Annotated in this window: 49 protein-coding genes and 6 pseudogenes (1 of these 55 running past the window's edge); 39 read left to right on the forward strand and 16 right to left on the reverse strand. The window is 60.2% G+C overall.

All coding sequences use genetic code 11. The features are described from left to right. Window positions 1–37 precede the first annotated feature (37 nt). Window positions 38–520, forward strand: a pseudogene (locus tag CMG77_RS15750) (diguanylate cyclase domain-containing protein). A 126-nt stretch (window positions 521–646) separates the two neighbouring features. On the opposite strand, the gene ppc reads toward CMG77_RS15750, so the two are convergent. Next, complete coding sequence (gene ppc, locus CMG77_RS03640; protein ID WP_286903626.1) at window positions 647–3,262, reverse strand: phosphoenolpyruvate carboxylase; 2,616 nt, start codon at window positions 3,260–3,262, stop codon at window positions 647–649. Window positions 3,263–4,068: 806 nt separating this feature from the next. Between ppc and CMG77_RS15755 the strand changes: the two are divergent. The 3 genes and pseudogenes from CMG77_RS15755 to CMG77_RS03650 all read left to right on the forward strand — a co-directional run bounded on the left by CMG77_RS15755 (window position 4,069) and on the right by CMG77_RS03650 (window position 6,872). Further along, a pseudogene (locus CMG77_RS15755) lies at window positions 4,069–5,700 on the forward strand (diguanylate cyclase domain-containing protein). Window positions 5,701–5,804: 104 nt separating this feature from the next. After that, window positions 5,805–6,326, forward strand: a pseudogene (locus CMG77_RS03645) (DUF21 domain-containing protein); the annotation flags it as partial. Window positions 6,327–6,398: 72 nt separating this feature from the next. Then, a complete protein-coding gene (locus CMG77_RS03650; protein WP_286903644.1) occupies window positions 6,399–6,872 on the forward strand; it encodes a CBS domain-containing protein in 474 nt (157 codons plus the stop codon). Window positions 6,873–6,880: 8 nt separating this feature from the next. Here CMG77_RS03650 and CMG77_RS03655 read toward each other — a convergent pair whose 3' ends face one another. From CMG77_RS03655 to efp, 3 genes are all read right to left on the reverse strand, one after another. Further along, entirely contained in the window at window positions 6,881–7,255 is a 375-nt protein-coding gene (locus CMG77_RS03655; protein WP_286804455.1) for a PA4575 family protein, read from the reverse strand. Window positions 7,256–7,434: 179 nt separating this feature from the next. Further along, window positions 7,435–8,382: an EF-P lysine aminoacylase EpmA gene (epmA, locus tag CMG77_RS03660; RefSeq protein ID WP_286903627.1), complete on the reverse strand. Its 948-nt coding sequence runs from the start codon at window positions 8,380–8,382 to the stop codon at window positions 7,435–7,437. Between the two features lie 66 nt (window positions 8,383–8,448). Further along, window positions 8,449–9,021 carry an elongation factor P gene (gene efp, locus CMG77_RS03665; RefSeq protein ID WP_286903628.1) on the reverse strand — a complete coding sequence of 191 codons (573 nt, stop codon included), beginning with the start codon at window positions 9,019–9,021 and terminating at the stop codon, window positions 8,449–8,451. Window positions 9,022–9,056: 35 nt separating this feature from the next. Here efp and epmB point away from each other — a divergent pair, with 35 nt between their 5' ends. The 3 genes and pseudogenes from epmB (at window position 9,057) to CMG77_RS03675 (ending at window position 14,319) form a co-directional block, all read left to right on the forward strand. Further along, complete coding sequence (gene epmB, locus CMG77_RS03670; protein ID WP_286903629.1) at window positions 9,057–10,082, forward strand: EF-P beta-lysylation protein EpmB; 1,026 nt, start codon at window positions 9,057–9,059, stop codon at window positions 10,080–10,082. 119 nt (window positions 10,083–10,201) lie between these two features. Beyond that, a pseudogene (locus CMG77_RS16090) lies at window positions 10,202–11,995 on the forward strand (cyclic-di-GMP receptor FimW-related protein). Window positions 11,996–12,795: 800 nt separating this feature from the next. Next, window positions 12,796–14,319 (forward strand): EAL domain-containing protein, encoded by a 1,524-nt coding sequence (locus CMG77_RS03675; RefSeq protein WP_502691743.1) that lies wholly within the window; start codon window positions 12,796–12,798, stop codon window positions 14,317–14,319. Between the two features lie 221 nt (window positions 14,320–14,540). On the opposite strand, the gene serB is transcribed toward CMG77_RS03675, so the two are convergent. Next, window positions 14,541–15,764 (reverse strand): phosphoserine phosphatase SerB, encoded by a 1,224-nt coding sequence (gene serB, locus CMG77_RS03680; protein ID WP_286804449.1) that lies wholly within the window; start codon window positions 15,762–15,764, stop codon window positions 14,541–14,543. A 200-nt stretch (window positions 15,765–15,964) separates the two neighbouring features. Between serB and CMG77_RS03685 the strand changes: the two genes are divergently transcribed. From CMG77_RS03685 to CMG77_RS03735, 11 genes are all read left to right on the forward strand, one after another. Then, the gene (locus tag CMG77_RS03685) at window positions 15,965–17,095 is read left to right on the forward strand and encodes a hypothetical protein (protein ID WP_286804448.1); all 1,131 of its coding nucleotides are present in this window, start codon (window positions 15,965–15,967) and stop codon (window positions 17,093–17,095) included. Between the two features lie 77 nt (window positions 17,096–17,172). After that, on the forward strand, window positions 17,173–18,888 hold the full coding sequence (olsF, locus tag CMG77_RS03690; protein ID WP_286804447.1) for a bifunctional ornithine lipid synthase OlsF: 1,716 nt from the start codon (window positions 17,173–17,175) through the stop codon (window positions 18,886–18,888). A 221-nt stretch (window positions 18,889–19,109) separates the two neighbouring features. Continuing rightward, window positions 19,110–19,622: a hypothetical protein gene (locus tag CMG77_RS03695; protein ID WP_286804446.1), complete on the forward strand. Its 513-nt coding sequence runs from the start codon at window positions 19,110–19,112 to the stop codon at window positions 19,620–19,622. A 109-nt stretch (window positions 19,623–19,731) separates the two neighbouring features. After that, window positions 19,732–20,034: a cupin domain-containing protein gene (locus tag CMG77_RS03700; protein WP_286804445.1), complete on the forward strand. Its 303-nt coding sequence runs from the start codon at window positions 19,732–19,734 to the stop codon at window positions 20,032–20,034. 225 nt (window positions 20,035–20,259) lie between these two features. Then, a complete protein-coding gene (locus tag CMG77_RS03705; protein WP_286804444.1) occupies window positions 20,260–20,580 on the forward strand; it encodes a VOC family protein in 321 nt (106 codons plus the stop codon). Window positions 20,581–20,720: 140 nt separating this feature from the next. Then, window positions 20,721–20,906 carry a glycine zipper domain-containing protein gene (locus tag CMG77_RS03710; protein ID WP_286804443.1) on the forward strand — a complete coding sequence of 62 codons (186 nt, stop codon included), beginning with the start codon at window positions 20,721–20,723 and terminating at the stop codon, window positions 20,904–20,906. 350 nt (window positions 20,907–21,256) lie between these two features. Continuing rightward, window positions 21,257–21,766, forward strand: coding sequence for a GNAT family N-acetyltransferase (locus tag CMG77_RS03715; protein WP_286804442.1), 510 nt, complete (start codon window positions 21,257–21,259; stop codon window positions 21,764–21,766). Window positions 21,767–21,780: 14 nt separating this feature from the next. Next, window positions 21,781–22,839 (forward strand): AraC family transcriptional regulator, encoded by a 1,059-nt coding sequence (locus CMG77_RS03720; protein ID WP_286804441.1) that lies wholly within the window; start codon window positions 21,781–21,783, stop codon window positions 22,837–22,839. Window positions 22,840–22,934: 95 nt separating this feature from the next. After that, a complete protein-coding gene (locus CMG77_RS03725) occupies window positions 22,935–23,459 on the forward strand; it encodes a YybH family protein (protein ID WP_286804440.1) in 525 nt (174 codons plus the stop codon). Window positions 23,460–23,473: 14 nt separating this feature from the next. After that, window positions 23,474–24,415, forward strand: a complete 942-nt coding sequence (locus CMG77_RS03730) for an alpha/beta hydrolase family protein (RefSeq protein ID WP_286804439.1) — start codon at window positions 23,474–23,476, stop codon at window positions 24,413–24,415. Continuing rightward, window positions 24,412–24,900, forward strand: a complete 489-nt coding sequence (locus CMG77_RS03735; RefSeq protein WP_286804438.1) for a DUF1993 family protein — start codon at window positions 24,412–24,414, stop codon at window positions 24,898–24,900. Before CMG77_RS03730 ends, CMG77_RS03735 begins: the two co-directional genes overlap by 4 nt. A 38-nt stretch (window positions 24,901–24,938) precedes the next feature. On the opposite strand, the gene CMG77_RS03740 is transcribed toward CMG77_RS03735, so the two are convergent. Beyond that, window positions 24,939–25,544 carry a methyltransferase family protein gene (locus CMG77_RS03740; protein ID WP_286804437.1) on the reverse strand — a complete coding sequence of 202 codons (606 nt, stop codon included), beginning with the start codon at window positions 25,542–25,544 and terminating at the stop codon, window positions 24,939–24,941. A gap of 684 nt (window positions 25,545–26,228) precedes the next feature. On the opposite strand from CMG77_RS03740, the gene CMG77_RS03745 reads away from it, so the two are divergent. Then, complete coding sequence (locus CMG77_RS03745; RefSeq protein ID WP_286804436.1) at window positions 26,229–27,743, forward strand: alkaline phosphatase D family protein; 1,515 nt, start codon at window positions 26,229–26,231, stop codon at window positions 27,741–27,743. A 156-nt stretch (window positions 27,744–27,899) separates the two neighbouring features. Then, window positions 27,900–28,358: pseudogene (locus CMG77_RS15760) on the forward strand (LysE family translocator). 399 nt (window positions 28,359–28,757) lie between these two features. Here CMG77_RS15760 and CMG77_RS03750 read toward each other — a convergent pair. Together CMG77_RS03750 and CMG77_RS03755 are read right to left on the reverse strand one after the other, a co-directional pair. Next, entirely contained in the window at window positions 28,758–30,302 is a 1,545-nt protein-coding gene (locus tag CMG77_RS03750; RefSeq protein ID WP_502691744.1) for an endo-1,4-beta-xylanase, read from the reverse strand. Between the two features lie 200 nt (window positions 30,303–30,502). Continuing rightward, window positions 30,503–30,649: a hypothetical protein gene (locus CMG77_RS03755; protein ID WP_286903632.1), complete on the reverse strand. Its 147-nt coding sequence runs from the start codon at window positions 30,647–30,649 to the stop codon at window positions 30,503–30,505. 207 nt (window positions 30,650–30,856) lie between these two features. Here CMG77_RS03755 and msrA point away from each other — a divergent pair, with 207 nt between their 5' ends. The 3 genes from msrA (at window position 30,857) to CMG77_RS03770 (ending at window position 33,660) form a co-directional block, all read left to right on the forward strand. Further along, a complete protein-coding gene (msrA, locus tag CMG77_RS03760) occupies window positions 30,857–31,423 on the forward strand; it encodes a peptide-methionine (S)-S-oxide reductase MsrA (protein ID WP_286903633.1) in 567 nt (188 codons plus the stop codon). A gap of 87 nt (window positions 31,424–31,510) precedes the next feature. Beyond that, window positions 31,511–32,872 carry a UDP-N-acetylmuramate:L-alanyl-gamma-D-glutamyl-meso-diaminopimelate ligase gene (gene mpl / locus CMG77_RS03765; RefSeq protein WP_286903634.1) on the forward strand — a complete coding sequence of 454 codons (1,362 nt, stop codon included), beginning with the start codon at window positions 31,511–31,513 and terminating at the stop codon, window positions 32,870–32,872. 176 nt (window positions 32,873–33,048) lie between these two features. After that, window positions 33,049–33,660 carry a flavin prenyltransferase UbiX gene (locus CMG77_RS03770; RefSeq protein ID WP_286903635.1) on the forward strand — a complete coding sequence of 204 codons (612 nt, stop codon included), beginning with the start codon at window positions 33,049–33,051 and terminating at the stop codon, window positions 33,658–33,660. 5 nt (window positions 33,661–33,665) lie between these two features. Here the strand turns inward: CMG77_RS03770 and waaA are convergent, their stop codons facing one another. Both waaA and CMG77_RS03780 read right to left on the reverse strand, forming a co-directional pair. Then, on the reverse strand, window positions 33,666–34,946 hold the full coding sequence (gene waaA / locus CMG77_RS03775) for a lipid IV(A) 3-deoxy-D-manno-octulosonic acid transferase (RefSeq protein ID WP_502691745.1): 1,281 nt from the start codon (window positions 34,944–34,946) through the stop codon (window positions 33,666–33,668). A 47-nt stretch (window positions 34,947–34,993) separates the two neighbouring features. After that, a pseudogene (locus tag CMG77_RS03780) lies at window positions 34,994–35,941 on the reverse strand (LysR family transcriptional regulator). An 88-nt stretch (window positions 35,942–36,029) separates the two neighbouring features. Between CMG77_RS03780 and CMG77_RS03785 the strand changes: the two are divergent. From CMG77_RS03785 to CMG77_RS03825, 9 genes are all read left to right on the forward strand, one after another. Next, window positions 36,030–37,604 (forward strand): NADH-quinone oxidoreductase subunit L, encoded by a 1,575-nt coding sequence (locus CMG77_RS03785; protein ID WP_286903637.1) that lies wholly within the window; start codon window positions 36,030–36,032, stop codon window positions 37,602–37,604. Beyond that, window positions 37,601–40,093, forward strand: coding sequence for a YbcC family protein (locus CMG77_RS03790; RefSeq protein WP_286903638.1), 2,493 nt, complete (start codon window positions 37,601–37,603; stop codon window positions 40,091–40,093). The genes CMG77_RS03785 and CMG77_RS03790 overlap by 4 nt, the downstream gene beginning before the upstream one ends. Window positions 40,094–40,263: 170 nt before the next feature. Then, entirely contained in the window at window positions 40,264–40,674 is a 411-nt protein-coding gene (gene hisI / locus CMG77_RS03795) for a phosphoribosyl-AMP cyclohydrolase (protein ID WP_286806760.1), read from the forward strand. Window positions 40,675–40,676: 2 nt separating this feature from the next. Then, window positions 40,677–41,030, forward strand: a complete 354-nt coding sequence (locus CMG77_RS03800; RefSeq protein WP_286806759.1) for a phosphoribosyl-ATP diphosphatase — start codon at window positions 40,677–40,679, stop codon at window positions 41,028–41,030. A gap of 15 nt (window positions 41,031–41,045) precedes the next feature. Beyond that, the gene (tatA, locus tag CMG77_RS03805; protein ID WP_286806758.1) at window positions 41,046–41,315 is read left to right on the forward strand and encodes a twin-arginine translocase TatA/TatE family subunit; all 270 of its coding nucleotides are present in this window, start codon (window positions 41,046–41,048) and stop codon (window positions 41,313–41,315) included. 101 nt (window positions 41,316–41,416) lie between these two features. Continuing rightward, window positions 41,417–41,908, forward strand: a complete 492-nt coding sequence (gene tatB / locus CMG77_RS03810) for a Sec-independent protein translocase protein TatB (RefSeq protein WP_286806756.1) — start codon at window positions 41,417–41,419, stop codon at window positions 41,906–41,908. 8 nt (window positions 41,909–41,916) lie between these two features. Next, window positions 41,917–42,681 carry a twin-arginine translocase subunit TatC gene (gene tatC / locus CMG77_RS03815; RefSeq protein WP_123638340.1) on the forward strand — a complete coding sequence of 255 codons (765 nt, stop codon included), beginning with the start codon at window positions 41,917–41,919 and terminating at the stop codon, window positions 42,679–42,681. Between the two features lie 97 nt (window positions 42,682–42,778). Then, window positions 42,779–44,272, forward strand: a complete 1,494-nt coding sequence (locus CMG77_RS03820; RefSeq protein ID WP_286806755.1) for a methyl-accepting chemotaxis protein — start codon at window positions 42,779–42,781, stop codon at window positions 44,270–44,272. Between the two features lie 8 nt (window positions 44,273–44,280). Next, window positions 44,281–45,180: a transporter substrate-binding domain-containing protein gene (locus tag CMG77_RS03825; RefSeq protein ID WP_286806753.1), complete on the forward strand. Its 900-nt coding sequence runs from the start codon at window positions 44,281–44,283 to the stop codon at window positions 45,178–45,180. Here CMG77_RS03825 and CMG77_RS03830 read toward each other — a convergent pair. Beyond that, window positions 45,177–45,359, reverse strand: a complete 183-nt coding sequence (locus CMG77_RS03830; protein WP_036160783.1) for a DUF2061 domain-containing protein — start codon at window positions 45,357–45,359, stop codon at window positions 45,177–45,179. The genes CMG77_RS03825 and CMG77_RS03830 overlap by 4 nt on opposite strands. Window positions 45,360–45,668: 309 nt before the next feature. On the opposite strand from CMG77_RS03830, the gene CMG77_RS03835 reads away from it, so the two are divergent. Continuing rightward, a complete protein-coding gene (locus CMG77_RS03835; protein ID WP_286806750.1) occupies window positions 45,669–46,433 on the forward strand; it encodes an EAL domain-containing protein in 765 nt (254 codons plus the stop codon). Window positions 46,434–46,607: 174 nt separating this feature from the next. Further along, window positions 46,608–47,795, forward strand: coding sequence for a cyclopropane fatty acyl phospholipid synthase (gene cfa / locus CMG77_RS03840; RefSeq protein ID WP_286875992.1), 1,188 nt, complete (start codon window positions 46,608–46,610; stop codon window positions 47,793–47,795). Between the two features lie 206 nt (window positions 47,796–48,001). Here cfa and CMG77_RS03845 read toward each other — a convergent pair whose 3' ends face one another. Then, complete coding sequence (locus tag CMG77_RS03845; RefSeq protein WP_286804978.1) at window positions 48,002–48,799, reverse strand: class I SAM-dependent methyltransferase; 798 nt, start codon at window positions 48,797–48,799, stop codon at window positions 48,002–48,004. An 82-nt stretch (window positions 48,800–48,881) separates the two neighbouring features. On the opposite strand from CMG77_RS03845, the gene CMG77_RS03850 reads away from it, so the two are divergent. Genes CMG77_RS03850 through CMG77_RS03860 form a run of 3 tightly spaced genes read left to right on the forward strand, consistent with a single transcriptional unit; the run spans window position 48,882 to window position 51,555 of the window. Continuing rightward, a complete protein-coding gene (locus CMG77_RS03850; RefSeq protein ID WP_286804975.1) occupies window positions 48,882–50,009 on the forward strand; it encodes a DnaT-like ssDNA-binding domain-containing protein in 1,128 nt (375 codons plus the stop codon). After that, the gene (locus CMG77_RS03855) at window positions 49,921–50,592 is read left to right on the forward strand and encodes a replication protein P (RefSeq protein ID WP_123638347.1); all 672 of its coding nucleotides are present in this window, start codon (window positions 49,921–49,923) and stop codon (window positions 50,590–50,592) included. Before CMG77_RS03850 ends, CMG77_RS03855 begins: the two co-directional genes overlap by 89 nt. Before the next feature lie 60 nt (window positions 50,593–50,652). Then, window positions 50,653–51,555 (forward strand): glucosaminidase domain-containing protein, encoded by a 903-nt coding sequence (locus CMG77_RS03860; RefSeq protein WP_286804974.1) that lies wholly within the window; start codon window positions 50,653–50,655, stop codon window positions 51,553–51,555. A 266-nt stretch (window positions 51,556–51,821) separates the two neighbouring features. Here the strand turns inward: CMG77_RS03860 and CMG77_RS03865 are convergent, their stop codons facing one another. The 4 genes from CMG77_RS03865 to CMG77_RS03880 form a co-directional block, all read right to left on the reverse strand. Next, complete coding sequence (locus tag CMG77_RS03865; RefSeq protein WP_286875996.1) at window positions 51,822–52,940, reverse strand: polysaccharide deacetylase family protein; 1,119 nt, start codon at window positions 52,938–52,940, stop codon at window positions 51,822–51,824. A 10-nt stretch (window positions 52,941–52,950) separates the two neighbouring features. Then, window positions 52,951–53,214, reverse strand: coding sequence for a PilZ domain-containing protein (locus tag CMG77_RS03870; RefSeq protein ID WP_024461329.1), 264 nt, complete (start codon window positions 53,212–53,214; stop codon window positions 52,951–52,953). A gap of 66 nt (window positions 53,215–53,280) precedes the next feature. Next, window positions 53,281–55,533, reverse strand: a complete 2,253-nt coding sequence (gene parC, locus CMG77_RS03875) for a DNA topoisomerase IV subunit A (RefSeq protein WP_123638350.1) — start codon at window positions 55,531–55,533, stop codon at window positions 53,281–53,283. Between the two features lie 21 nt (window positions 55,534–55,554). Then, window positions 55,555–55,974 (reverse strand): LEA/WHy family protein, encoded by a 420-nt coding sequence (locus CMG77_RS03880; RefSeq protein WP_246004376.1) that lies wholly within the window; start codon window positions 55,972–55,974, stop codon window positions 55,555–55,557. Between the two features lie 426 nt (window positions 55,975–56,400). Here CMG77_RS03880 and CMG77_RS03885 point away from each other — a divergent pair, with 426 nt between their 5' ends. After that, window positions 56,401–56,745, forward strand: a complete 345-nt coding sequence (locus tag CMG77_RS03885) for a hypothetical protein (RefSeq protein ID WP_286807356.1) — start codon at window positions 56,401–56,403, stop codon at window positions 56,743–56,745. A 102-nt stretch (window positions 56,746–56,847) separates the two neighbouring features. Then, window positions 56,848–57,671, forward strand: partial view of an FAD-dependent oxidoreductase gene (locus CMG77_RS03890; RefSeq protein ID WP_286903639.1) — the 5' portion only. The gene runs 304 nt beyond the window's last position; the window shows 824 of its 1,128 coding nt (coding positions 1–824); its start codon is at window positions 56,848–56,850; the stop codon falls past the right edge of the window.

The raw sequence follows: 57,671 nt of genomic DNA on the forward strand, positions 1-57,671 counted from the left end.
CCTGATTCTCGGGAGCCACCAACAGATCGAGCGGGATCTGGCGACCGTCGACCAACTCACTCAACTCTACAACCGTCGCTATTTCTTTACCACCTGCGGGCCCCTGTTCGGGCAGTCTCAGGAGGATGGTCAGCAGCCCGTGGTGATCGGCCTGCGGNTNCTNAANCTGACCGAACTCAACCAGNGGCTCGGGCTGGANGCCGGNGATGACATTCTGCAGCGNGTTGGTAANGCCATACGCCGCTACCTGCGCCACGGACAGNTCGCCGCCCGGATGGGCGGCCGACGGTTTGCNGTGTTTCTACCNGACNGCACGGNGCATGATGCCGATCACCTGGCCCGGCAGATTGTCGCGCGGCTGGAGCATGTGCTGATGACCGACGCCCGGGGCGAGGATCTGCTGGTGCAGGTTCAGNTCAACTANCANGTCGGCNTGGCCCNGGANGNGGACACGCTGGAGACGCTCGTCCGGCGAGTCNGTANNGACGATNCCGACACNGNAAAAAACCCGGNGCNGTGACGCGTNANCGNAAGCACANTNCCCGNNCGACGNNNNGTGNNAGACGGNCNATGGTGGATGACGGCCTTTGGCCTTATGCCACCCTACCNACCAANGTCGNGGGTGACATAAAGCCNNGTNGCNGGATCAGCCGGTGTTNCGCATNCCNGCNGCNATACCCGCCATGGTCACCTTGAGCGCCTTTTCCAACTCCGGACTGATTTCCTTNCCNCTGCGGTAGCGCTTGAGCAATTCAACCTGCAGATAGCTCAGCGGGTCCATGTAGGGTTTGCGCACCCGCAGGGCGCGCTGCAACATGGGCTCCTCGCTCAACAGCTCGTCCTGATGCTTGATCCGGTTGATCAGCACTTCCAGCGCACTCAGGTCCGCCCGCAGNTGCTGCCCCAGNCCNTGCANCTCNGANGGCACCAGCTCTTTCTCGTAATAGCTGCAGATCGGCAGNTCGGCCTTGCCCACCACCATTTCCAGCAGNTCCAGGAAACTGGAGAAGAANGACCAGTTTTCCAGCATATCCACCAGAGTGGANGGCGCATTNTCCANNGCNTANTCCAGCGCCTGGCGGGTACCGAGCCAGGAGGGCAGGTTCAGGCGCACCTGCATCCAGGCAAACACCCAGGGAATGGCCCGCAGGCTGTCTACCCCACCGGTGGCCTTACGCTTGGCTGGGCGACTGCCCAGGGCCAGCAGGTTCAATTCCTGCTCCGGCGTCAGGCTGCGGAAATAGGGCACGAACTTCGGGTGGCCGCGCACCACATTGCGGTAGGCCTCCAGGCTGCTCTGAGCCATGCGCTCGATCAGGTCCCGCCACTCCTGGGACGGCCCCTTGTGCGGCATCAGGGTCGCCCGGAGGGTGGCCGACACATAGGTGGAGAAGCTGCTGAACGCCACGCGGGACTGGCCGAACTTGTAGCGGATCATCTCGCCCTGCTCGGTCACCCGGATCTGCCCTTTCACCGAGCCCGGCGGCTGGGAGGCCATGGCCTTCTCCACCGGGCCGCCACCGCGACCGACGGTGCCGCCGCGGCCGTGGAACAGAACCAGCTTGACGTTCTGTTGCTCGGCAATGTTTACCAGCTTTTCCTGCGCCTTGTACTGGGCCCAGGTCGCGGCGAACTTGCCGGCGTCCTTGGCGGAGTCGGAGTAGCCGATCATCACAGTCTGGCGGGCGCCGGTGTATTCCTGGTACCAGGGAATCTGCCACAGCCGACCCATCACCTCCGGCGCCCGATCCAGGTCGTCCAGGGTTTCAAACAGGGGCACGATGGGCATATTCCAGGTCATGCCGCATTCGCGCAGCAGCAACGCCACCACCATCACGTCCGACGGTTGCTGAGCCATGGAAATCACGTAGTGGGACAGGGTCTCCCGGGGTTCCTGAGCGATCACCTTGCAGGTGGCCAGCACCTCTTCGGTTTCCTCGCTCATGGGCCAGTGCGCCGGCAACAGTGGGCGCTTGTTGTTGAGCTGCTCGAGCAGAAATTCCTGCCGCTGCTCTTCGCTCCACTCCAGGTAGCTGCCCAGCTCCAGATACTGGGTCAGCTCGTCCATCGCCTTCACGTGGCGCTCGCCATCCTGACGGATATCCAGCGGCACCAGGTTGATACCAAAGCTCTGCACCCGGCGGATGTTGTCCAGTACCGGGCCGTTGGCGATGTGCGGGAAGCCCACTTCGCGCAGCGACTCGAAGCACATAAGCAGGGGCTCGAGCAGGTCTTTGCGCTCGGTGATCACCGCATCGTTCCACTCGGGAGAGCGGCCCTCAAGACGCGCTTCGGTCCATTCCAGAGTAGCCTGCAGGCGCTTGCGCAGCTCGCCGAGCAAATCCCGGTAGGGGGTGGCGCTGCCGGGGAAGCGGGCGCTCAACTCGGCACCGGCCTCATGCATGCTCAAATCGTTGCTCAGGCTCTGAATATCCTTCAGGTACAGGTCCGCGGCCATCCAGCGGCCGAGCAACAGGACTTCGCGGGTCACGCGGTGGGTCACATTGGGGTTGCCGTCCCGGTCGCCGCCCATCCAGGAGTAAAAGCTGAACGGTTGCAGGTCGACCGGCAGGCAGTGGTCGAGATGACGGCAGCAGAGCCGGTCCAGATGACGAATGAAGTCCGGCACCGCCTGCCACAGGCTGTTCTCGATAACCGCAAAGCCCCACTTGGCCTCATCCACCGCTGTGGGCCGCTCGGAGCGGATTTCATCGGTGCTCCAGATCTCTTCCACCAGCCGGTGCAGCCGGCCGCGGTGTTTGTCCTGCTCGTAGGTCAGCAGGTTGCCGCGCTGGCGGTCGCTCAGGGTGTGAACAATCTGGTCGTATTTGCGGATCAGGGTGCGCCGGGTCACTTCCGTGGGGTGCGCGGTGAGCACCAACTGGATATTCAGATCGCCGATGACTTCACTCAGGCGCTCCTGCCCGTAGGTGTCTTTCAGCTCGAGCAGCAGACTCTTCAGGCCGTCGTCGGGCTCCGCTTCGGCACTGGCGGAATACTCCTGATCGGCGATGTTGGCCAGATTCAGAAACTGATTGAAGGCGCGCACAATCGGCAGAATATCCCGATCGTTCAGCTCGCCCAGCCGCTCCACCAGAGGCGTGGAGTCCTCCTCTTCGGATTGTTGGATGGCTTTGCCCAGTTGGCGGATGTCTTCGATTTTCTGGAACAGGTCGTCGCCTTCGTGGTCGCGAACTGTATCTCCCAGTAATTCGCCCAACAGCCGAACATTTTCCCGTAAAGTCTCGGGCAGGGTTTCCATAAAGCTACCTCCAAATGGTCAGTTAGCGGGCCATTCTAACGTAATCTTGCGAAGTGAGCAGCGCCACACAAGATATCCACAGGTCAGGCGCTATCCACAGAATCTGTGCAAAAGGGTGTGAATGAATGCTGGGTAACTGACGCAGACCACGACCACTGCGGGGTTCAGCGATGGCGTTCAGTTTCTGCACAGGGCTCATAACCCTTGCTATTTTGCCCCAAGACATGAAAAATGCGCCATCCAGGCGAGCAGCTCACAGGCGCTCTCCTATGGGCCCGGATNCCNAATCCATTTGCCAGGGCGCCAATTCTGGCCAATGCTTGTTACAGTGGTCCCGACCNCCACCCATCCGAGCCACCGANTATNACGAGGANGTCTGCTTGCTGAGAGTGTCATTTGTTGTCGGGCTTTGTCTCAGCCTGCTCANGCTNTGGACGCCACTGGCCGCCGCCGAGCCCCGCAGTCCTCTGCAACAGACCGGCCGCTGGNTCGATTTNCCCCCCGACAGNGACGTCTCACNAGCCGCNCCACNCCGCCATCAACTGAACACGGTTTCCGTCCAACCCGCCGGCGGCGGTGTCCTCTGGNACGAACTGGAAGTGACTCTGGATGAGCCAGCAGAGCTGGTACTGGATTTCGCGAGCTCATCCACCCTCAATGAGTTTGTGCACCGCATCTACGACGGCGACAACCGCCTGCTCCTGACGCTCAGCGGTGGCCTGCAACAGGACCAGGATTACCAGTACTTCCTGCGCCACGGCCGATCNCTGAATCTGCCCGCGGGAGAGTACCGGATTCTCACCCGGATGGAGAGCCCGTTCTACCTGGCCCTGCCNGANCCCCACCTGTTTGACCGTCAAGACTACGAGCGCCGCATTCCTCTGACCCAAAGCCTGACCCTGGTCGGCCTGGGTATTTTTTTCGCCCTGATGTTCTATTACGCCGTCATGGCGGTGTGGCGACAATCCCGCACAGACCTGCTGTACGCNCTGTTCNTCCTCGGCAACCTGCTNTACAACGGCGCCGCCCTGTTGGTGTACAGCCAGTTGTTNGGCTGGACCTGGTTCTACCTGATCAGCACCCCCATTCTGTTTTCAAACGTCGTCTATATCGGGTTTGTCATGCGCCTGTTGCGCATNANCCGAGACACCCACCCGGCGCTGTTCTGGCTGGGCATGACGGCGATCGGGGTGCTGGTCAGCTTCTGGCCCCTGGCGNTGTTCGCGCCCAACTGGTCGCTTGANTTCTGNCGGGTCGGGGTCGCGATTTTTGCGCTNTACGGGCTGACCTGNGGCGTGGCNCGCAGCCTTCAGGGGAGCAAGGTGGCCCGNCTGTACCTGTTTGCCAACGCCGCCTTTGCGGTGCCGGCGCTNCTGGCCATCTCCATGAAGAGCACCAGCAACCCGATCTTTCTGGTCGAGCACCTGGGCATGGTGGCGGTGTTGATCGAGGTANTGCTGCTCGCCCAGGTGGTCAGCTATCAGATCGGCCAGGTGTANAAGGCCCGGGCCGAGGGNGAGGCNNCNNTGGAGCGGATTCAGCTGCTGGACAANCTGACCGCCCANGCNCCGGGNGTCATNTACCAGTTCGAAATGGCCCCGGACGGNCGCTTTCGNATGCCCTTTTCCAGTCGGCGNATTGANGAGTACCTNGAANTCACNCCCACNGAGGCCAGCGAGGATATCCANNCNGTCTTCGATCGGGTNCACCCNGAAGATTACAACGACCTGTTTGCCTCGATNATCCANTCCGCNCGCCACCTNACCACCTGGCATANCGAGTTCCGNGTGNTACTGCCCGTTCAGGGAATGCACTGGCTTGAAGGNNATGCCCAGCCGGAACGGCTGGANGACGGCACCACCCGGTGGTANGGGTTNATCAGCGATGTGACCGAGCGCAAACAGATTGAAGANCACATGCGCCACATGGCNCAGCACGACCCTCTCACCAACCTGCCCAANCGNGCNCTGTTCGCCGACCGGCTGGANCAGGCGCTGCGCAGCGCNCAACGCCACCGCACGCAACTGGCCCTGATGTTCATCGANCTGGATGANTTNAAAGTGGTGAACGATCACTANGGNCATGAGCTGGGTGACGAGNTGCTCAAGCANGTNTCCCAGGCCATGACCGTCAANNTGCGNGCNGCGGACACNGTCGCCCGCATGGGCGGCGANGAGTTTGTGGTNCTGCTGGACGACATNACCGGCCCCGANGAAGCCCACACGGTGGCAGAGAANATCCGTCANGCCTGTGCCCAGCCGTTTCAGNTNCGNCAGATNCCCATGCACATCNCCACCAGNATTGGCCTTGCGCTNTACCCGCANGANGCCCTCACCGACGCCGACCTGATTCGCGCCGCNGANCAGGCGATGTANCNGGCCAAGGAAGCCGGCGGCAATCAGATCCGCGCNGNNTCCGNGAANTATCCCNNNNCATAAGCCTCAANCNGCGCNGCNCNCCGTATAGACNCCTCCTNTGGGCAGGCCATCGAGTGCCTGTTATCATCCGGCACAACACGCCATTATCCGACCTGAGCCAAACCATGACACTGCTGATAGNCTACGTTCTGATCGCCCTGGGTATCTCGTTTCTATGCTCGGTGGCCGANGCGGTANTGCTNAGCNNNACCACNGCCTACACCAGNCTGAAGCAGCAGGAGGGNAAGCGNTCCGGCCTGCTNTTGGCNGAGCTGAAAGCCACCATCGANCGCCCNCTGGCCGCCATTCTGACCCTNAACACCATCGCNCACACCGCNGGCGCCGCNGGNGCCGGNGCCCAGGCNACNGNCGTATTTGGNAGCGCCTANCTGGGCCTGTTCTCGGCGGTACTGACTCTGCTGATTCTGGTGNTGTCGGAAATCGTNCCCAAAACACTGGGCGCCTATTACTGGCGNTCACTCGCCCCCATGACNGCCTACGGNCTGCACTACNTGATCATTGTNCTCTACCCGTTTATCAANATGTCCGAGTTCATNACCCGCCTGATCACCCGNGGTGGCAGNCAGTCNTCCGGGCTCGATCGGCACGAGCTGACAGTCATGGCNGATCTCAGCTCNGANGANGGCCANCTGGACGAGCGCGANTCNGGNATCNTCAANAANCTGCTNCTNNTGCGNCACACGCCCATCAAGGANNCCATGACGCCACGCACCGTGCTTTTTTCGGCGGACGAGGAGCAGACCATTCACGACTTTCTGACCAGTCACCACTCGGTGCCCTTTTCCCGTATTCCGGTGTATGCCGGTGACCCGGACAATATCAACGGGATTGTGCTGCTGGATGACCTGCTACTGGCCGAGGCCCGGGGCGAAGGCGATCAGCTCTTGCGACGTCACCGCCGCGCCATTCCCGCGCTGCTCGACAGCATGCCACTGACCCAGGCCCTGGAAGAGTTTCTGCGCGAGCAGACGCACATCATTCTGGTGGTGACGGAGTACGGTTCGGTGGTGGGCATCATCACCCTTGAGGATGTGCTGGAAGCACTGCTCGGGCTGGAAATCGTGGACGAAAAAGACAAAACCCGGGACATGCAGGAACTGGCCCGACGTCGCTGGCGCCGTCAGGCGGCTCGCCTGGGCGTATCTACCACGCCCGACGACGGTGAGCGCTAGTTCCGCGCCTACCAATCCAGGTAGACGTCCTTGGGATCAAATTTGTAGCTGACCGGAAACTGCTGGTGTGCGTCCCGCAGGGCATTGATACACCGCTGAGCCTCCAGGCACCACACGGGGTGAACATCATCACTGACCCGGTAGCCCTGAGCTCGCAAAGCGGCGGCTATCGCCCGCCGGGCGCCATTGGCCTGACCCAGGCAGTGATAGGGGCCCTGCTGCTGGGTTCTCGCCGGCCGGCGATGGTCCCCGGCAAAGGCAAACAGCGTGTAATGTCGCTGCTCATCCTGGCGCAGATGCATCTCCACCCGTTCGTGATCGCCTCGGATCATGACCAGGGGCTGGTCGTTGGCGGGAATCGACTCGTCGTAAATAATCTGCATGACGGCCTACCTCACTGAATTGTCGTTGTGAGGGTGTCGTCCCGTCTGCACGCGCTTTTGTTTGTCTCAACGTGCAGCCCACAGGGAACTACCGGCACCTACTATTAAGCGTATCAGGTGCCAGGCGGTTCACAAGCTAATGTCGTCATAGTATGACGCTATGATGACAGTTTCCTGCGTTACAGACGATCAACGTCGAAGGCCAGGACATCGGCAATATGGGACGCGCCGCTCAAGCACATCAGCAACCGATCCACCCCCAGGGCCACGCCGGCGCTGTCCGGCAGGCCAGCGGCCATGGCGGCGAGCAGTTTGTCATCCGAAGGGTAGACCGGTAAATCCAGGGCACGGCGTTTTTGTTGATCGGCGAGGAAGCGACCGCGCAACTCGTCGGCATCGGTCAGCTCCCAATACCCATTGGCCAACTCCATGCCGCCGATAAACGCCTCAAAGCGCCGGGCCACAGTCTGCCCCTGGTCGTCGGTGGCCAGGCGGGCCAGGGCGGCCTGACTGGCGGGATAGTCGTACACAAAGGTCAGGCCGTCGCCGAGGGAGGCCTCCAGCTCATGGGTCACCAGCAGATCGAGCCAGAAGTCCCGATCCTCGTCCTCCGCCTCGATATTGATTCGCGCTTTTGCCAGCGCCGCCAGCTCAGCCACCGAGGCGGTGTGCGGATCGATCTGCAGGTGCCGCTCAAACCACTGGCGATAGCTCAGGTANGTCACNTCCAGGCCNGGNATCANNAACTCGATGAGTGCCTGAACTTCCCCCATCAGCGCCCGGTCATCCCACCCGGTGCGATACCACTCAAGCAGAGTGAACTCCGGGTTGTGTTTGCGCCCCCGCTCACCGTTGCGAAACACTTTGCCCAGGGCGTAGATCGGCCCCGCCCCCGCCGCCANCAGGCGCTTCATGGCAAATTCNGGTGANGTCTGCAGNTAATAGGTNCGTCCCGCGCACTGAGCGGTGACCGAGTCGATAAACGGGTCNGTCACNGCCGCGGCGCCCATCACCGGCGCTTCNATTTCCAGCACCNCGCGCTCGGCAAAAAATTGCCGNATACGCTGGTACACACTCGCACGCAGACGCACAAGTTCCAGTGAGGCGGAAGGCTGCCAATCAGTCATGGGCGGAACATCAGGGAGGAGAAAGGAAAGCACCACCCGACCGACGTCGGGTGGTGGAGGCGGGCATCAGTCTTTGGACGCGCGCCCCAGGTATTCGCCGGTNCGGGTGTCCACACGGACCACATCGCCCACGTTCATGAACAGCGGTACCTTCACCACNGCGCCGGTGCTCAGNGTGGCCGGCTTGGTGCCGCCCTGGGCGGTGTCGCCCTTCAGGCCCGGATCGGTTTCNGTCACTTCCAGCTCCACGTGGTTGGGCGGGGTCACCGCCAGCGGCGCGCCGTTGAACAGGGTAATCACGCACTTGTCCTGCTCNTTGAGCCACTTGGCCGANTCGCCNACNGCGCTCTTGTCCGCCTGGTGTTGCTCAAAGGTNGTCGGCTCCATGAAGTGCCAGAACTCACCGTCGTTGTACAGGTATTCCATATCCAGGTCAGTCACATCAGCGCCTTCGAGGTTCTCGCTGCCNCGGAAGGTACGCTCCCACACGCGCCCGGTTTTCAGGTTGCGCAGCTTGACCCGGTTAAAGGCCTGNCCCTTGCCCGGCTTGACCAGCTCGTTCTCGACAATGTTACAGGGNTCGCCATCGAGCATGACTTTCAGACCGACGCGGAAATCGTTGATAGAATAGGTGGCCATTACGCCCTCTCGCTTCTCTGGATTAAAAGGCGCACATGATACATCGAACCGCTGCCACTTGGCAGGCCCCNGCCGGCAAAAGTGCCTCCCGCTGGCAAAACGAGCTNGCCGACCTGATTCGCTCGCCCCAGGAGTTGATCGCCCTGCTGGANCTGGACCCGGCCCAGNTGCCNGCGGCCCTNGCCGCCAGNCAGGANTTCGCCCTGCGGGTGCCNCGCGCNTTTGTCGAGCGNATGCGCAANGGNGACCCGGACGACCCNCTGCTNCGCCAGGTGCTGCCTCTGGGCGAGGAGCTTCAAGCGGCCCCGGGCTACAGCCAGGACCCNCTGGGCGAAGCCGACGCCAACCCCCATCCCGGGCTGATTCACAAATACCACGGGCGGGTGCTGNTGATCGTCTCCGGCGGCTGCGCGATCAACTGCCGCTACTGCTTTCGTCGCCACTTCCCCTACGCCGACAACAACCCCGGCCGGGCCCGCTGGCAGGAGGCACTGGATTACATCGCCGCCGACCCGAGCATCACCGAAGTAATCTACAGCGGCGGCGACCCACTCAACGCCCCGGACCGGCAACTGGCCTGGCTGACCGAACGGGTGGCGGCCATCCCCCACGTCAAACGCCTGCGGGTCCACTCCCGCCTGCCGATCGTGCTGCCCAACCGGATTGACGATGACTGTCTGGACTGGCTCACCGGCCATGGCCTGCATACCACGCTGGTGATTCACAGCAACCACCCCCGGGAGCTTGACGACAGTGTGGGGGCCGCACTGGGCCGGCTGCGCCGGGCGGGCATCACCCTACTCAACCAGGCGGTGCTGCTGCGCGGCATCAATGATCAGGCGTCCACGCTGGCCGCGTTGAGCGAAGGGCTGTTCGACCGGGGCGTCCTGCCCTATTACCTGCACCTGCTCGACCCGGTCGCCGGTGCCCACCACTTTGACGTTCCGGAGGCTGAAGCACGCGCTCTGATGGACCACCTGCGCGCCCGACTGCCCGGCTACCTGGTACCCCGGCTGGTGCGGGAAATCGCCGGGGAGCCGAACAAGACCCCCATAGCCTGAGCCGCCCGATCTGCTACCGACGGAGCGATCTGCTATAGTCAGGACAACTCAAGCCGGACCGCCGCCCCCCCCCAGTGCCGCGGCGACCGCCTCAGACAGGATAGTGAATGACCGCCGACATGCCGCCGAACGAGCTGCTGAACCGTTTCAAAGTCCCGCCCCAGGACCTGGACACACTGTCGTTTTGTNCCCCCAAGGCCGCCAAAGTCGCCGACTGGGTGCGCGCCTTGCCCATGACCCGCATCAGCTTCGTGAGCAGCCTNCTGTANAANGCNCTGCCNGAAATCGGCCGNCTCAAAACCACCCCCCAGGTNCGCCTGGACATGCTCGAGGCNCTGCGCNCCGCNGTNCAACAGGCCATTCAGGGGCTGACCCCGCAGTTTCTCAATCAACCCCTGATTCTGCCCGAANCNGCCCGCAAAACCGCCACCGTCGCCCAGGCCCTGCAAAAGCACATGAGCAACGCCTATCTGGTGACGGTGCGCGAGCTCGGGCAGGNNACCAANGGNGATNCCGANNCNNTGCAGAACCAGCGNGCNCTGGCGCTGCANCGNGCNATGACNGGNCTGGGNNTGNTGCTNNTGCGCAGCTANCANNTGTACACCCCGGTTCCCAGCCGACTGTGGCTGGAAATTCATACCCTGTACCANCTGGCCGAGCAGTGGCNNGTNCACCGCCAANNGGTGNCCGAACCTCTNCCCGGCCACCAGCAGACCAACACCATCGAGCGCTGCTANCAGCGNCTGCTGNTGCTCGCCAGCGCCCGNCCCAACCANCTGCGNCANACCGAAGTCAGCAACACCTANGACGNCCTGGAGCAACTNGCCCCACTGGCGCANATGGTGGCNTACGANCCNGCGCAGGAAGACAACCTGTTTGCNGTNGTGCTCGACAGCGACAGTGCGCCCNTNTANAAGTCCCGTCTGCCCGAAGCCCCCGGCGGGGCCATCCGGGAGCTGGATACTGGCCCGGTCGTGACCGCACTGGAGGACGCCCGAAAGGCGCTAGGCGCCAGACCCGGTGGCGGTCGGGACAGCCTGGGGCTGACGCTTNCCCTCAACGAGCACCTGAGCCACTCCTGGCACCTGCTCGCCCAGCGNAGCTTCGAACGGCGCGNNAGCGGCGGNCAGATGAATGTCACCATCGGCNTGTCCAACGTGCACTTCCAGATGGCCGGNGGNCANCCCTTCAAGCTGTTCATGAACCAGGCCACCCANGTACACCNNGAGGAANACGGTCTGTTNGGTGGGCGCCTNCCNACCGCCGCNACCGCCGAGCCGGACCCNTGGGGCTCCGCNTTCGANGCCGGCGGCGGCNNNCTGGCNGGNNACCACCTGGCCACCTTCAANATTGAGAACAANATTCGNCANCGNCAGCAGCAGGANTACCGGGGNGANCACCCNACCTTTCAGGTNCCNATCGTGGANGTCAGNCTGGGNGGNTACTGCCTGGANTGGCGCGAACAGGTNCCCACNCAGNTGAAAGCCGGNGANCTGCTGGGNCTTCAGGAAGTGGGCCGACTNAAATGGAGCATNGGGGTGGTNCGCTGGGTNCAGCANTCCCGGGAGTCCACCCTGATTGGCGTNCAGACNCTCGCCCCNCAGGCGACGCCNNTCGGNGCNGCGGTGATCTACAANACCGGCGGNNTCTCGGAATTNNTGCGCGCNCTGGAAATTCCNCCNCTGAANGCCATNAACCAGCCGGCCACCCTGATNACCAACGCCGTGACCTTTCACGAATACAGNAANGTGCGCCTNTACCGGCGCAACAGTGGTCANCAGGAAGACAACCATAGAACCCAGACCACCGTACAACTCACCCGGCGCCGNTTTTCCACCGGNGCCATNAGCCAATTCGANTTTCGNGAGCTGATGCCCGGCCAGNGCGANGCGGGTGANAGCGACGATTTATAGCGTCGTCACCCCGAGAACAGAAGGCTGATTCACAAATATCGCCATCAATGAACGGTTGTTGGCGGATNTATCAACATTNGTATTGAGGGTATTTGTCAATCAGTTANTATAGCCGAAACGAACAGGATTAAAGGGATGACAACCCCTGTCNGACGCACGGAAGCATTCATCGACCGAGCGGCCTCACAGACACGGGTCAGGCTTGCAAGAGAGTGCANTAACCTTTTATGGATCCCAACGAGACAATCCGCCTNCTGATTTTGAACGACTCCCGCTCAGAGGCCGAGCGGTTGANCAGCATGCTCCACAACGCCGGTCGCTCCAGTCGCGCCCAGCACGTCGACAGTGAGGAACGCCTGGGANAGCTGCTACANGAGCAGACCTGGGACCTGCTCATCGGTCATGACAAGACCACCAATGTCACTCCCGAGGCCGCCATTCGGCAGATCCGGCGCCTGAACCGCGATGTNGCCGTCGTNCTGCAAACCGACGANGAAAGCAGCGCGGCNGTGGTCGAGGGGATGAAGCTCGGCGCGGCCGATGTGGTGCGNCTGGACGAAGACCAACACCTGCTGCTGGTCATCCAGCGCGAAATGGACAACCGGGANCAGCGCCAGCAACGGCGCATCGCCGACCGCCGTTTCCGCGANGCCGAGCGCCGCAGCCAGGCCCTGCTNGANAGNTCCCGGGATGCCATNGCCTACGTNCAGGACGGCCTGTACCTCTACGCCAACGAATCCTTNGCCGAACTGTTCGGCTATGAGGATCGCGATGATATCGACTGCCTGCCGATCATGGACATGGTGGCCGAGAAGGATCACAAACAGCTCAAGCAATTCCTGAAAAACTTCACCCTCAAGGGCGATGACGCCGAGACCACCAAGGTTGAATTCGAAGGGGTCAAGCACAACGGCGAGGCCACCCATATCAGCCTGGAAGTCTCCCGGGCTACCTATGATGAAGAGCCCTGCATCCAGTTTCTGGCCCGCGCCGGCGTCGCCGAGACCAGCGAGGAGCTGGAAGCGCAGATCGCCCAGATCAAGTGGCAGGACCTGGCCACTGGCCTGTACAACCGCCAGTACCTGGTGGATCGCCTGGAAAAGATGCTCACCAGCGAGGCGGGCAAGCAGCCGGCAGAAGCCAGCCTGATCTATATTGATATCGACCACTACGCCGAGCAGGTCCACGCCGCCTTCGGTGTCGCCGGTGCCGACATGGCGCTGAGTGACATCGCCGCGCTGCTGCGCGAGCATGCCCAGGAGAATGACCTGCTGGCCCGTTTTGGTGACAACGCCTTTATTATGCTCGCGCCCAACATCAAACCCGACGCGGCGGTCATGCGGGCGGAGAAAGTCTGCAAGGCCATCGAAGACCACATCGTTGATGTGGATGGCAAAACCATTCAGTTGACCGCCAGCATCGGCGTCTCCCTGATCAACGACACCAGTTCCAGCGCCGAGTCAGTGATCGAGCAGGCGGTCAGTGCGATGGAAAAAGTCCGCACGGAAAACCAGGGCAACGCCGCGCGCCTGTACGAGCCGGAAATGACCGCCGATGAACGCAAAGAGCGGGATGTGATGACCGAGGTGCAGCACGCTCTGGACAACGACCGGTTTCGCCTCCTGTTCCAGCCGATCATCAACCTGCGGGGCTCGGACGACGAGTACTACGAGGTGTTGCTGCGCCTGCTCAACGCCGACAATGAGGAGGTGTCCCCCACGGAGTTCCTCGACGCCGCCGCGAAGATGAACGTGATTCACAAGATCGATCGCTGGGTGATTCTGGAGTCGATCAAGATGCTGTCCCAGCATCGCAACAAGGGCAACCACACCAAACTGATCATCAACCTGAGCGGCCAGTCCCTTTGCGACGACAGTCTGCCGCCCTGGCTGCGGGTCGCCTTCAAGGCCGCCAAACTGCCCACCGATGCCATTGTCTTCCAGGCCAGTGAGGTGGATATCACCAATCACCTGACCGCCGCCAAGGCGTTCGCCAAGCACCTGGAGAAATTCAACAGTTGTCTGAGCATCAGTGGGTTTGGCTGCTCACTCAACCCCTACAACGTCTTCAAACACGTGCCACTGGGCTTTGTGAAAGTGGACGGTTCATTCACCCAGGATATCCAGAACAACAATGAAAGTCCGGATACCCTGGTAGAGCTGATCAAGAAGTTGCACGAGGAAGACGTGACCACGGTGGTGCCGTTTGTGGAAAACGCCAGCGTGTTGGCGACCCTGTGGCAGGCCGGGGTGCATTACATTCAGGGGTATTATCTGCAGGAGCCGAGCAAGTCGATGGATTACGATTTCAATATGGAGAGTTGAGTTCGGCAACGGTAACGGCGGATGCGGCATCTAATCGCTGCGCTCGGCCCCTACGCGGATTTTCGGATTGTCGTGCACTCATGGTTGGGGGACGGCGGATGCGGCGTCTAATCGCTGCGCTCGGCCCCTACGCGGATCTATACCGCTGCGCTCGGCCGTAGGGCGGATAAGCCGAAGGCGCATCCGCCGTTACCGTTGTCCGAACATCCGCCGTCACCAACCTACGACAAATCCCCATGCTCCCGATCCCGAAAGCCCAACAAATACAAAATCGCATCCAACCCCAAGGTCGAAATCGCATGCTCCGCCGAGGCCTTCACCAACGGCTTGGCGCGAAACGCGATGCCCAACCCGGCGGCGTTCAACATGGGCAGATCATTGGCGCCATCGCCCACCGCAATCACCTGCTCCGGGGTAATGCCCTCGCGCTCGGCCAACTGCTTGAGTAGCTGCGCCTTGCGCGCGCCATCCACCACCGTGCCCGATACCTGTCCGGTCACCTTGCCATCGACAATCTCCAGCTCGTTGGCGTACACGTAATCCACACCCAAACGCTGCTGCAGAAAGCGGCCAAAGTACTCGAAGCCTCCCGAGAGAATCGCGGTTTTGTAACCCAGTTTTTTCAACGTGGCGATCAACTTCTCAGCCCCTTCGGTCAGACGCAGGTTGCGAGCGATGCCCTCAAGCACCGACTCATCCAACCCTTTGAGCAGGCTCAGACGCTTGGCGAAACTCTGCTGAAAATCCAGCTCCCCGCGCATGGCCGCTTCGGTAATGGCAATCACCTCATCACCCACGCCGGCGGCTTTGGCCAGCTCGTCGATCACCTCCGCCTCAATCAGGGTGGAGTCCATATCGAAACACACCAGGCGGCGATTGCGCCGGTAGGGGGTGTCCTTCTGAAACGCAATATCCACCTCCAGGCGGGTGGACAGCTCCATCAGATCCGCCCGCAGCGCCTGGGTGTCAGCCGGCGCGCCGCGCACGGAAAACTCCACACAGGCACTGCTGTGGGTATCCAGCGCATCCAGCGGCACACGGCCGGACAGGCGGTTAATGTGGTCAATATTGAGCCCGTGGCGCACGGTCACCGCCGTCAGCTCGGCAATCTGCTCGGCCATCACCTGGCGGGAGAGCAGGGTCACGATATGCCGCGGCTTGCCCTGCTGCTCCACCCACTCCTGATAGCGCTGGTGATCGATATTCTCAAAGCGTACCCGCACCCCGAGATCGTCGGCGCGGGTGCGAATGGCGCTCTGCAACGTCTCGGCCCTGGCCCGGCCGGGCTCCAGCGCCACCAGCATGCCGAGCGCCAGATCATCGTGAATCACCGCCTGGCCGATATCCAGGATGCTGGCGCCGAAGCCGGACAGCTCGGCCGCGAGCGAGGAGGTCACCCCGGGTTTGTCATCCCCGAAAACGTTGATCAGTACGATGTCTTTCACGCGGACTCACTTGATTGGCAATAAGGAATGGAACGGGCGGCAATTATACCGGTTCCCCGGGGACAGATGCCATGCGTTGATGTTTCTGTGGTCTTTATCAAATCCCCGGGCCAACGCGCTGGCATCCACAGGAACAACGCCCGTAAAATAGGCGACTTTGAAACGGGCGCCCCTACGGGTACCCACACTCAAGGATCTGCATGGCCCTCTACGCTCGACTCAAGCCCCACTGGCAACCGATTGCCGGCACCGCCCTGATTGTGCTGCTCGGCCTGTTGGCCGCCGGGTTACACGCCCGGGCGAGCCTGCACACCCAGAGTCAGCAACTGGACAGCTTCGGCCAGACCCTGGCCCGCAGCACCGCCCAACGCGCCGTGGACGCCACCCTGAGCCAGGACATGATCAGCCTGCAGGTGGTCCTTCAGGAGCTGACCCGCCACCCGCAGGTGATCGGGGCCACCATCCACGATGTGGAAAACCGGCTGCTGGTACAGAGTGGCTTCCCGCCCAGTGAGGCCGAGCCCGGTCAGTTCCGCCGCTACACCGCCACCATCGCCCTGGCCGACAACATCGCCGGGCACCTGCAGGTGGCCATGATTCCACCGGCCCTGAGCGGGGCCGACCGGCAGTTTCTGCTCCTGTGGAGCCTGCTGGTCCTGGCGGCCGCCGCCCTGCCCTGGCTGCCCGCGCTGCGCCGGCCACCGGTGATCGTTCAGGGCCAGTCAACGCCCGATGAGCAGAGCCCGCAGGTCTCGTCGGACGAATCGGCGGATGACGATGGCGACAAGGCCGATACCCCGCCGCCGGCCCAATTGCGCCTGCGACTAAGACTGCTGAATATGGAGACCCTCAGCCGTCAATTGAACGAGGAGAGCTTCGCTCAACAACTGAGCCAGTTCGAGCAACAACTGCGCAACATCTTGTCGCTGTACAGCGGCAAGCAGGTCGCCCTGTCGGGCGATACCCTGCTGATCGATTTCTTTGGCGAAAGCGACAGCGACTGCGCGTTCCGCGCTCTGTGTAGCGCCCAGTTGCTGGGGGAGCTATCCCATCTGAACCCGGGCCCGAAACTGAAACTCGCCGCGCGCATTCACCCGCTGCCCCACCGCGACCTGACCGCCGCGTTCCAGGATCAGCAGAGCGCGGCAACGCCCGGCGCCAGTGGCATCGAGATCGCGCCGGAACTGATTGACGACGAGTTGCATCAGCACCTTGAGCTGGACGCTGACACTGGTGTACTGATCGGGGTCAAGGCACCCTACCGGCAATTGCTCGACAAGCAGCAGGCGCAGCTACAGCGGCTAATCGGCGCCGACCCGGACGGTCATTAATCCTTCATCGCTCCGTCACCGGAGCGTCACAGTTCGGCCCTAGCCTCGGCGGAAGAGTCCACCGAGGTCAGCCGTTCATGCTCAATATCGAGGAATCCCTCAACCACAAATTCCCGCGCTTCGCCCGCAGCGCCCCCATGTTGCGCAAACCCACTCTGGGCCTGCTGCGCAAACTGGTCCACGAGCGCGCCATCAATCAGTTTCTGGAGGAGCACCGGGGCGCCCGGGGCCTGGACTTCATCGAGCGGATCTTCGATTACTTCAACTTTACCTACAGCGTGCCCCAGCGCGAGCAGAACAATATCCCCGCCCAGGGGCGGGTGGTGATCATCGCCAACCACCCCATCGGCTCGCTGGACGGACTGGCTCTGATTCATCTGGTCAGCCGGGTGCGCCCCGATGTCAAAATCGTCGCCAACGACCTGCTCAGCGCCTTTGAACCGCTGCTCGAGTTGCTGCTGCCGCTGGACAATATGACCGGCGGCGCCTACCGCCAGAGTTACAAGCGTATTCGCCAGGCCCTGGAGCAGGACCAGGCGGTGATCATCTTTCCCGCCGGAGAAGTTTCCCGCGCACGCCCCACCGGCATTCGCGACGGCGCCTGGCGCTCCGGGTTTCTGCACTTCGCCCGCAAGAGCGGCGCGCCCCTGCTGCCGGTCCATATTCAGGCAAAAAATTCCTGGCTGTTTTACAGCGCCTCCGCCGTGTTCAAACCCCTGGCCACCGCCCTGCTGGCCCATGAGATGTTCAACAAACGCTCCGCAGAAATCCGCTTCCGGGTGGGCGAACCCATTCCCGCCCGCGCTCTGGAAGCCAAAAACCTCGCGGACAAGCCGCTGATTCAACGCCTTAAAAAACACCTGTACAAACTCGGCCGGGGCAAGAAAACCCTGTTCGTCACCGAGAAAACCATCGCCCACCCGGAGCACCCCCTGCAACTGCAACAGGAGCTGGCCCGGGCTCAAAAACTCGGCCACACTCGGGACGGACAGACCATTGTGCTCTGCCAGTGGGATCAACACCCCACGGTCATGCGCGAACTGGGCCGACTGCGGGAAATTGCCTTTCGCAAAGTGGGCGAAGGCACAGGACGACGCCGCGACCTGGACCGCCACGACCAGAGCTATCAACACCTCGTCCTTTGGGACCCGAACCGCCTGGCCATCGCCGGCGCCTATCGCATTGGCGTCACCAGCGAGTTGATGGCGAAAGCCGGACTGGAAGGACTCTACACCGCCGAGCTGTTCCATCTAAGGCCGGCACTGAGGCCCTACCTGGAACAGGCGCTGGAACTGGGCCGCAGCTTCGTCAACCCGGACTACTGGGGCAAAGCCAACCTGGACTACCTCTGGCAGGGCCTGGGCGCCTACCTGCGCCACCACCCGGACATCCGTTATTTGATCGGACCGGTCAGCCTGAGCGCCGACTACCCCAAACCCCTGCGCGAAGCTTTGGTGGCCTACCACCAGCGCTACTACGCCATGCCCGCCGCCCTCGCCAGCGCCCGCCACCCGCACCTGATCGACCCGCAAAGCCGCATGGCCCTCAACCGCCTGTTCGTCCCCATGGACCGCGACGCCGCCTACGAGCATCTGAACACCAGCTTCAAAACCGCCGGCCATCCCCTACCAGTGCTGTTCAAGCACTACCCCGCCCTGTTCGAAGAGGGCGGCTACCACCTGCTCGCCTTCAGCGTCGATTCGGATTTTGGGGAGTGCCTGGATGGCCTGTTCCTCGCGGATCTGAGCAATATGAAAGCGAACAAGCGAAAGCGGTACCTGGGAACTGATTGATACCGCACAGCCCCCTTCAGGCCCTCGGAACCCAGTGGGCCTAGCGACATTTCCGTATAACCTCCCACACACGGAAACTTCCCCTATTTTAGGCCAGCCTCGTTATAGCGATGCGTTCTAAGCGTTGAGTGACGGAGCCTTCCAGGCATGTTATAAAAGCAGCCAAATGTGATAGACGGAAAGTTTCCGTTTAATAATATTGATAAAAGTCAAGGAAAGTCATGAAAGTACATCAATATTTGGCAGTAGGGTTTCGGCTACTTTCGATAATTGTATTCATTTACTCTTTGAGGCAAGTGGCAACATTTCTTTCTGTAGTGTTCACTGACACTTACTCGGGCATGCCCGCCTCGGCAGCTTTTTTCCTTATCATGGCTGTGATACCTCTGGGTGTTGCCATAACACTTTGGATGTTTCCCACTACGATAGCCAAAAAAGTAGTACCGCCGGAATCTGAGGACTCGGTCGTTCCTGAAAAGACATTTAGCATATTGGTCGCTTTGGTAATAACGGTAGGCTTGTACGCATTCTTTTACGCGGCAATAGACGCAATTTATTGGCTTACATACTCGTATTTATTGTCTTCTAACCCGGATGCGTATGACTGGACCTCAGCCGCGATGGACAGCGACAAAGCTAACATGCTTGCTACTGCATTAGAGTTCGCCGCTTCTCTGGCTATTATATTGCGGGCAAAATATATCGCTAACTTTCTTTACAGGGTTGCCAGGTAGTGCCTTTTAACAAACGGCTGTTGTCGCCCCTTCGAGGCTGGAACGGCCTTTCCGCCGCTTCGCGGCTAAAAGTCCGTCCCAAAGCCGGGCGTTGTGCATACAGTCAGCCATGAATAATATACTGTCTCAATTAAAGAGCGTGAATGAACGTTGGGCATCTATCGGTATCGGTGAAGTCAACGGATCACCGATTTCAGCCCGAGTAATGGAAAACGTAGAAGCCAGCTTCCACACTCATGAGAACTCAGATGAATTTTTCCTTGTTCTTTCCGGGAAGGTATTTATTGATACCGAGGAAGGAACAATTGAACTAAACGAAGGGCAATCACACACGGTAACCTCTGGCACAAAACACAGGGCTCGCTCCTATGTACGTTCTGAGCTAATCGTTGCCGGAGGTAAAAATGCATAACCGAGCACACTAATTCACCACCGCGAGCGGAGGTAGGACGCTCTGAACCTGAACCATTTTCACACTCAAAGTATCCATGGACGTGATTCAGGCCCACAGCCTCGTTATAGCGATGCATTCTAAGCGTTTCGTGACGGAGCTTTTCAGGCATGGTACAAATTCAACCAGATTCGGAAGACGGAAAAGTTTCCGTCTAACAATAGTTTTAAAAATTAAGGGAATACTGTGAAGAAACTTCATATAGCCATATCAACTGACAAGATCGCTGAAACCGTTGCGGATTACAGCCAACGACTGAATGCTGAGCCGAGCTTGGTCGTCCCTGGCGAGTACGCTTTGTGGCGAACCGCCACTCTGAATCTGTCTGTGCGTCAAGATGCTAATGCAGATCCAGGCTCTTTGCGGCACCTGGGCTGGGAAGACTCATCTGCAGGAGAGTTCACGCAGGATGTAGACGTAAACGGCATTGTTTGGGAGCTATTTAATGCCGACCTTCAAGCAGAGGAAATTAATGAGTTATGGCCTGACGCGGATTATCAGCCATGAGCTTTAACCAGCTATAGAATTACCTTGCCTACGGTAGCCAGCTCCTCGTAAGCTAGCGCCGTTGTGTTTGGCGCTAACAGTTCGCTCGCACCTCTACCGAGACGCCAAACAGTACCTCACGCCCAACAGGGAGAGACAAAATGGACAAGTTTTTCAAAGTGTGCTTTAGAAACAAAATGGGAATGGGTATCGCCACAGGAATAGCTATTGGAGCAGGATTTGGCGCCGCCACGGGAAACATTGCACAGGCCATAGGTTTTGGTGCTGCGTTCGGTATTGCACTTGGGGCAGTTTGGACTCGCCGTGGTAATCGTCAAGCCCGCTAACAGGAAGGATATCATCCCAATACGGGAGCCCTGCTTTGGGCGCTACCAGCATCTATGAAGAAACCAAGGATCAACGTTAGACACTACTGGGCGAAAACAGTAGATGGCGAATACGGAGGCCTGGCCAACCAGCTTTCAATTGAGCTTTTGGTCACCTTCATATTTGTCTCAATTTCGATATACAGCGTGATGACCGATGGACTAGGGCTCTTCTTTGCAGCCTTTCTCATTCCTACTGTGGGTTTCGTCGTTGCGTCCTTGACAACAATTTGTGCGATGATTTCAGCTTATAGGGACAGAAAGAAGAGTCGATAGCCGCACCGATACTTTAGACGCCCGAACAGAATAGTATGATATTTCGAGAAGCCGAACCAAAAGACGCGGAAGCAATTGGCCGGATAAGGGTCGCTGCTTGGAGAGCGGCCTATCAGCCGTTTATGCCAAAGGAGTTTCTCAAATCACTGAACGCCGCCAACAACCTGTCTGAGCTTAGAGCGCGGCTTGCCGATCAGAATTCTGACTTTACCCTATCCGTAGCAGAAGAGTGTGGACGGGTGGTAGCGTTTTCCATCGTCGGAAGACCTCGCTATGAGGCGGCCCCAGAAACAATAGAGTTGTGGGCTTTGAATGTTCTTCCCGAGCATTGGAGAAGAGGCATCGGAACCAGCCTTGTAGAACGGGCAATCGCGTTTTCATCCCGGTCAGGGTTCGAATGCATTGAGCTCTGGTGTATCAAGGGCAACACACCAGCTCAGGAGACGTATAAGAAACTTGGCTTCATCGAATCAGGCCAAGAAAGGTCTTCATCCCGGCTTACGGGGATTACATTGCATGAGTTGCATTATGCCAAAGTTCTCTAGAAAATCAGGCTGACATGCTATTAACAACACTAGCGCTACTCGACCTCGCATTGAGGGCTGCGACAACCGGGCAGTTGGTTCTGCTGGTTGGCGTCGGGCTTAATCGTAAACCAATTCGTGAAGGAATGTTGTTGCTACTGGCTGCCATAGCCTGCGGCATTGCCTATTTGTCGCTGACAGCGCCAGTACCAGACGCGGCCTACGGCATGACCCGCAACATACTGCTGCTCCTGACCGACGCCTGGGCCTATGCGCTCTGGTTGGCCGCCATGTATTTTTTCCAGGAGGGATTCTCCATTCGTCATACCCCCATTTGGGCCCGCCCGTTTGTCGCTCTGTGGATCGTCTGGCATCTTTACTTTTTTGGGTTCAGGGGTGGTGATGGCATCTACCACCAAATCAACCATGGCCTTTCCATTCTGGTACTCGCGCACATCATATACACGGCCCTGACGGGACTGTCTGATGACCTGGTGGACAAGCGCCGCCGTCTGCGACTGATGCTCAGCGGTGCTTTGGCGGCGTATGGTGCAATGTTGGCCATCGACCAGCTTTGGCTGGGTCGACTGCTGCAGTCGGCGACACTCAGCCTGGCAAACGCCACCCTGGTCTTTGCCAGTGTTACGTGGTTTAGCGTGTACCTGCTTCGTACCAATAAGGGGTCGGTGTTCTCGGAACCAGATAGCGGCTTCGACACACGCTCTCAAACGGCGCTTCCTCACGAGTACCTTAACCTGAAGCGCGCCCTGGACGACTTTATTGAGCGAGGCGACTACATGCAGCCTGAGTTAGATATAGCGTCCATGGCCTCCCAACTAGGCGATAAAGAGCACCGGCTACGCCGCCTGATCAACCGCCAACTCGGCTTTCAGAACTTCAGTGGTTTCCTCAATCAGCTACGAATTCAGAAGGCTCGTCAATGGCTCGCGTCGCCCCAACACGCCTCCACTCCCATAATGAATATCGCACTTGATCTGGGGTATGGCTCTATCGGACCATTCAATCGCGCGTTCAAGCGCCACACCGGGCTGACGCCGACGCAATACCGGGCCCAATTTCACAATCGGCTATAAGTTTTTGAAATCGGCAAGACTTTTTCCCATGTAAAACAGATAGTTACTCCCGTGCCTGAAAGTCCACACATACTGTTGACGCATGGAGATCGACAATGAAATTACTTCTGATAACCACGTTTTTACTGCTACTGGCATCGCTGTCGTCGGCCCAGAGCTTTTACCCTGTACCGGACTATCGCGACTACGGCATTCCCAACCCGCAAGAGCAGACGCAAGAGATTGACGCCTTTATCCTCGAATTTCGAAAAGCATGGCGTAATCAAGACGCAGCCGCCGTAGCCGCTTCACACACGCAGGATGTGGAGTGGATCAATGCGTTTGGCCGCACGTTTCGTGGACGGGACAATCTCCAGGTGTTTCTGGAGACCGTTCTTTTCCCCGGCTTTTCTCCTGCACAGTGGCAAGAGGCCATGGCCTCCTATCGTCCGGTATCCAGGCACTATTTGGGGGAGGTTGTTGTTATCAACAGTCAGTTGCACAGCTCGCCCGGATCAGCGGTCGACGGAGATCAGCGCCGGGTGTCCCTGAACTTTGTCCTGGTCAGACAAGCCGGGCAGTGGCAGATAGCACAACAGATCATCTCGGACCTCAGGCCGCGCCGCACACCCGGTCAATAAGGAGCAACGGTACAATGCGTATACTGATAGTCCTGACATGGCTTTTGGCACTCCCCACAGGTGCCAACGAACAGCGGGTAACCAATGGTTCAGGTCACTACACCTACTCATCTGGCGCTGGCCAGCAGCAAACCCGACTCAAGGTCTACTACCACCAGCCCGACTCTTTTGCGCCCTCCTCACCTGTACTCCTGGTGTTGCCCGGTGCCGGACGCAATGCATGGGACTACCGGGATGCCTGGAAAACCGCATCCGAGAAATACGGAGTGCTGGTCATCTCGCCACACTACGCAGAGGAACGGTACCCGGAGTTCTGGAACTACAATATCGCGGGAATGCTTACCAATGTGACGATCAATGAAGCCAGGACCGGGTTCGCAAGCTACGAGATCACTCAGAACCCACGACGATGGCTTTTCAAGGATTTTGACGGCATTTTCCTGGATGCCCGCAAGCGGTTCGGAATCGATGCGGACCGCTACGATATGTTCGGGCACTCCGCAGGTGGCCAAATAATCCACCGGTTCGCACTGTTTGGTACCAGCGTCCATGCGGATCGGTTAATTGCCGCCAACGCCGGGTGGTACACACTACCGGACTTCGACGTCAAGTTTCCCTTTGGTTTAAAAGGGAGTCCCTTATCGGAAAAGACGCACCGTATAGCGTTCTCGAGAAATCTGGTGGTATTTCTCGGCGAGCTGGACAACGCCGATGAAACCCGGGGCCACCTTGCCCGGAACGATAAACTCGACGTGCAAGGGTTGCACCGTTTCTCGCGCGGCCAGTATTTTTACCGCGAATCAAAAGCCATTGCCGAGGATATAGACGCCGACTTTACGTGGCAAAAAATCCATGTACCAGGAGTGGGGCACGACTACCGTCGAATGAGCGAGAAAGCCGCTCAATACCTGTACACCCCAAAAAACCAAGAACATTCACGACAGGAACCACAATGAACCATAGTATCAAGAAGGTGTTTCAACGCTATTTGTCCCAACTGGATACAATAGTCGCCAAGATCCCTCCGGAAACGTTCGCATCGTCACTCGCTGACGACATGTTCAATCTGGAGACGAACGCCAAAATCGCGGCCAACTTTATACTTCGAGGGTATTGCCCGTTGATAAACAGGAAAATCGTCTCCTTCATCAAGGAGGAATCAGGCAAAGCGGCTATTCAAGCCCAAATAACGGAAACGGCAAATTACCTGAACGGTCTTCCAGAAGCTCAACAGCTCGACGCTACCAGACACTTGAGGGATAAAGCCGGCTTCTCTGAAGTAGACCTTCCGGAGCCCGAGTTCATATACCACTATATTATTCCAAATTTTCTGTTTCACGCGAGTATGGTCTATGCAATAGCCCGGGCAAACGGAGTCAAGCTGAGCAAGGGAGATTACGACGGTATTCATTCATACCCTGCAGGATTCTGCTTTTTGTAACGGATTTGAATTACCACGAAACTCACCACTCAGAGTCACTATAACCACCGCCGCACCAACAGGCGATAGTCCTGATATTCGACTCCGTAGGCCCGACCCAATGCGACTTCTTCGCGGCGCGCCTGCAGTACGATCACGACGGCGCCCACCAGCAGACAAAGCAGGGTGAACACGCTGGGGAAGGTCAGAAACAATCCCAACTGACCGAGAATGATGCCGATGAACAGAGGATTTCGGGTAAGCCCATAGGGGCCCTGAGTCAGAAGCGGCTGACGTTTGTCCGGGTCGATACCGGAGCGCCAGTCATTGCGCATATAGGCGTGGACGTAACTGACGATGCCGTAGGACACCAGCAGCATTGCCATGCCGGCCAGTAGCACCGGCGCCTGATAGAGCGCGGGGAAGACGCCGAGCCAAGGATCGATGGGCCAGACGATACGAGCCAGACACACCCCCAGAATGGCGGCGCGGAACAGGTTGAACGTCTGCCGGTACCACCAGGTGGCGGAGCCCCGGTTGCCGTAGCGAATGTGGCTGATGCCGGTACGCTTCCACAGGCCAACACTGGTGCTGGTGTAGTGCACCCCTATAAAGAGGAAATACAGCCCTAGGAAGTGTCTGGAGAGCTGATCGATATCGTACATGGAGTGTTCCTATTATCTCTCTAGCGCCCCGATACTAACGAACTGCCCAGGGCTGTGGCCAGTCAAATCTGGTTGATAGCGCAATCTTTACAATTCTCTGGAAACCCGTGTTGACGCTTCAACCGCGAAGGGCAGACTCAATGCATATTCACAGGAACCCTGACATACTGTATCTGTCCAGACTTGTCAGTAAACTGTCACTATCGATTGGGTGGATTGGAGTCTCGTTTAATGGGCAGCCTGCCAAATAATGATCACCGAAGTATCCCTGAGGTGCTGGCGGGGCCCGTGCTACGCCGTTGCACTACCGACCGCCTGACGCTCTGGCTGGTCGCACGTCGGCAACTGTGCCTCAGGGTCCGCCTCTCCGATTCAGAAGGTCAGTATCTTGATCGAGAGGTACACCCCTCTGAGCAGCAAGTACTGCGCGTCGGTCAGCACGCCTGGCTCTACTTGATAGAGCTGTCCCTGGATACACCGTTACCGACCGACACGCGATTGTCTTACGATGTGGGCCTTTCGAGCGACCCGGCAGAGGAGCCCAGGTGGATAGCGGACTGGGCGCCCCACTTGTGTTACAGGGGCGACCTGACCCCCGGGTTCACGCTCTGTTCGCGAGCCACACGAGTGCTTCACGGCTCTTGCCGTCGCCCTCACCACAAGGCCCGGGATGGCCTTGCTCGAGTGGATCACGAGTTACAGAAAGCAAGGGAGGAAGGAAGCCCTCCCGCGCTTCTGATGCTGACCGGCGATCAGGTCTACGTCGATGACGTTGCCGGCCCCATGCTGCACGCCATACATTGCGTTATTCAACGACTGGGCCTGTATGAGGAGCAATTGGAAGGCGCCTCTGTCGACTCCAGCGCCGAGTTGGGGTCGCTAGCACATGGTTACTACCATCGGGAAAAATTGCTGCCCAGCACTCAATCCAACGAGAGTCTGGCCGAACGGTTTTTCGGTGGTGTCCGCAAACCCGTATTCACCACAGCACACGCGGGCAATCACCTGATTTCGTTCGCGGAAGTATTCGCAATGTATTTGCTGGTTTGGTCTCCCGCACCTTGGGCACTGGTTTCATCGATTGAGCCGGTGAGTCGTGAACCCGAGCTGTCCCGCTACCGTGACGAGAAGGTGAACATTGAGGCATTTCGGGAAACACTGCCTCAGGCGGCACGTGCGCTGGCCAACATCCCCGTCTATATGATTTTTGATGACCATGATGTAACCGATGACTGGAATCTGTCAGCATTATGGGAGCAGACCGCCTATGAGCACCCGTTTTCCCGGCGGATTATTGGCAACGCTTTACTGGGATATCTGCTCTGCCAGGGCTGGGGAAACCGACCCGAGCACGTTTCCGAGCTCATGCCCACTTGCCAGGATCTGTTCGAATCCAGCCCACAAACTCATACCCTGGACAAAGAGCAGCAGAATGCGCTGATTGATCGGTTGTTGGCGTTTGGTCATTGGCACTTCACGCTGGACACGAAGCCCAAAATCATTGTCTTGGATACAAGAACGCATCGGTGGCGTAGCGAGATCAGACCGGGACATCCCTCTGGCCTGATGGACTGGGAGTCACTTACCGACTTTCAGCAGTCGGTCATGGGGGAGGAGTCCGTGCTGGTTGTGTCACCGGCCCCCATATTCGGCGTTAAACTGATCGAGATGATTCAACAGGTATTCACCTGGTTTGGCAAACCACTGCTGGTCGACGCGGAAAACTGGATGGCTCATCGTGGGGCGGCCAATGTACTGCTCAATATTTTTGGGCATTCGCGAACGCCCAAACATTTCATGATTGTCTCTGGCGATGTGCACTACTCATTTGCCTACGATGTTCGCTTACGACACAAGCAGAATGGCCCTCACATTTGGCAAATAACCAGCAGCGGCATCAAGAACGAGTTTCCCCATGGATTGCTCGAATGGCTGGACCGCCTCAACCGTTGGTTGTACAGCCCCCTGTCCCCGCTGAACTGGTTCACCAAGCGCCGGCGAATGCGGGTAAGCCCTCGATTGCCACGGGGTCGGGATCTGGGGGAGCGGCTATGGAATAATGCAGGCATTGGCGACCTTCATATTTCGTCGGACGGGAAACCCGTCCTTATCAGCCAACTTGGCGCAGACCACAACGACACCGTCTTTGAGTACCGGGAGGAGGGCCGCTTCGAAACCGAGGCCCACCCCAAGCAATGACCCCGACCGGCGCGTTACTGTTATTTGTCACTCTGGTGACGCTGGCCGCCCTACCCAGTACCAGCGTGGCACTGGTATTAACCCGGTCGGCCGCCTCGGGGCTTGCAGCAGGCGCCGCCGTCACGGCGGGCATTGTGCTGGGCGATCTGCTGTTNGTTGNNTCTGGCGTTACTGGGTATGAGCGCCCTGGCGGAGTCACTGAGTGGTGCCTTCTACTGGGTGCGGCTCGCGTGCGGNGGCTACCTGATCTATCTGGGCTGGNGTTGCTGGCGTGCCGCGCCNCAATCCGCGAACCGCCCNNTGNCCNCCACGCCGNNACGCCTNTGGCGCGATNCGCTGACGGGNCTGNTGATCACNCTCGCGGATGTAAAGGCCATCGTNTTNTACGCCAGCCTGTTTCCGGCGTTTGTCNATCTNTCCCGGATNACCGTTCAGGGGCTGGGCGTNGTNATGGNCATTACNATCNTNGCGGTGGGNGGCACCAAACTGGCTTATGCCTACGGCGCCCANCGGATNACGCANGCAACATTGATGAAGCGGTTCGAGCGCCCGGCGCAGCGAANCGGCGGGACGTTGCTTGGCGTCATTGGTCTGTATCTGATCATNGGAGCCTGAGNGCGCTCTGCTACACTGACAGCGTGTTTCCGCAATGGCGGGTTCGCGGATCATTGATTCACCAAAACGGAGCGGTGACATGAAGTACCAAGCGGGACTCTTGTTCGTAATCCTGTTGTCTGGTTTGACCGGATGCGCGCAACTTGTGACGGACCAATACCTGGACCGCCACTGCGACAAATCTCATATCGACTGCCCGGGCCGGGAAACCGTCGAGCGCAAAGCGCAGAAAGCCGACATGGCGGCNTTTCGGGCCATTGGCGAGCAGNTTGANGACAAAGGCAACACGCCTGAACCCGCTCCACCCTATCGCGACNCCGCCGAGCCCCTCTGCCCTGACGGGCAGAAGAAGGTGTGCTCGGCCAGNGCCGGTTGTCGCTGCGAAGCGGACTGAGNCGGTTATTCTCCNANNGTGAATTCGAACTCGGCGGTTTCACCGGGTAACAGCTCAATGGNCTGNTCGATGANNTGGCCATTGATNGTTACCTGATACTCGCCATAGAAACCNCGCNCGCTGAACTCCCCATCGCCATTGGTGGCACCGGTAAAGTCGTTCCACCAGTCATTGAAAATGGCGTCTTTCCAGGCNNCGGCGTTGGGTTTTTCCCGCNAGTCTTCGGTNTACATNGCACCATCNGGCGTCCAGTGGGCGCCCGCCCAGAAGCCCCACTTCTGCACCCCNACNGTNGCCGGATGACTGAACACGGCGGTNAGGAAATCCCGGGTGTAATCCGCCTGCAGCGCNTCNTCCGTGGTGTTGATATCGAACTCGGTCACCCGNATGGTCAGCTCGGGAAAGGCCNCGTGAAAGCGGTCCAGNATTTCCAGTACCCGGGGAATGGCNGTGGGNGANGGNCCAAANTGNCCCTGCATACCNATGCCNTCNATGGGCGCTTCCTGATCNACCAGATACTGGATGGTCTGCTGGTAGTGATCCTGATGGGCNGCGTCGCGTCCACCGCCGGACAGAATGGAGTAATCGTTGATGTAGAGCTTGTGGTNGGCCAGGTTCAGGCGCGCCCGTTCAAACCAGTCGACCATCACCTCGTCGCCAAAGGCGTCCATCAGGTAGTGGTTGTCATAGGGTTCGTTGAGCACNTCCCACTCATCCAACACATTCGCCGTGGCACTGGCGATATCGTCGATATGATCGAGGACGATCTGCTTTGCTTCCGGATCGGCGTTTTCCGGCTCACCTTCCGGCAGGTACTCCTGAATCAGGTTGGGCAGGTTGCGCTTGGACGGCCANACCATGACGTGGCCCCGGGTGTAAAAGTCGTTATCCTTGAGCCACTGAAGCGCATCGATGGTGGTCTGCTGGCTGAAGTCNTCACCCCACTCGCCCGCCCAGGGCGCCCATTTCAGGTCATTTTCCGGGCCGCTCTGATTGAACAGTTCCAGCACCTTTTCCCGGTAGATTTCGTTATCTTCGCCCTCGCCCATGAGAATGNGGCCGACGGTCACCGAGCCAAAGTGATAGGCATGGCGGGTCATCTCGACCGCCACCTCGGCACCCTCGACCGGCTGACCTTCACCGTCCAGTACCCGCACGGTGAAATCCCCTTTGCGGTGCTCATCAATGCGGGCGGCGGCNTCNNCGCGCCAGTCGGCATCNGCCTCCCGNCCGCCGTANCTCAGCTCGGTTCGGGGCAGGTCGTCCACCGCCANGCTCTGNCCGAAATGCAGCACTTCCACGCCGCCNATNTCGAAGCTCTGGGGGCGNTCACCNCCNCCAAAACCGATCTTCAGNATCAGGTCGTTGGCGGCCTCGGCCCCGGACATTTCCAGCGGAATGTCATAGGCCTGCCAGTCNCCNGTACTGGTGATTTCCCGTTCGGCGTATTTGGTGTAGTCCGGTCCCGGACCTTCCAGGAAGGCGGTGGCGAAGGTCGCNCCGGTTTCATCGGTGGTACTGACNGANCGCATATAGAGGCGAATCAGCATCACATCGCCTTCGGCCGTGGCCCGGAGAATGGGGTACTGCAACTGACCATTGAAAAACGCGCCCGGGGGATTCTCGGCGTGAATGCGCACCGCCNGGGTGAANCCGGAGTGGTCNGCNGCCACGGTTTCCGCNCGGCCGACCGGCTCACCGTCGTTGTCGCCTTCCCAGAAGCTGTAGTCGGTGGCGGGCGAAGAGGTGATCACCAACTCACCTTGATCGAGGGTATCGCCGTCAGGGTCGGGCTCTGGTTCAGGTTCAGGTTCAGGTTCAGGCTCTGGCTCTGGTTCGGGCTGCGGTTCTGGGTTCTCGGTAGGCGGCGTCGAGCCACCACCAGAACTGCTGCCACAGGCCGTGAGCAGAGGGGGACTGAATAGAAATACCAGTATCAGGGCAATGACGCGCGAGGACATGGAAGCCTCCAACGGTTGTTATGGTTTTATTGACATTAACCTGCATGGTAGCGCATGCCGTTAAGCTTGACTATGGGCCANGGGCGTAATTGCGTCGTATCTATTGTCCACAGTACTGANTCTATCNTTNGACAGGAGGCACCATGCGTCTGCTTGCACTCTTTNTGATNNTTGCCAGCCCNNCCCTCTGGGCCGACGACACGGCCGAGGCGATTTTTGCCGGCGGTTGCTTCTGGTGTATGGAGCCGCCGTACGATGAGGTGGACGGCGTGAAGGAAACCATTTCCGGNTATANCGGTGGCACGGTCGCCAACCCCAGCTATGAGCAGGTGGTGGCCGGAGGCACGGGGCACACTGAGGCNGTCAAGATCGTTTACGACCCGTCCAAGGTGGACTATCANNCGCTNCTGGAGATTTTCTGGCGCAATATTGATCCTCTGGATGCCGGNGGTCAGTTCTGCGACCGGGGTGACTCCTATCGGGCCGGGATCTTTTACCTGAACGATGAGCAGGAAGCCCTNGCCCGATCGACCAAAGCCGAGGTGGAGGNNCGCTTTGAAAAGCCGGTGGTCACCGAAATCACCGAGGCCACGGCGTTCTATAAAGCGGAGGGNTACCACCAGAATTACTACCAGAAAAATCCCGTGCGCTATAAATACTACCGCTACCGTTGCGGCCGGGACGCACGACTGGATGCNCTGTGGAAATAGATTCGCAGCGGGCTGGCCCAACAAGCCTACTCCCGGACAGGCCGAACGCGTAAACTGTCGCTTTTGAACCNGACAAGCGACGCACTTATGCACATTCACATTCTCGGGNTNTGCGGCACCTTNATGGGCAGCCTGGCGCTGCTGGCGCGGGAGCTGGGGCACACNGTCACCGGCAGTGACNCCAACGTCTACCCGCCCATGAGCACCCANNTGGAAGCGGCNGGCATTNNNCTGCTGNNNGGCTACAGCCCCGANCACCTTGAGCCCGCGCCGGANCTGGTGGTGATCGGCAACGCCCTGAGCCGGGGCAACCCGGAGGTGGAGGCGGTGCTGGATAAGGGCNTGCCCTATACCTCNGGCCCGGANTGGCTNCGCGANCANGTGCTGCCNGGCAAGTGGGTGCTGGCGGTNTCGGGCACCCACGGCAAAACCACCACCGCCAGTATGCTGGCCTGGATTCTGGAATACGCCCATATGGCNCCNGGTTTTCTGATNGGCGGNGTGACCCAGAATTTCCCCCAGTCCGCGCGCTTGGGCGAGACGCCGTTTTTTGTGGTGGANGCGGACGAGTANGACAGCGCCTTTTTCGACAAGCGNTCCAAGTTCGTTCACTACCNNCCCCGCACGCTGNTCATCAATAANCTGGAGTACGANCACGCCGANATTTTCCCGGACCTGGCGGCNATTCANCGCCAGTTTCATCACNTGGTGCGCACGGTGCCGGGCACGGGNCTGATTGTCAGTCCCGCCGGGGTCGAGGCCATTGANCAGACGNTNGATCAGGGCTGCTGGACNCCNCGNGAAACCCTNGGNGCCGAAGGTGACTGGCAGGTGAAACTGACCGCNGCCGACGGCAGCGCNTTTGAGGTNTGGCACGAGGGCGCCGCCATTGCGACGGTGAACTGGGANCATACCGGCGAGCACAATGTGATGAANGGCCTGGCGGCGCTGATCGCGGCCCGGCATGTGGGNGTAACNCCNGAAATCGGCGCTCAGGCNCTGGCGGCGTTCAAGGGNGTCAAGCGCCGGATGGAGTGCCTGGCGGANGTGCACGGTATTCGGGTGTACGACGATTTTGCCCANCANCCGACGGCGATCAANACCACNCTGGCCGGGCTGNGGGCCAAGGTGGGNGATGAGAANATCATCGCGCTGATTGAGCCGCGCTCGAATACCATGCGCCTNGGNGTGCANCGGGAGGCGCTGAAAAACTGTTTCAGTGATGCCGATGCGGTATTGTGGTANCAGCCCAGCCANAGTGATTGGGATCTCGATGAGNTGGTGAATCACAGTTCGGTGCCCGCGCAGTTGGAGCACACTATCGATGAGTTGATTCACGGGGCGCTGTCGTTGGCGGAGAGCGGCAGTCATATTGTGATTATGAGTAATGGCGGGTTTGATGGGATTCATCANAAGNTGGTGNNTCAGTTGAATCGGCATGCGTTGTAATTTNTAGCGGAAAGTCCGGTCNNGGGAGCGCACCTCCCGATCGCGTAGGTCGGATTAGCGCGNAGCGCGTAATCCGACAGATTACATTGCCCGGCCACGCGTCGGATTACGCGCTGCGCGCTAATCCGACCTACGGATACCACATTGCCACAACCACTAATTGACGAGGACCCACTATGGACTACCAACGTACCGTCACCCTGGCCATGACCGGCGCTTCCGGNGCGCAATATGGTNTGCGGNTGTTGCAGTGTCTGCTGGCGGCGGANTGTCGNGTGTATCTGCTGTTGTCGAGTGCGGCNGAGGTNGTGATTCGCACGGAGACCAATGTCGAGNTGCCNNGNGANCTGGAGGAGCAGCAGTTGNTGCTCAGTCAGATGTTTGGCGCTGAGGATGANCAGTTGCAGTTGTTTTCCCGGGAGGANTGGTTTTCGCCGGTGGCNTCGGGGTCGAGTTCGCCCAGTTCGATGGTGATNTGTCCGGCCAGTGGNGGGTCGTTGTCNGCNATNGCNCANGGNGCNAGNAANAATCTGGTTGAGCGGGCGGCGGATGTGGCGCTGAAGGAGCGGCGGCAGTTGATTCTGGTNCCNCGGGAGGCGCCNTATTCCGAGGTGCATCTGGAGAATATGTTGAAGTTGACCCGGATGGGCGCGGTGGTGGTGCCGGCCAGNCCGGGGTTTTATATGCAGCCGACCCGGATTGAGGAGTTGGTGGATTTTATTGTGGCGCGGGTGTTGGATCAGTTGGGNATTGAACAGGATTTGATGCCGCGTTGGGGGGAGGATTAGCCCCCCTACAAATACCGCCGAATCAACGNCANGGTTTTCTCCAANGCNCCNCGGTTGGCTTCNGCCACNTCTCTGGCCGCCTGGCCCCGCACNGTGCGCAGCTCCTCGGTTTCNNTCAGGCTGATCACCTGCCCCGCCAGNTCCTNCGCGTTTTCAANGACCTGTAAGGCGCCCGCNTCTTTCAGCAGGTCCGACACTTCCGCAAAGTTGTACAGGCTNGGGCCACTCAGAATCGGCAGGCCCCAGGCNGCGGGTTCGATCAGGTTGTGGCCGCCGTTGTCGATCAGTGAGCCGCCCACAAAGGCGATGTCGCTGGCGCCATANAGGGTCAGCAGTTCGCCCATGACATCGCCCACCAGTACCTGAACATCCGCTCCCGGGGCCTCTCCGGTANTGCGCCGGGCGGTGACGAAACCGCGCTCGTTGCTCAATTCGGCCACCGAGTCAAAGCGCTCGGGGTGACGGGGCACCAACACCAGCAGTGGGTTGCTGGTGGTTTGCGCGCGCACTTGGGCAAACGCCTCNAGTANNGGGCCGTCNTCGCCNTCGTGNGTGCTGGCGGCGATCCAGATGGGNCGCGCCGGGTTGCCTTGCCANTGNGNNCGCNGCGCCGCTGCGCGTTCCCGGACGCTGTCATCCAGGGTCAGGTCAAATTTGATACTGCCNGTGATGTGGGTGGCATCCGGGCGCAGCCCCAGGTCCTGAAAGCGCTCGGCGTCNGCCCGGTTCTGGATACCGGCCTCGGTCAGGCCCTGAAGCATGGGTCGGGTCAGGCCCGCAAAGCGCTGATAGCCCCGGGCGGACTTTTCCGAGAGCCGACCGTTGATCAGNACACCGGGAATTTCCCGNGCCCGNCAGGCGGCCAGNGTGTTGGGCCANAGTTCGGTTTCCATCATCAGATACAGACGGGGCTGCACCCGGTCCAGAAACCGGCGCACGCTGCCCGGCAGATCAAAGGGCGCATAAACGTGTTGAACCTGATCGCCAAACAGGGCCGCGACCCGGTCGGCACCGGTGGGCGTGGTGGTGGTCATCAGCAGTTGCAGNCCGGGCTCCTGCAGCAGCGCNCGGGCCACCGGCGCNGCCGCCAACACTTCACCCACCGAGGCGGTNTGCANCCACACCAGGGTACGNCCGGTNTCCTGNGGCGGGACCCGGCCAAACCGCTCCCNCCAGCGCTGCCCCCAGGCCGGNTTGCGCCGGGCGAGCAGGCGCAGCCGCAGCAGCAACAGGGGCGTGAGCAGATAGAGCAGCAGTGTGTACAACCAGCGCATGCGCAGCGTCATCCTTTCGTGGGGCGGACGCACAGGATACCACTGCGNCCAAGCCCAGGCTAAGCCAGGTCTTTCAGCGACCGGGACAGGAGTTCGGACACCAGGCTGGGCATAAACTCCCGGGGCAGGGTGATGGCGAAGAAGTTCTCGAACAGNTTGGGNAGNCGCTCGTAGCNGCGCAGGCGGCCCTGCTGCANCTCGTCTTTCACCACNACNTCGGGCAGNACGGTAACGGCNCCGNTNTCCCGNGCNANCAGNCGCANCATGGCCATATCATCCACTTCGGCGAGAATGTCCGGCTGGTACTGATGCAGGCTNCACAGGGCGTCGAACCCNNGGCGNATTTCNTGGTTNGCCCCNGGCANNACCCAGCGCANCCCNTGATACCCCNNNGGAAANGNNGCNNCCGGNTCNAGNTCNNCCGGACCGATGATNGACANCGGCTGNCGCGCCANNANCTGGCTCTGCCAGGCCACCGCCGGTGCCCCGGAGGGCTGTATCTGGGTGTTGGTCAGCACCACATCCAGCTCGTGTCGGGCCAGGCCGTTGAGCAGATTGGTCATNCCCATGGCGTGCAGNCTGAANCTCACATCGCGCTCANTGCGNGCCAGCAAGGGCTCGATNAAGGANTCNATNAANTTACGGGACATGGTCGAGAGCATGCCAATGCGAATCGTCTGCTGCTCCGGCTCGATGCCCCGGCTGATCAGGGACTCCAGCTCCTCACCTTTGGTGAAAATCACCTCGGCGTAATTGAACACCTGACGCCCGGCCTCAGTGAGCACCAACTTACGNTTGCGCCGCTCGAACAGGGGCTTNCCCATGCGCTCTTCCAACTGGCGGATCTGGGCCGACAGGGCGCTCTGGGAAACGTGCTGNTGCTCGGCNACCCGTGTCAGTTTGCCCTCACTGGCCACNCGCCAGAAGTAGTACAGATGNTGGTAGTTCAACCGGCTCATGCGTGGAGCGCCCCTTAACCGTTCGNTTTTATAGAACNNTTGATACATTTATATCTATTTTACTTAAATTANCACCAAAGGGATACTCCGCNTCANCCGTTTACGGANTCAAANATGANGACNNNGGAGNCNATGNATGANCTGGAGTGAAGCCCTCCCCACCCTGNTNCTGAGNGCCGTTCCCCTNCTNCTGGCCCTGGGNGCGGCNTTCAGNGCCCGCCAGNCAAGCCCCNNCCCGGCCTGGCGCCTCGCCAAAGTNTCNACATCCNGCGCGCTGCTACTGGCCATCGGNCTGTTGGCCTGGGCGCTGGTTCCGGGCGCTGANGCCGGATTCTGGCAGTCCGCCCCACTCAANCTGGTGATGCTGACGCTGGTGAGCTTCATCGGCTTTGTGGTGGTCCGTTACAGCGCCCAATATCTTCAGGGGGAGCCTCGCCAGACCCGCTTCGCCGCTCTGGTGCAGGCGGTGTTCGCCGCCGTCAGTNTCGCGGTGCTTAGTGACCACTTACTCCTGTTTCTGGCGGCCTGGCTGGGCATCAGCCTGGCCATGCACCAANTGCTGATGTTCTACCCCGAGCGCCCGCGCGCCGCGCTGGCGGCCCACAAGAAGTTCCTGTTTGCCCGGGCTGCCGAGCTGTGCGCCCTGAGTGCCTTTGCGCTGCTGTACCTGCACCACGGTACNGGGCACATCAGCACCATCGTCGCCGCCTATGCCGAGCCGGCATCCCTGACCCTGACCGAGCACTTGGCNGCCNGCCTGCTGGCGATGGCCGCGNTGATCAAATGCGCCCAGTTGCCGCTGCACGGCTGGCTGATTCAGGTGGTGGAAGCCCCCACCCCGGTGTCCGCCACNCTGCACGGCGGGGTCATCAATCTGGGTGGTTACCTGCTGTTGATGTTTGCCCCGCTGGTGCTNCAGTCCGCNCCGGCNCAGGCNCTGCTGNTGGTCGTGGCGGGNCTNAGCAGNGTNNTGGCCGCNCTGGTGATGATGACCCGCATCAGCATCAAGGTCCGCCTGGCCTGGTCCACCAGNGCCCAGATGGGCCTGATGCTGGTGGAAATCGCCCTGGGCCTGGTGGANCTGGCGCTGCTGCACCTNCTGGCCCACTCCTGNTACAANGCCTACGCCTTCCTCAGCTCTGGAGAGGCCGTCGTTCAGGACCGGCAGCGGCGGCTGGCCCCGGCCCGTACGCCTCCGATCGGCCAGTGGCTTGGCGCCGGGCTGTGCAGTGTTCTGCTGGTGGCCGGGCTGCTGTCTGCGGGTCACTATGGCCTCGGCCTGGCCTGGCCGGAGACCTTCAGCCCCTGGGTGCTGCTCGCCCTGGCACTGACCACCCTGATGGCCGAGCGCGACAGCCGGCTCAGCGCTGGCTCACTGCTGCGCTTNGCNGCNCTGGCGGTCGTGCTGGCCGCCGTCTACTTCGGTCTGAAAACCCTGTTTGGCCTGTTTTTCCCCGACTACCCTCGGGCCACCCCACTGTGGGCGGACCTGTGGATGAGCACCCTGTTCGCCGCGCTGTCCATGGCCTATGCGCTGCTGCGCCACGGTGCCCACCGGCCCGCAGTCCAGCGGCTGGCGGTAGCGCTTTACGCCGGTTTCTATCTGGATGAATGGGTCACCAAAACCACGCTCAAACTCTGGCCGCACCGGCTCCCGACCCGGGCGCGCCCCAAGCAGTTACACCCCATCTCTGAGGAGGGTTTGCTATGACCGCGTTCGAGAAGACGTCCGCCCCACTGACCCGGGAGCCCGACACCACCGAGCAAGCCCGACTGCTGACCACGGCGCAAGAGCAGGCTCTGGATCGCGCTTGTTCCAGCATCGCCCCCAACTGGCCGCTGGACCGCATGATTGCCGTCAACCCGCTGTGGGCCATGCGCGAGCAGCCCATCGACGAGGTGGCCGCGCGCCTGTCATCGCTNGCCTATATCCACTCCCTGATGCCCCCCAGCCATTATCTGCAGCGCTGGCAGAATGGTGACATCCAGGCGGAGCACCTGACCCGGGCGGCGGCCGAGCTGNACTATCCCGGCAACTACCAGAACCTGCTGAAAGTGGTGAAAACACTGAGTGAACTGCCCCACTGGCACAACATCAGTGACCTGGTGGACGCCGCCCGGGACCGGCAGCACAAGATGGCCTGGCGGGACGAGATCATCCATCAGATCAGCCAGTTCTGTGCCGCCCATTACCAGGAGGACGGCCCGTTCAACACCGAGCGGCTGAACCCGCAGGGCGAGCGCTCGTCCAATCCCACGCTCTACCAGCAGTGGCTGCGCATTACCCGCGTGGACCGGGGTATTGCCATTCTGATGGCGGAGCCGGGCCTGGGACGGTTTTTCGACACGCTGCCTGCGACCGATGAAGGGCTGTTCCAGGCGGNGGCCGCCGAACTCGGCGTCAACGCCACGCAGCTTGGCGACTACGCCCAGGCGCTGCTGCTGGACATCAACGGCTGGGCCGCCTGGGTGGCCTATCGGGATTGGCAGCGCGAGCTGGGTGAGAACNACAGTGCGCCGGCCACGGAGATGCGCAGCCTGCTGGCCATTCGCCTGGCCTGGGAACTGGTCCTGTGGCGCTACCTGCACCGTCGCCACCCGGAGCAGGCGCAGAACCTGAGTTGGCTCTGGCGGCGCGAACTGGACAGCCTGCCCGAACTGTTCGAGCGTCACCGTCAGGCCCAGCGGCCCCTGTGGGTGTGGCAGCGGGCGGCCGAGCTGGCCTATCAACAGCCACTCAACCGGTCACTGACCCAGGCGGTGCGCGCGCCCCACACGGTGGCGGACACGCCCTCGCTGCAGGCCGTTTTCTGCATCGATGTGCGCTCGGAGCCTCTGCGTCGCGCCCTGGAGCAGCAGAACCCGGACATCCAGACACTGGGCTTCGCCGGNTTCTTTGGCTTGCCNCTGAGCGTCGTCACCCCCGGCTCGGNGCTGGCCCAACCGCACCTGCCNGGACTGCTGGCNCCTCAGGTGGAAGTGCGCCTGGGCACCCCCGAGCAGGCCAACGCCCNGGCNCGACAGCTCAACTGGAGCGCNCGNTTTCAGGAGTGGTCGCAAACCGCNGCNGCCACCTTCACCGCCGTGGANGCCGGCGGCCTGCTGTACGCNGGCAANCTGNTGGGCCGCTCGCTGTTGCCGGGCAAAGCGCCCAAACGCCTTGAACTGAGTTCACTGCGTTGGCACTGGCGTGACTCCGGAAAGCCCTTGACCCAGGCCGACCAGGTCACCCTGTTGCGCAACGTACTGACCGCTATGGGGCTGACCGAGCGTTTCGCCTCACGGGTGCTGCTGGTGGGCCACGGCAGCCACACCCAGAACAACCCGCACGCCGCGGGNCTGGAGTGCGGCGCCTGNGGCGGTCAATCGGGGGAAGTCTCGGTACGNGCCCTGGCCCGCTTGCTNAACGATCCGNCNCTGCGCNCNCCCCTGGCGGAGGCNGGCATCANCCTGCCCGACGANTGCCGCTTCGTNCCGGCCCTGCACCACACGGTGACCGACCGGATCGAGCTGCTCGAGGGCGAGGATTGGCTGAGCGCCGAGACCGCCGAGTGGTTGCGCCGGGCCAGCGCCGGAGCGCAGCGCGAACGCGCGGCCGCCCTGGGGTTGAGCCCCGATCAGGCCGACCTGGATCAACAACTGACACAGCGCAATAGCGACTGGTCCCAGACCCGCCCGGAATGGGGCCTGGCCAACAACGCCGCGTTTATCGCCGCGCCGCGCTCGGTGACCGCCCCGATCGATCTGCAGGGGCGGAGCTTTCTGCACGATTACAACTGGCGTACCGACCCGGAGTTCAGCCGCCTGGAGCTGATCATGACCGCCCCCCTGGTGGTGGCCCANTGGATCAACATGCAATACAACNGCTCCACNCTGGANAANCGNAANTTCGGNAGCGGCAACAAAGTNNTGCACAACGTGGTCGGCGGCCACATCGGCGTGTTTGAAGGCAACGGCGGCGACCTGCGCATTGGCCTGCCCCTGCAATCGTTGCACGATGGCGAGCAGTGGCGGCACGAGCCCTTGCGTCTGAGCGCCTACCTGGCCGCACCGACCAGGGCGATTGACGCCATCATCGCCAAGCATCCGGTCCTGCAGGCGCTGACTGGCAATGGCTGGCTATACCTGTTCAGCCTCGACGATGAAACCGGAGCGGTGCAGGCCTATCACGACGGCCACTGGACCCGCACGACGGACTGAGCCTTCAGCGTCAAAAGAGCCTTCAGCGGCCAACTGACTCAGCGCCAAGGAAGGCGCGTCCCACCCCAATGGCGGCGCGAGCCAAAAAGCCGGCGGTGAATCGTGACGCCGCAGGCCCGGGGCTGCTACACTCTCGCTCCGACTAACCGCTTGCGAAGCGTCAGATCACCATGAGCACTCCGGATACCCCCGACAATACTCAGAGCGCCTGGCTCGATCAGGTAAAATGGAACGACGATGGGCTGGTTCCCGCCATCGCCCAGGACGCCGACAGCGGCCGCATTCTGATGATGGCCTGGATGAACCGCGAATCCCTCGCCCTGAGCGCCCGGGAAAACCGCGCCGTATACTGGTCCCGCTCCCGGGGTAAACTGTGGCGCAAAGGCGAATCCTCCGGCCATGTGCAGGAGCTGAAAAGCATTGAGCTGGACTGTGATGCCGATGCCATTGTGCTCAAAGTGAAACAACTGGGCGGTATCGCCTGCCACACCGGCCGGGAGTCCTGTTTTTACCGGACCCTGAAAGACGGCCAGTGGCAGACCGTGGAGCCGGTTCTGAAAGACCCCAACGAGATTTACTGAGCATGAGCACACCGAACACCGAGCAGGTTCTGACCGAATTGACCCGCGTTCTGGAGGCCCGCAAACAGAACGCGGACCCCGAGTCATCCTACGTCGCCAGCCTGCACGCCAAGGGGCTGAACAAGATTCTGGAGAAAGTGGGCGAGGAGTGCACCGAAACCCTGCTCGCGGCCAAGGATGCCGAACGCAATGGCGACAACCAGCACCTGATCATGGAAACCGCCGACTTGTGGTTCCACAGTCTGGTCATGCTGTCGCATTTAGGCGAAAATGCCGACGCGGTGCTCAACGAGCTGGCGCGGCGCTTTGATTTATCCGGCCACGCCGAAAAAGCGGCGCGCAACAACCAAACATAAGTAGAGGGTAAGGTTATGGGATTTGGTGGAATTGGCATTTGGCAGTTGCTGATCATTCTGGCCATTGTGGTTCTCTTGTTCGGCACCAAGCGTCTGGGCAGTATTGGCAGCGACCTGGGTAAAGCCATCAAGGGCTTCAAGAAGTCGGTCAGCGATGACGACGCCGAGAAAGACAGCGAACAAGACGACGACAGCGCCAAGCGCAACGTCGAAGACAAAACCGACCCGAACAGCGCTCAGACCCAGCAGGAAAAATCCGCAGCGGAAGACAAGAACCGCTCGTGATCCCCGGCAACGCCCTCGGGCATGCCCTGACTGAGCCAGCGGCGCAACTCCCGGGCGGGAGGGCGCCAATCCAGTGTCTGCCTTATTTGAAAGGTGTTTGAGTGTTCGATATCGGTTTCTTTGAGCTGCTGATCATCGCGATTGTGGGCCTGGTGGTCATTGGCCCGGAGCGCCTGCCTGAAGCGGCGCGCGCCGTGGGCCTGTGGATCGGCCGGCTCAAGCGCAGCCTGCGGGAAACCCGCAGCGAGCTGGAGAAACAGCTCGGCGCCGACGATATTCGCCGCCAGTTGCACAATGAAGAGGTGATGCGCAGCCTGGAAGCTACCCGCCGCCAGGTGCAGGAGGCGGTGGAGGAAGGCTCCTTCCAGACACCGCTGAAAAAATACAAGGACGAAGACGAGCCCGAGCGGCCCGATCACGCGCACACTGAGCCAGACGAGAACACGGAGCCAAAGAGCAGCGACTCGTCCAGCCGCTCCGGGGCCGATACGGACACCCGCGAGGCGGACGGCAAGGGCACTGATTCCGAGCCCACCGATGCCTCATCCGAGCCGGCCAAGGCACCCCGCGATTCACAGACGCCCTCTTCCTGAGCCCGAGCATGACCGTAACCCCGAACGACAAAGAACTGCCCCTGGTTCAGCACCTGATCGAACTGCGCAATCGCCTGCTGCGGATCATCATTATCGTGCTGGTGATCTTTCTGGGCCTGTTCTACTTTGCCAACGATATTTACACCCTGACGGCGGCCCCGCTGCAGAAATTCCTGCCCGAATCGGCGGGGATGATCGCCACCGACGTGGCCTCCCCCTTCCTGACACCATTCAAGCTCACCCTGTTTGTGGCGGTGCTGCTGGCCGCGCCGTTTATTCTGCACCAGATCTGGGCCTTTATCGCCCCCGGTCTGTACACCCATGAAAAGCGGCTGGCTCTGCCGTTGCTGGCCTCCAGTGTGGTGCTGTTCTACGGCGGTATGGCGTTCGCCTATTTCGTGGTGTTCCCGCTGATATTCGGGTTTTTTACCAGCGTGGGGCCGGAAGGCGTGGCGGTGATGACCGACATGGCCAAGTACCTGGACTTCGTCCTCAAGCTGTTTTTCGCCTTCGGGGTGGCGTTCGAGATTCCCATTGCCACCATCCTGATGATTCACGCCGGCATTATCACCCCGGACGGGATCGCCAAGAAACGCCCCTACGTCGTGGTCGGCTGCTTTGTCATGGGCATGGTTCTGACCCCACCGGATGTGATCTCCCAGACGCTGCTGGCCCTGCCCATGTGGCTGCTGTTCGAGGTGGGCGTATTCTTTGGCCGCATGGTGTACCGGCGGGACCGCGCCCGGGAGGCGGAGGAAGAGCAGGAGCTCTAAACAGAGATATTTGACGCCACTCCGGCGTGTAAATTTTTCCGACCTGTGCTATAAATGGTGAAAACTACTATAAGTAACCATTGCAGCAGGGCCTCCTATGCTTCGCTCACTCTCTTTCAAACTCATGGCCGCCATGGCGGCGCTGATGCTCACCGTGGCCGCCATTATTCTGGCCGCCAGTTACACCTATCTGGCACGACAGCAGCAGAGCAACTTCGAACAGGAAGTTGACCGCAACCTTGAACTGATCAACTCGTCGCTGCTCGAGCCCCTGTTCGCCTATGACTTCCAGCAGCTTGAGGCCATCGCCGAATCCCTGGTCAATACCGCACTCATCGACCAACTGGAAATCACCGACCACCGGGGCAAAGCCATGGCCGATGCCCAGGTCAGTGACCAGGCCGCGCCCGGCAATCAACACCGGCGCGATGCGGTGGAAGTGATCCGCGATGGCGATGTGATCGGCCGCTACAACGTGGTGTTCTCTTCGGAGCAGATGGCGCAGGTACTGAGCAATCAGGTGTCCCTGGGCGTAATCATGGTCGTAGCCCTGTTGGTGGCGGCGTTGTTCACGTTAGCGCTGCTGGTTCGACGCATCGTTCTCAAACCACTGAACCTGATTACCGACAACCTGACCCATATCGCCGAAGGCGGTGGCGACCTGACCCGGCGCCTGCCGACCGACAGCGGAGACGAAATTGCGCATCTGTCACACAGCTACAACCGGGTGATCGACCAGATTGCCGCCATCATTCGCGGGGTGGTCGAGGTGACCAACACCTTCGACGAGCACGTCCAGCAAATGAACCAGGCATCCAACGACAGCTCCCACTCTACCGACGAACAGCTCAAGCAACTGGAGCAGGCCTCCACCGCCATCAACCAGCTCTCGGCCTCCGCCGAAGAGGTCGCCCGTTCCTCGGGCGAAACCGCCGAGCGCACCCGGGATACCCACGACGCCTCCAGCCGGGGGGTCAGCGTGGTGCAGTCATCCCAGAGCAATATTCTGCGCCTGACCCAACAGATCGAGCAGACCGCCGACAAGATCACCCTGCTGAAGGACAGCAGCCAGAATATCGGCAAGGTCATTGAAGTGATTCGCGCGATTGCCGAACAGACCAATCTGCTGGCCCTGAACGCCGCCATTGAGGCGGCCCGCGCTGGGGACCAGGGCCGCGGCTTTGCGGTCGTGGCCGATGAGGTGCGCACCCTGGCCCAGCGCACCCAGAGCTCCACCGAGGAGATCGAGCAGATCGTACTGCAGCTGCAGACTCACGCCGATGAGGCCCACGATGCCATGGAGCAGAATACCCACTGGGCTCAGGAAACCGTGGAGAGCGGCAAAGAGGTGCAACAGGTACTGGAAAGCGTTCAGGCCCACATCAGCACCATCAACGACATGAATCATCAGGTGGCCACCGCCGCGGAAGAGCAGAGCTCGGTCGCCAGCGAGGTGAATCGCTTCATCGAGTCCGTTTTCGCCCTATCGGGCAAAGTGTCGGACAACGCCCGTAGCATGCGGGCCAGCTCAGACGAGCTGCTGCAGGAAAACAATGAACTGCAGCGGCGCATGCACAACTTCAAAGTTTGAGGCTCACCATGTCACACAGGTTACAGCGGCTGTTCGGCCATGCACGACGCGGATGCGGGGTTCTGGCCCTGATCGGCATCACGGCCGCCAGCCAGGCCCAGACCACGCTGCGCGTCAATCAGACCGATCATCCACTGGATGAGTTTGCCGTGGGCGCTCTGCGGGTCGCGCTGGAGTTTATGGACGGCGACTACGAGCTCGCCATCAGCGATGACCCCATCACCCAGACCCGCGCCATTGAGCGGCTGGAGTCGGACGAGATGGACGTGATGTGGCTGTCGTCAAACCAGGAAGTGGAAAACCGCCTGAGTCCCATCCGCTTCCCGCTCCTGAAGGGCCTGCTGGGCTACCGGGTCTTCATCATCAACCCGGATCGCCAATCCACCATGAACCGGGTGGAAGACAGGGCCGACCTGAGCCGTCTGACCTTCGGGCAGGGCGCCGGCTGGCCCGACATTGCGATTCTGGAGGCCAATGGTCTGGAGGTCATTACTACCAGTAAGTATGACAACCTGTTCTATATGGTGGAGGGCGGTCGGTTTGACGCTTTCCCGCGCGGGGTTCTGGAGCCCTGGACCGAGCTGGCGGCACGACCGGACTTGCCGCTGACGGTGGAGGATCGCCTGGTTCTGGTGTATCCGCTGCCGTTTTACCTGTTTGTCAGCGAGGAAGACGCGGCCCTGGCGGAGGCCATTCACAGCGGGCTGGATCGAGCTCTGGAAAGCGGGCGCTACGATGAGTATTTCTTCCAGCACCCGATGATTGAAGATGCGCTGACCCGCTCAAACCTCGCCGAGCGGCGCGCTTTCCCGCTGGAGAACCCGACTCTCACGGAAGAAACACCCCGGAGCCGCGAGGAGTACTGGCTCGACATGGAGCGCTTGCGGGAACGGAGCGCCGCAGACTAATGGGCCGCCCGGCGCTCCAGGCGCTTCCAGCCGAGCTCGTGAAAGTGGTAGGCCACGGTGTTGATCGCCGGCTCGATCAGCGCCACCGCGCCGCCCAGCACCCAGCTACCGGTGATCACGTAGGCCACGCTGAAGGCCACGGTAAAGTGCAACACAGCGAACGTCATTGTTTTGGTCATGATCGCCTCCCGACCCTCTGAACATCATGGTGGCGAGGGAATTCCCGCCCTTTACAACCATAATAATGATTCCCATTTATAAATAAACTTGATTTGCCATATCGCCCTGATAGCCCTGAACTAACAACCAGGAAATGCCGGCCAGTGTAAACATGGCGCATTTTTACACTTTTTTTGCGCCCTCGCATGACGCTATTTGGGGAGAACTTGTCTATACTGAACTCGCCGGCCGTCCGTCGAGAGGGTGGGCATATCCATCACGTCTAAGGCATCCAAGAAGTGCCGTTCAAACGCAAAGGGCTGGTTTTCATGTCGCAATCCGAACCCCAGATAGCCACAGGCTGCAGTCGCTGTCGGGATCTCCCCTCACTCCCCTTCGAGTTCACCATGGCGTTTCAGCCGATTGTGGATATTGAAAAGCGCGAAGTGTTCGCCTACGAAGCTCTGGTGCGCGGCACTCAGGGCGAAGGCGCCTTCCAGATTCTCCAGCAAGTCACCGATGACAATCGCTACCAGTTTGATCAATCCTGCCGAACCAAAGCCATTGAGCTAGCAGCCAAGCTGGGTATGACCACGTTTCTGAGCATCAACTTTCTGCCCAACGCCGTCTACGAACCCAAAAGCTGTATTCGCGCCACCCTCGTGGCGGCGGATAAGTATGATTTTCCGAGCAACCGCATCATCTTTGAGGTCAACGAATCCGAGCCCGTGGGCGATCCTGGTCACCTGGAGGGTATTTTCGAGGAATATAATGCCCAAGGCTTCACCACCGCCATTGACGATTTTGGCGCTGGTCATGCCGGGCTCAACCTGCTGGCGGACTTTCAGCCCGGGATCATCAAACTCGATATGGCCCTGATCCGGCATATCGATACCAACCGGATTCGCCAGTCTATCGTCCAGGGCGTAGTGAATACCTGCCGAGAGCTGGGCGTGGAGGTTATCGCCGAGGGCGTGGAAACCGCTGGAGAGCTGACCACATTGCGCTCTATGGGCGTTCACCTGATCCAGGGTTACCTGCTGGCCAAGCCCGAGGTGGAAGCCCTGCCAGATGTGGATTACAGCGCGCTCTGAATCAATCATAGGCGCGGCCCCAACGACCGCCCTCAATGACAATGGCATAAATTACTTTTATTTATTGGATAAGCCGGTTTACGAACGCTATGTTTTAAGCTTAAGGTCAAGAAAACGCGCGGATCAGTGACGTACCGCCTCCCTGTTTTTAAAACTGCAGGAGAATGATGGATTATGGCGAACACCACCTCAGCCCCGGAAGCAGCAGAGCAAACCCCACCCAGTACCGAGAAACACACCGCCGCCGAGCAGTTTTTCATTGAACTGGCGGCCGAAGCAGACATCCGCATCAACGGTGATCGTCCTTGGGACATTCGGGTATACGATCCCTCGTTCCTGTCCCGCGCACTGTCCTCTGGCGCTCCCCTGGCCTTTGCCGAAGCCTACATGCAGGGCCATTGGGACTGCGATCGCATCGATGAGATGATGACCCGCGTGCTGCACGCCCACCTGGAGCGTCGGCTGAAAAAGTTCGGAACGCTTCAACTACTGAAGGCGTACCTGAGCGCCGCGGTGATCAACAAGCAGGACCCCAATCGTGCCTTCAAGGTCGGCGAGGTTCACTACGATATCGGTAACGACCTGTATCGGCGTATGCTCGACTCCCGCATGATCTACAGTTGTGCGTACTGGGCGGACGCCGACAACCTGGAAGAAGCGCAGTACCAGAAGTTGGACATGATCTGCCGCAAGCTGGAACTGAAACCGGGCATGACCCTGCTGGATATCGGTTGCGGCTGGGGCGGACTGGCCGAGTTCGCCGCGCGCCACTACGGTGCCAAGGTCACGGGCATCACAATTTCCAAAGAGCAGCAGCGACTGGCCCAGGAACACTGCGCCGGGCTACCGGTGGAGATCCGCCTGGTGGATTACCGGGCCCTGGAAGGTCAGTTTGACCGCATCGTCTCGGTCGGCATGTTCGAGCATGTAGGGCACAAAAATTACCGCACCTACTTTGATACGGTCAGCCGCCTCCTCGCCGATGACGGCCTGTTTCTACTGCACACCATCGGAACGGACCGGCAGCAAAATGGCGTCGATCCGTTTATTGAAAAGTATATTTTTCCCAACGGCGAAATCCCCTGTCGCAAGCTGATCAACGACACCAGTCTGGGGCTGCTGCGTCTGGAAGATTGGCACAACTTCGGGCCGGATTACGACCGCACACTGATGGCCTGGTGGCACAACTTTGACGCCGCCTGGCCGGAGCTGAAAGACAAGTACGATCAGGGGCATTTTTACCGCATGTGGAAGTACTACCTCCTGAGTTGCGCGGCCTATTTCCGCTCCCGGGAAGGACAGCTGTGGCAGATTGTCTACAGCAAGCCGGACAGCATGCGGGAGTATCGTAGTTTGCGGTGAGGTGGTAACGGCGGATTGAGGTAACGGCGGATGCGGCCTTCGGCCTTATCCGCCCTACGCGAACTGCCGTGCTATCCGTAGGGGCCGAGCGCAGCGATTAGACGCCGCATCCGCCGTCACCCAGATGCAATCAAAATCCGCCATGTCACAGGCAGTCGCGTAGGGCGGATAAGCCGAAGGCGCATCCGCCGTTAACCACCAGGCTCTCAAACCAACGCGGCGATGTAGGCTAACCACCCCGGCTGGTTATCCATTTTCTTGCGCTCCCGAAAACTGCCATCGGCCACATCCCAATAGATGTGCAGCTTTTTGAAGCCGGCCTCGGTCAGCAGCTCGCGAATTTCCACCATGGACCACTGGCGCCATACGTATTTAAACGCGCGCTTCATTTCACTGCCGTCCCGAAACCGGAAGTGAATGTAATTGACCGCCACATTGGTCATCGGATCGAAACTGTGCTGGTCCCACACATAGGTAAAGCCGCCTTCGATCTTGCGGGCCTCCTCCATGACCTCCTGGGATTCCCAGCCGCCGTACATATCCAGGAAGAAGATTCCGTCTTTTACCAGAGACTTTCGCACCGACTTGAAGTAGCGGACCATCTCTGCCCGCTCCTGAAAAATCCAGTAACTGAAGTTCATGGCATTGACCAGATCGAACTTCTCCCGGGTGACCTGACGCACATCGCGCTGAGCGAGTGTGACCCGATTGCCCGGCTCCCCGAAGGGCTTGAGGTTGTTTTCGATTCCCCACTGCAACACATCCGGATCGATATCCACGCCGAGCGCGGTGCGCTTTTTGTGGCTGTCCACCCAGTGACCACACAATAGCGCGGTACCACAGAAGTCTTCACGCATGGCGTAAGGGCGGCGTTTGCGCAGCTTTTTAAACGTCTTGTCAAAGAACTCCACCTCGAACTCCGGTGCCTGAACACTGCGCTGATACAGATCGTGTCGGTCCGAGTTCTTGGCCGTAAAACGGGGTTTGGACTTTCTCTTTGGCAAAGTGACCTCCGGGCTTTGAGTGACAGCGGGTATAATAGCAGGCTCATGCACCCCACCCCCAAACAGTGCTAAAGTAGCGCCCATGACCTCATCGCTGATCCCCGAAAAACCCCTGCTGTTCTCGCCCTCACTGGCCGCCACCATTGGCCTGGAAGAAGCGATTCTGCTCAGCGCCCTCAGCGATGTCGCCCACTACCGGCCGGGCACCTATCGGCAGGGGCATCACTGGCTCAAGCTCGAAGCGCCGCAACTGCAATCGCTGCTGCCCTTCTGGAGCGACCAGGACCTGCAGCGGGTGAGCAAAAGCCTGCGGGACAAGGGGATCATCCTGATCGAGTCCGCCCCCTACACCGAAAGCCGCCAGCTGCTGTTTGCCTTCAACGAAACCGACCGGACCCAGAGCGCCACGGCCGCTCCCGCCGCCCACAACCCGGACCCGCAGACCGGAGCCAACCGGATCAGCCCCCACTGGCGACCGGATGCCGAGCTGATGCGGCACATCGCCCAGCACAACATTCCGGACCACTTTGTGCGCGAGCAATTGCCGGAGTTCATTGCCTACTGGCGCGAGCGTGGCGAGAGCCACCACGCCTGGGGAGCCAAGTTCCTCAAGCATCTGCTGCGCCAGTGGCGCGAGGCCCAGACCGAGCACCAGGTCCGCCGCGACCGGGAGGTCGCCATGCACAGCGGCTGGCGGCCCAGCCGGGATGCGCTGGAAGTGCTGGTCAAGCACGCCAATATCAGCCTGGCGTTCATCGAGGACGCCATTCCCGAGTTCGTGCTCTACTGGCAGGAGCGGGGCGATGTGGGGCGCACCTGGAACAGCAAATTCATCCAGCACGTCAAACGCCAGTGGCTCAGGTATAATGCCGCTCTTGAGCACGATACCGAGCCGCGGCGCATCCCGGAGAACTGGCAGCCCAGTCAGGATGTGTACGACGTGCTCAAACTGGCCAATATCGACCTGGCGTTCGCCCAGCGCCAGGTGCCGGAGTTCGTGCTCTACTGGCGCGACAGCAACCAGGTGCACAGCTCCTGGAACACCAAGTTTCTGCAGCACGTAAAGTATCATTGGGCACGCCAGCACGCTCTGACCACGCACAACCCACAGGCAGGCCAACATGCAGGACAGCAAGACCCTTCTCGACCAGGCACAACGCGCGATCGCAGCCTCGTCCAGGACCTCACCGACCGAAGCTGGGCCCGCTGAACAGCAGCGCCGGGCCGCGACCGATGGGCATATTGATGCCCTCAACGAGGCCTTTGCCCTGTTCCGCATCAATTACCATAACCAGTACTACAAGGCCTACAGCGACACCCAGGTGCTCAACCAGATCAAAAAGCTCTGGCTGGACAGCCTGACCCGCTTCGAGCCGGACACCATCCGCCGGGGCGCGCGCAAGGTCATTGAAGAGTCCGAGTTTCTGCCAACCCTGAACCGCATGATGCGCGCCTGCCAGGGCGACCCGACCGAGTTTGGCCTGCCGGACGCCCACAGTGCCTATGTGGAAGCCTGCCGGGCACCGAGCCCCAAAGCGGCCCAGCACTGGAGCCATCCGGCGGTATACCACGCGGGCCTGGCCAGCGACTGGTTTTTCCTGGCCAGCAGTGCCGAGAAAGTGGCTTTCCCGGTGTTTGAACGTCACTACCAGCGCTTTTGCGAACAGGTGATGAACGGCGCGGAGTTACCCCTCCCCCAGGCGCCGGCCCTTCCCGAAACCACCGAAACGCCCCTGTCGGCCGATGAGAACCACCAGCGGCTGGAGGCACTCCGGCGCGAGCTGGATCTCTGATCCTTTGCCCGCCCAACGACGTAACTCTTTGTTTGGATTGATGTATTAGAAGGTGATTGTATGAAGCAGGGTTTCACCCAGTGGTTACTGGGCCTGGGCCTGGTGGCCTTTCCTCTTGGCTGTCTGGTGCTGACGTTTTACCTGGCCTACCACCCGCCCCAGCCCATGGAAGAGTCCGTGGCTGGTCGGCAGGAGCCACCAGCGGTACCGCGCCCCGCCGAGGTAAAGCAGCTACCGGATTTTGCCAGCATCGGCCATATCCCCGATCGCAAACGGGCCTTTTTTGAGATGCTGATCCCCATGGTTGAGTGGCGCAATCATCAGTTGGAGCAGCTGCGCGAAGACGTCATTGACATGCGCTCGGTGCTCGCCGCCGACAAGAGCCTCAGCAGCCGCCAGCGGGCCCAGCTTGAGCGCCTGCGTATCCATTTCCGCGTGGATGAAGACAACTACCCGAACGCCTCGGACGCCCTGGACGAGCTGCACAAGCGGGTGGACATACTCCCGTTGGAGATGGTTCTGGCTCAAGGGGCGGCAGAATCTGGCTGGGGTACCTCGCGCTTCGCCCAGGAAGCAAACAATCTGTTCGGCCAGTGGTGTTACCGGAAAGGCTGCGGCCTGGTTCCCAACGCCCGCTCGGACGACATGAGTCACGAAGTACAGAAGTTTGCTACGGTGAATGAGGCCGTATCGACCTATTTCCGCAACATCAACACCAACCGGGCCTACCGGGAGGTGCGGGAGATTCGCGCTCAACAGCGTGCTCAGGACATGGCACCCACGGGTATGGCGATGGTGCAGGGACTGATCCGGTATTCGAGCCGCGGACAGGCGTATATTGAGGAGCTCAAGGAACTGATCAGCTACAACGAACTGGAGCAGGTACATGAAGCCTGGTTGACGCCGGAGGAGCCCGAAGTCCCCGCGAAGGCCGAAGCAGAACCCCAGACCGAGGCGGGGTAACGGCTGCACCTGACGGGTAATAAGCTGCGCGCTCCGATGTGTCAGACCGACCCGACCGAGGGAACGAGTGGCTGGACCGGGCTGACTATCGTCGGGTTACGCCTTCGGCTAACCCGACCTACAGGGTAACTTACTATGAGCCCCGTGCCTGGGGTTGTCGGGTTACGCCTTCGGCTAACCCGACCTACGGGGTAGTTTGGTGGGTGTTCCTGGGTCTGCGTAGGTCGGGTTAGCCGAAGGCGTAACCCGACAATCACTGCCAAATCTCAGTTCTCGTGCACCCAGCGGCCGTCTTTATCAGTCACCAGCCACTGCTGCGAGAACCAGTAGAAGCGGCCGGACTCCCCGGTGCCCGCGGTACAGTTATAACGGGTCCGGCCCGGCGTCAGGGGCTTGCCGGGCTGAGTGATCAATTGGCGCCCCTCTACCCGGGTTTCTATGGCCCCCTGGCCTCCGGCAAAACAGTTGATTCGACCGGCCAGGTTGTCCTGTTCAAGATTCAACACCAACACCGGCCGGGCGCCGGATGCCACTACAACTTCCTCCAGGGGCTTATCCAGCGCCGCGTCCGCGTACAGCTCGGCTGATTCTATGGGCATGGGACGGGTTTGGGCCTTGGTGGCAAACTCTTCTATCTCACCATAGGGACCACCAAACGGGAAGCGCGGTAAGGCCCGCAAATCGCTGTGGGCGCCAATCGGGCCGGACTGCTGGCCGAAGGCCACATAGCCCAGGGACTCCAACAGGTCTTTCACTTCATTGTTGTACTCGCCATAGGGGTAGGCCAGCATCTTGTGGTTCTGGCCGGTCTCTTCCTTGATACGCCGCTCGGCGTCCACCACCTCGGACTCAATCCGCTCGCGCCACTGCGCCTGGCTTTCACCGGCTTTGCGGCGCTGCAGGTGGTTGTGTTTGGTGGAATGATTGGCGATGGTGGCGCCATGCTCGGCCATTTCACGCAGTTCATCCCAGGTGGTGAAGCCGCCTTTACCGTCGTCCAGCGGGTCGGTATTTACAAATACCGTGAACGGCCAGCCCTTCTCCTTGAGCAGTGGGTAAGCGGTGGTGTAAACCGAATCGTAGGCGTCGTCAAAGGTGATGGCCACAGTGCGGTCCGGTAGAGGCTCGCCGGATTGCAGTGCTTTGACCAGTGTCTCGAGCGGTACCACGTCAAAGTTGTGATTCTCCAGGTAATCCATGTGCGAACGAAACCGCTTGGGCGTCACGCTGGTGGAAGCCGGTGTCGACTCGCTCACATGGTGGTATTGCAGCACCACGGCGGCCTGCGCCGGGCTGCCCGCCGCCAGAGAGAAGAGTAATCCCAGTGTCCCGGCAACCAGAGCCACCAGAACCAAGGAGCGCCTGACCGGCTTAGTGACGTGCATACAACCTCCGCTAATCCTGAAGAAACTTCAATCCGATACCGTCGGGTTCGGTGCGCACCACTTCCATTTTCACCACCGGTGCCTCCACCGGCATGCCCTGAACCTGTCCGGTCACCACCGACCCGATGGGCGGCATCTGATCCGGCTCGAGCACGACGAACACTCCACCATCGGAGATATCACGGGTTTTGACCATCAATTCGCCAATGGTTTCATGCTGAATTTTAATCCGGCAGGCCAGGGGCGTGCGCGTGTACTCCCGCTTGTCACTCATAGTGCGTCCTCAGGTTATTATTGTTGGTCCGACAGCCGGCGGTTCGGGGCCTCAGGAGACCAAGCCTCAGGAGACCTCGGCCCGGTCCACCTTCTGGAAGCCACGCGGCAGCTTGTTACCCCGTCTGCCACGCTCGCCCCGGTAATGGTCCAGATCACCGGCCTTGAGCGTCAAGTGGCGCTTGCCGGCGTGCAGCGTCAACGACTGCCCCTCGGCGATGACGCCCACCGCAATCACATACTCCTCTCGGCTTTGCACGCGGGCCGACGGGATATTCATGATCTTGTTGCCCTTGCCGCGGGCCAGCTCCGGCAGCTCTGTGACCGGGAACACCAGGAGCCGCCCCTCGTTGCTCACCGCCGCCAACAGATCTTTCTCGGGGTTTTCCAGCACCTGGGGCGCCAATACCCGCCCGCCTTTGGGCAGGCTCAACATGGCCTTGCCAGCGCGGTTTTTGCTGTAGAGATCCCCCAGTTTGGCCACAAAGCCATACCCGGCGTCCGAGGCGAGCAGCACCCGCTGCTCATCACTGCCCATCAGGGCGCCCTCGAAAGTGGCTCCGTTAGGGGGATTCAGGCGTCCACTCAAGGGCTCACCCTGACCCCGGGCCGAGGGCAGGTTATGGGCCGCAATGGCGTAACTGCGCCCGGTGGAATCGAGTAACATCACACTCTGGTTGGTCTTGCCGCGCACGGCAAACTTGAAGCTGTCCCCAGCCTTGTAATTGAGCGCCGCCGGATCGATCTCATGGCCCTTGGCCGAACGGATCCAGCCTTTTTCGGACACCACCACGGTGACCGGGTCGACTCCGATCAACTCGGTTTCACTGAATGCCTGGGCCTCCTCGCGCTGAACGATGGGCGAGCGGCGATCATCGCCGTATTCCTTGGCCACCTGCTGCAGCTCTTTGCGAATCAGGGTTTTCAGGCGAGTGGCGGACCCGAGGGTTTTCTCCAGTTGGTCCCGCTCTTTTTCCAGGGCTTCCTGCTCGCCCCGGATCTTCATTTCCTCAAGACGCGCCAACTGGCGCAACTTGGTGTCCAGAATGTAGTCGGCCTGAACGTCGGACAGTTTGAATCGCTCCATCAACACCGCTTTGGGCTCGTCCTCGGTGCGGATGATGTGGATGACTTCATCGATGTTCAGATAGGCGATCAGCAAGCCTTCCAACAGGTGCAGGCGCTTCTGCACCTTGTCCAGGCGGAACTGCAGACGACGCCGGGTGGTGACCGTGCGGAAGCTGAGCCACTCGGACAGAATGACATCCAGGCTTTTCACGCCCGGACGACCATCGATGCCGATCATGTTCATATTGACCCGGTAGGTTTTCTCCAGGTCGGTACTGGCGAACAGATGCTGCATCAACTGCTCGGCATCCACCCGGTTGGAGCGCGGGGTGATCACCAGTCGGGTGGGGTTTTCGTGGTCTGACTCATCCCGCAGATCGGTGACCATGGGCAGCTTCTTGGCCTGCATCTGGGCCGCGATCTGCTCCAGAATCTTGGCACCGCTGACCTGATGAGGCAGCGCGGTAATGATGATATCGCCGCTGTCCTTTTCCCTGGTCCAGACACCGCGCATGCGCAGACTGCCCCGGCCGGTCTGGTACATCTTGATCAGGTCTTCCCGGGGCGTGATCAGCTCCGCCTCGGTGGGCATATCCGGGCCCTGAATAAACTGGCACAGTTCGTTCACATCCGCCTTGGGGTTATCGAGCAGATGAATACAGGCCTCGACCACCTCCCGCAGGTTATGGGGCGGGATATCCGTGGCCATCCCCACCGCAATGCCGGTGGTGCCATTGAGTAGCACATTGGGCACCCGTGCCGGCAGCACCTTGGGCTCATCCATGGTGCCGTCGAAATTCGGCTGCCAATCCACCGTACCCTGGCCCAACTCCTCCAGCAGCACCTCACTGTAGCGAGCCAGGCGCGACTCGGTGTAACGCATGGCGGCAAACGACTTGGGATCATCCGGCGACCCCCAGTTCCCCTGCCCGTCCACCAGGGTGTACCGGTACGAAAACGGCTGAGCCATCAACACCATGGATTCATAGGCGGCGGAATCACCGTGCGGGTGAAACTTACCGATCACATCGCCGACCGTACGGGCCGACTTCTTGAACTTCGCCGTCGCCTTCAGCCCCAGCTCGCTCATGGCATAGACAATACGGCGCTGAACCGGCTTGAGCCCGTCACCGATATTGGGCAGGGCGCGATCGAGAATGACGTACATGGAATAATCCAGATACGCCTTCTCGGTATAGTCTTTGAGGGGAATGCGCTCTTCAGCGTCGGGGGATACTACGACTTCGTTCATGCAAATTCCTGGTCGTTATCGTTAATACTGCAGCTTGATCTCGCCCTGCTCCGAGACCCGCATGGACGGCAACCACTGGCTGAAATCCAACTTGGCGTCGAAATTGTAACTGACCCGGTCACTGACCGCCCGCTGGCTGAAATGCTGGACCAACCGGGCAATGGACAACAGGTTGGCAGAGACCTCCACGGTCACCGGAGTCTCCTCATACGCCTTGAGGGTGGGCACCTGGCTGGAAACGCCACTCAAGACATCGATGTTTTCGATGCCGATGTTATAAGAGATCCCGCGCACGGACAAATCCCGCGCATTGGGATTGGTGATACCGAGATGAACCGCAATGCGCTGCTCCATACCCTGAGCCGGCAAAAGTTCAAGCCCCGTAACCTTGACCTGGGGCTCCTGAATACCGAAAGGAATCTGCGAGCAGGCGGCGAGCATCAAAGCTCCCACACCCAAAAATACACTTCGTAGCACGGTAGGGAGCCAGCTACGGCGCACGTAGGGGCGGTTTGGGGTGCATCTTCCCAAGACCGTAGAGCGCGGGATTCGCGGTTGCGAGCCTACATGGACGTATTCATGGCGTGTCTTGGGAAGATGCACCCCAAAGCGACCCGGACGAGATGCCTCAAAAGACTGGAAAAACCAACTTATCACCTGCTTCCACATGACTGAAAGTGCTCCTGATTAAAAGTTAAGTATCGGCTTTCAGACTACACCACCCCGTGGATTGCAGTGACGGCCCTTGAAGCTTTTGTGAGGTATATCACATGACGTCCGGGAGCGCTGTGGTGTAATCCCGCACAGACTGGCCCAAATGGACCATCCCCACAAGAATCAACCAAGCCAACAACACCGAGAGAGTCTATGCCCAAGCACCCGCTCAGCACCGACGAACTACTGGGCAGCCGGGAAATTCGTTTCATCGATCGCCAGGAAACCAACTACCCCAACCTCATGCGCCTGTGCCTGGACTTCGACTTCTGCGTCCTGCAATTGTTGCACAAAACCCCCGTGCCCACCGCCAATAAATCCTTCGTACTCGTCACCCGGGACTACCGGCTGACACCCACAGCCGCCATCAGCCCCGCCTTCGCCGAACTCGAACAACTCGAAACCTACGTCCACCTGCATCAGGTCGACATCCTCCACGACTACCTGTTCGGGTTCGTCGACGAAGACATCGCCACCAGCGCCAGAGGCGGAGAATAACCGCTCCCCCCCCCAACCAGTGACTGTCAGAATTACCGGCACTCCGTAGACGCTGGGCACCGGGTTCGCTATGCTCTCGGCTTTTGCCTGAGCGCCGTTGTTATGCGAACTCTGCTTCTGGCCGGTGGCGGCCTGACGCACGCCCTCTACCTGGCCAACGCCCGCCACCTGCTACCCGACGATGTGCGAGTGATACTGCTGTCACCAGAGCGGTTTGTTCCCTACTCGGGCATGCTGCCCGGGCTGATTGCCGGGCGCTTTCGCTTTCGGGACTGCCACATCGACCTGGGCCAGCTCTGCCGGGCCACACACACCGAATTACAGTTCGGCCGACTGGCCTCCCTGGACCTGACCCAACGCCAGGCACAACTCCACAATGGCGATGCCATTGGCTTTGACCTCCTGTCGGTCAACACCGGCCTGCAGGCCACCGATACCATCCCCGGGCTGGCCGAGCACGGCATGAGCACACGCCCAATCAGCGGGTTTTTGCCCCGCTGGCAGGAAACACTGGCGGACCTGTGTGCCCGGGATCGGAACAACCCGGCCAACCTGGCCGTCATCGGCGGAAACCTCGATGGTGTGGAAATGGCCCTGGCCGTTCGCCAGCGGCTGCTGCATGAAGACAACCTGAAGGCGNCGGTGAGCATCCACCTGGTCCACGGTGGCGGTAAGCTGCTGCCCGAGTTTCCCCTGGCCGCTCAGCTACGCGCCGCACAATTACTGCAGGAGCGGGAGATTCGAGTCCACCCCCTGTTTGATGTGGCACGCGTGGATGACCAACAGATCTACACCGATCGCCANCAGCACCTGCCCATGGACNGCGTGATNTGGTGTGTTTCCGGGCAACCGGGCGCCTGGGTCAAAACATCGGGNNTGGCNCTNACCGACCGGGGCCGGATTCAGGTCAATGCNCATCTNCAGGC

It is taken from the genome of Marinimicrobium sp., from assembly GCF_002695945.1.
Lineage (GTDB): Bacteria > Pseudomonadota > Gammaproteobacteria > Pseudomonadales > Cellvibrionaceae > Marinimicrobium > Marinimicrobium koreense.

Bases quoted from the DNA above. Each gene is read 5' to 3' on its own strand.
- CMG77_RS03650 (WP_286903644.1), top strand. From the start codon at position 6,399: ATGACGCCACGCACCGTGCTTTTTTCGGCGGACGAGGAGCAGACCATT.
- hisI (WP_286806760.1), top strand. From the start codon at position 40,264: ATGAGCACTCCGGATACCCCCGACAATACTCAGAGCGCCTGGCTCGAT.
- CMG77_RS03725 (WP_286804440.1), top strand. From the start codon at position 22,935: ATGAAATTACTTCTGATAACCACGTTTTTACTGCTACTGGCATCGCTG.
- tatA (WP_286806758.1), top strand. From the start codon at position 41,046: ATGGGATTTGGTGGAATTGGCATTTGGCAGTTGCTGATCATTCTGGCC.
- cfa (WP_286875992.1), top strand. From the start codon at position 46,608: ATGGCGAACACCACCTCAGCCCCGGAAGCAGCAGAGCAAACCCCACCC.
- CMG77_RS03825 (WP_286806753.1), top strand. From the start codon at position 44,281: ATGTCACACAGGTTACAGCGGCTGTTCGGCCATGCACGACGCGGATGC.
- CMG77_RS03740 (WP_286804437.1), bottom strand. From the start codon at position 25,544: ATGTACGATATCGATCAGCTCTCCAGACACTTCCTAGGGCTGTATTTC.
- CMG77_RS03880 (WP_246004376.1), bottom strand. From the start codon at position 55,974: ATGCTCGCCGCCTGCTCGCAGATTCCTTTCGGTATTCAGGAGCCCCAG.
- CMG77_RS03800 (WP_286806759.1), top strand. From the start codon at position 40,677: ATGAGCACACCGAACACCGAGCAGGTTCTGACCGAATTGACCCGCGTT.
- CMG77_RS03700 (WP_286804445.1), top strand. From the start codon at position 19,732: ATGAATAATATACTGTCTCAATTAAAGAGCGTGAATGAACGTTGGGCA.
- CMG77_RS03715 (WP_286804442.1), top strand. From the start codon at position 21,257: ATGATATTTCGAGAAGCCGAACCAAAAGACGCGGAAGCAATTGGCCGG.
- parC (WP_123638350.1), bottom strand. From the start codon at position 55,533: ATGAACGAAGTCGTAGTATCCCCCGACGCTGAAGAGCGCATTCCCCTC.
- CMG77_RS03735 (WP_286804438.1), top strand. From the start codon at position 24,412: ATGAACCATAGTATCAAGAAGGTGTTTCAACGCTATTTGTCCCAACTG.
- tatC (WP_123638340.1), top strand. From the start codon at position 41,917: ATGACCGTAACCCCGAACGACAAAGAACTGCCCCTGGTTCAGCACCTG.
- CMG77_RS03850 (WP_286804975.1), top strand. From the start codon at position 48,882: ATGACCTCATCGCTGATCCCCGAAAAACCCCTGCTGTTCTCGCCCTCA.
- CMG77_RS03710 (WP_286804443.1), top strand. From the start codon at position 20,721: ATGGACAAGTTTTTCAAAGTGTGCTTTAGAAACAAAATGGGAATGGGT.
- CMG77_RS03885 (WP_286807356.1), top strand. From the start codon at position 56,401: ATGCCCAAGCACCCGCTCAGCACCGACGAACTACTGGGCAGCCGGGAA.
- CMG77_RS03685 (WP_286804448.1), top strand. From the start codon at position 15,965: ATGGCCCTCTACGCTCGACTCAAGCCCCACTGGCAACCGATTGCCGGC.
- CMG77_RS03855 (WP_123638347.1), top strand. From the start codon at position 49,921: ATGCAGGACAGCAAGACCCTTCTCGACCAGGCACAACGCGCGATCGCA.
- CMG77_RS03835 (WP_286806750.1), top strand. From the start codon at position 45,669: ATGTCGCAATCCGAACCCCAGATAGCCACAGGCTGCAGTCGCTGTCGG.
- CMG77_RS03830 (WP_036160783.1), bottom strand. From the start codon at position 45,359: ATGACCAAAACAATGACGTTCGCTGTGTTGCACTTTACCGTGGCCTTC.
- CMG77_RS03675 (WP_502691743.1), top strand. From the start codon at position 12,796: ATGGTGGCCGAGAAGGATCACAAACAGCTCAAGCAATTCCTGAAAAAC.
- CMG77_RS03720 (WP_286804441.1), top strand. From the start codon at position 21,781: ATGCTATTAACAACACTAGCGCTACTCGACCTCGCATTGAGGGCTGCG.
- CMG77_RS03730 (WP_286804439.1), top strand. From the start codon at position 23,474: ATGCGTATACTGATAGTCCTGACATGGCTTTTGGCACTCCCCACAGGT.
- olsF (WP_286804447.1), top strand. From the start codon at position 17,173: ATGCTCAATATCGAGGAATCCCTCAACCACAAATTCCCGCGCTTCGCC.
- CMG77_RS03865 (WP_286875996.1), bottom strand. From the start codon at position 52,940: ATGCACGTCACTAAGCCGGTCAGGCGCTCCTTGGTTCTGGTGGCTCTG.
- CMG77_RS03870 (WP_024461329.1), bottom strand. From the start codon at position 53,214: ATGAGTGACAAGCGGGAGTACACGCGCACGCCCCTGGCCTGCCGGATT.
- CMG77_RS03655 (WP_286804455.1), bottom strand. From the start codon at position 7,255: ATGCAGATTATTTACGACGAGTCGATTCCCGCCAACGACCAGCCCCTG.
- CMG77_RS03695 (WP_286804446.1), top strand. From the start codon at position 19,110: ATGAAAGTACATCAATATTTGGCAGTAGGGTTTCGGCTACTTTCGATA.
- CMG77_RS03820 (WP_286806755.1), top strand. From the start codon at position 42,779: ATGCTTCGCTCACTCTCTTTCAAACTCATGGCCGCCATGGCGGCGCTG.
- CMG77_RS03860 (WP_286804974.1), top strand. From the start codon at position 50,653: ATGAAGCAGGGTTTCACCCAGTGGTTACTGGGCCTGGGCCTGGTGGCC.